The following is a 54278-nucleotide window of genomic DNA, read 5'->3' as shown; positions in this document are numbered from 1 at the left end:
TGCCCGTAAAGACATCGATCTGCTCGAGCTGACCGCTCACATCGTGTCCGCTTACGTCGAGAAGAACCGCTTGCCCGCCTCCGGCCTGGCCGACCTCATCGCCAGCGTCAGCGCCTCGATAAACGGGCTCGGCAAGCCTGCGGTCCCGGTGGCTGCCCCCTTGGTCCCGGCGGTCAACCCCAAGAAGTCGGTGACGCCCGATTTTATCATCTGCCTCGAAGACGGCAAGAAGTTCAAATCGCTGAAGCGTCACCTGGGCGTGCATTTCGGCCTGACGCCGGACGCCTATCGCGCCAAATGGGGCTTGCCGTCGGACTATCCGATGGTCGCTCCCAACTATGCGGCCTCGCGTTCGCTGCTGGCGAAATCGATCGGCCTCGGCCGCAAGGCGGCCCCCGTGAAGGCACCCGCCAAGGGCAGGAAGGCCAAGGCCTCGGCCTGAGGCATGTCGCCCAAAAGTGCGCAGCGGTTTTGGGACGACGACCTGCCTAAAGCAGAGATCTAGTTCAGTCCTGAGCCAACAGTTAGGACGACTGGAACAGAAGCCTGCCGGCGAATCCGCCTTGGCAGGCTTGATGTTTTTATGGCTTGGATGGACGGACGGGGCCTTGGGGAGCGAGCCATGAACTACACCAGGATGGTGATCGAGAAAGAAGCGCCGGAAGAATACGGCTACGACCGTATCCGCTACAATCTTTCGGAAAGTTCGATCGCCGACCAGAAGCTCTCCGACATCGGCCTGTCGCTGCCTGATCTCACGCTTTTCTATGGCGAGCATCGCGGCGACAAGCAGTTGCGTGCACTAATATCGGCGCAGGATGCCGGCATTTCGCCGGATGATGTCTTGGTCACCGCCGGTGCCGCGGGTGCGCTGTTCATCATCTCGACCTCGCTTTTGTCGGCCAATGACCATCTCGTCGTCATCAGGCCCAACTACGCCACCAACATCGAAACCCCAAGGGCGATCGGCTGCGCCATCAGCTTTGTCGACCTGGCCTTCGAGGAAGGCTTCGCCATTGATGTCGAGCGCGTCAAGGCGGCGATGCGGCCGGACACGAAGCTGATCAGCGTCACCTGCCCGCACAACCCGACCGGCACGATGATGAGCCGAGCTGAACTCGATGCCCTGGTGGCGCTTGCCGAAAGCAGCAACTGCCGTCTGCTGGTCGACGAGACCTATCGCGACCTTTCCTACGGCCGGCGGCTGCCGATTGCTGCCTCGCTGAGCCCGAAGGCGATCAGCGTCTCGTCATTGTCCAAGGCCTTCGGCATTCCCGGTATCCGCATCGGTTGGCTGATCACCAGGGACGCTGAGCTTCAGGAAAAATTCCTCGCCGCCAAGGAGCAGATCGGCATCTGCGGCAGCGTCATCGACGAAGGCATCGCCCGCGGCATGCTCGAACGCCGGGACGTCTTCCTGGCGACATTGCTGCCCGAAATGGCGGGGCGCCGCGACATCGTCCAGGCCTGGATCGATCGCGAACCGCTGGTCGACTGGGTGCGGCCCGAAGGTGGCGTCGTCGGCTTCCCGCGCCTCGATGTCAAACCTGGCTTCGACCTCGACCGGTTCTATGTGAACCTGCTGGAAAACCATGGCACCTATGTCGGGCCCGGCCACTGGTTCGAGATGGAGAAGCGCTTCTTCCGCGTCGGCTTTGGCTGGCCGACGGAAGCCGAATTGCGCGGCGGCCTTGATGCCATCTCCGCCGCGCTGCGGCAGTAACTACCGCGTGCCGGCGATGAAACGGGCTGAAAATTCCTTGATCCAGCACTGATTTTGACGCATATCCGCTGCGAACTGAGCTAAAAAGTTCCGCCAGCCGGACCAGCGCCCATCGTGGAAGTGCCCCGCCAGCTGACGTCACTGCAACGGGGCCTCTTAAATCATGACAGCAGAACAGATATCGCCGGACCAGCGCTATGCCGCGTTTCGCCATCGCTCCTTCCTGAGCTATTGGGCGGCGCGTTTCCTCACCACATTCGCCACCATGATCGTGTCTGTCGCGGTCGGCTGGCAGATGTACGATTTGACCCGCGACCCGCTCGATCTCGGCCTTGTCGGCATCGTCCAGTTCCTGCCGTCGCTGCTTCTGGTGCTGGTCACCGGCGTCGTCGCTGATCGCTTCGGCCGCCGCCTGATCATGGCGCTGGCGGTCGTGGTGGAGGCGATGTGCGCGCTGGCGCTGCTGTTCCTGACGCTGCGCGGCATCAGCGGGCCGCTGCCGATCTTCTGCGTGCTGGCCATGTTCGGCGTCGCCCGCGCCTTTTTCGGTCCGGCCTCCGCCTCGCTGTTCGCCAATCTGGTGCCGCCTCAGGATTTCGCCAACGCCATCGCCTGGAATTCATCGGCCTGGCAGACGGCGACCATCGTCGGCCCGGTAGCCGGCGGCCTGCTCTACGGCGTGTCGCCGGAAGCGGCCTACGGAACCGCGGCCGTCCTGATGCTCGTGTCCGGGCTGCTGATCTTCACCATCCCGAAGCCGTCGCAGCGCACCGAGTCGGACAAGCCGACGATGCAGCACCTGCTCGGCGGGTTCAGCTACATCTGGAGCGAGAAGATCGTGCTCGGCGCCATCTCGCTCGATCTGTTCGCCGTGCTCCTGTCCGGCGCCTCGGCGCTGCTGCCGGTCTATGCGCGCGACATCCTCCAGCTCGGCCCCTGGGGTCTCGGCCTGCTGCGATCGGCGCCCAGCATCGGCGCCATTTGCGTCGCCATCTGGCTGGCCGGGCATCCGCTCCGCAACCACGCGGGCATGATCATGCTGGCCGCCGCCGCCTCGTTCGGCGCCTTCACCGTGCTGTTCGGCCTTTCGACCATCACCTGGCTGTCGATCGTAGCCCTTGCCGGCCTCGGCGCCACCGATATGTTCAGCGTCTACATCAGGGAGACCCTGATCCAGCTGTGGACGCCCGACGAGGTGCGCGGCCGCGTCAACGCCGTCAACCAGGTCTTTGTCGGAGCCTCCAACGAGGTCGGCGAATTCCGCGCCGGCACGATGGCCGCACTGATCGGCACGGTGCCGGCCGTGGTGATCGGCGGCATCGGCGCCATCGCCGTCGCGGGCCTGTGGATGGTGCTGTTCCCGCAACTGCGCAAGGTGCGCCACCTCAACGGACGCAACTGATCTCTTACGGCTGACAGCCGACATGCCTCGCCTATACACAGGAGCTCCCATGATCACTTGCTACCTGAAATATGTCATCGACCCCTACAAGCTTGCCGAGTTCGAAGACTATGGCCGTCGCTGGATAGGCCTGGTCAACCGCCTCGGCGGAAACCATCACGGCTATTTCCTTCCGAGCGAGGGGGCTAACAATGTCGCTTTTGCCATGTTCAGCTTCCCGAGCCTCGCCGCCTACGAGGACTATCGCAAGCGTATGGCTGCCGACCCGGAATGCCAGGAAGTGTTTGAAATGGAAAAACGCAATCGCAGCATTCTCAGCTACGAGCGCAGCTTCCTGCGGCCGGTGCTCGAACCTTGATGCATGTCGCAAAGTGGCCCCGGTTTTGGGAGACCTACATGCATAAAGACAAAGACCTAAAGCGCGGCGCCTGAATCCGTTCAAACGCGACGCGCTTTAGCCATTGCTCGGCTTGCCGAAAATCATCCGCAAAAACTCGTCCAGCCAGCGCTTGAGATGCATGTCCCAGATCAGCCGGCCGCCGAGATGGTCGCGGCCGGGCTGGGCACCGGGCAATTCGAAGCGATGCGCGCCGCGCACCACCCAGCGCTGCATCATCACCCTGGTCAGTTCGCCATGGAACTGGATGCCCCAGGCATTGTCGCCGTAACGGAAGGCCTGGTTGGGATAGGTTTCGGCGGTCGCCAGCAGCGTCGCGTCCCTGGGCAGCGAAAAACCCTCGCGGTGGAACTGGTAGACCATCTCCGGCCAGTGCATCAGTTGCTTGCCGGCTTCGGTCGCCTTCAGGGGATACCAGCCAACCTCGACCAGCCCTTCACCGTGTCCTTCGACCTTGCCGCCGAGATAGTTGACCAGCATCTGTGCGCCGAGACAGATGCCGAGACATGGCCGGTTCTCCCTCAGCGGTATTTCCAGCCAGTTGGTCTCGCGGCGAACGAACTCGTCCTCGTCATTGGCGCTCATCGGGCCGCCGAACACCACCGTGCCGGCGTGGTCGTCCAGTGTTTCGGGCAAGGCGTCGCCAAGCGGCGGCCGGCGGATATCGAGATCGAACCCTTCTTCCAGCAACATGTGTCCGACACGTCCCGGGCTCGAACTCTCCTGATGCAGCACGATCAGGATCTTTGGCTTCGAACTCGTTTGGCGCGGCATGGGAAGCGAAGATCCTATTCGTCGCTCGATGTTCCGGTGGCGCCGGGCGCGTGCGCCGCCGCCTTGCGGCGCGCCTCGACACGATCATGGCGTTCGACGCCGATCAGCTCGGCGACGCGCCAGACGGTGTTGTCCTCGAGCTCGTGCAACTCGCCATCGGCATAGACGATTTCCCACATCAGGCCGATGAAGGCCTTGCGCGCATCGGCATCGAGATGGCGCTTCAGGACACTGGTGAAGGCATAGAGATCGATCGCCTCGTTGTCGGCCCGCTCGCCGGCGGCGGCAAGCGCTTCGAGTTCCGTGCCGCTGATCGAATAGCTCTCCGCCAGCACCGCTTTGAACCGCTCCCACTCGACATCCTGGCGCACGCCATCGGCATTCATCACATGATAGAGCAGCGCCGAGGCGGCGATGCGGGGATCGTCTGTGCTGGCACGCGTGCCGGCACCGGCCGGCAAATCCCTGAGAAACGACAGAACGCGTTCAAACATAGATCCATACCCCAACGGCCTGACGGCCGGCCCAACTCAAAACAACCGAAACCGGCGCGGCGATTTCTGCGCTTCCTCGTCCGGATCGACGCCGGGATCGTCCGGCAACCGCGCAAGCTCCTCAGCCGGCTCGACACCCTCGGCATCGCTCGGCACCGCGGCGAAGGCCGCTGCCGTGATCGGCCTGACATGATCTTCTTCGCGACTTTCAGCTTGCTTGCCCGCCGACGTCTCGCCACCGGCATCATCGATCACCTCGATCGGCCTTTTTTCGCTCGTCGGCTTTGCCAATGCTTCGATGACCGGCGCCGCACCGGCTGGCATCTCATCATGGCTGTCGATCAACTGGCCAAGACGCTCCATCGGCGCACGCCACTCGAAGGCGTCGAGCCGGCCGGTGATCGGCGACACCGGCGCCCAGCGTTCCGACACCACGCCGTCTGCGACCCAGGCCGGATCGCGCGGCGCCCGCACCGCCCTGGACAGCAGCTGCCGCACCTTGCCCTGATCGCCGGTCTCGGCCTCCTCGATGTCTGCGAGCAGCAGATAGGCGCCCTCGCGGCGGTCCATCCGGATCGCCGCCTCGGCCTCGCGGCGGGCGGTCGAATAATCCTGCGCGTCGAGCGCGGCGCGCGCCACCGTCATCGAGGACTCGGCGTGGTTCTTCTTCATTTCCTGCAGCTTCTTCGCCCGGTTGAGGCGGTCGAGCACGGCGTCGCCCGGCCTTGCATGGGTATAGAGCTCGGCGACCTCCGGATGCGGCTCGGCCTTCCACGCCGCCTCGAGTATCTTCGAGCCCTTGCGCACATCGTTCTGCTTGAACAATGCGGCCGCGGCGGCAACGGCGGCAGGCGCGAAGTCGGGCCTAAGCTTGTTGGCCTCGATCGCCGCCGTCCTGGCGGCGGCGGGATCGCTGTCGGCAAGCGCCTGCGCCTTGGCGGTCAACAGCACTGCGCGGCGGCGGTTGGCGGCATCGCGCTCGATCTGCCGTGTCGATTTCTGCGCGTCGACCAGTTTCAGGGCGCCGTCCCAGTCGCCGCGCGCGGTCAGCTCTTCCAGCGTCGATTCCGCCGCCCAGGCCAGCTGCGGCGCCATCACCGCGGCGCGGCCGGCATAATGCCTGGCAGCGTTGCGGTCGCCGAGCCGTTCGGCTTCCAGATAAAGCCCGCGCAAGCCCAGCAGCCGCATCTCGGGATCGTCGAGCATGCTCTCGAACTTCTGTCGCGCGCCTTCATGATCGCCTTCGAGCAGCGACGCCTGTGCTTCCAGCAGGTGGATCAGCGGCTCCTGGTCGGAACGGATCAGCTTGGCGGCTTCCTTGGTCTTCTTGCGGGCCAGCGCGCCATCGCCGGCGCCGGCGGCAATCATGCCGGTCGACAGCGCCTGATAGCCACGGTCGCGGCGGCGGACACGGAAATAGCGCGAGATGGTGTAGGGGCTGTTCCACAGCGACTTAAGCAGCCACCACAGGATCATCACCGCGGCGACCACGGCAACGACGGCCACCGCCGCCACCATCAGGCTGACCTGGTATTGATAGCCGTTGAAAGTGACGACCATGTCGCCCGGCCGGTCGGCCAGCCAGGCAAAGCCCAGCCCGAGCGCGAAAACGACGATGAGGAAGGCGAGCAGGCGGATCATTGTGTTGCCCTCATGCCTTCATCGCGCCCGAGATCAGCGCATCGACCTGGGTTTCGACCTCGATGCGTGCCTTCAGCTTGCCGGCAAAGTCGGCGCCAGCCGCCTTGGCGGCCTCGGGCAGCGTTTCATACTCGCTGAGTGCCTTGGCGTAGTCGCCCTGGTTGACCGCCGCCTCCACGCGCGCGACGGTTTCCGGTGCGCCGGCGCCTTCGACGGCGCCGATCGGCCTGACCTTGACCAGCGATTCGGCGCTCGACAGAAGGCTCTGAACGAAGCCGGCATTCTCATCGACGGGCGTCGCGGCTGTGACCATGGCATTGGCGGCGGCATCAGCCTGCGATGCGATCTCGGCGCGGGTCGGAACGCCCTTTTCGGCATAGGGGCGCAGTGCCGCAAGCTGCGGCGCATCGGGCGAAATCGCTGCAAGGGTTTCGAGTTCGGCCGAAAACGGCCCGCCACGCTCCAGCGCCGCCTTCAAGGCGGACGCCGCAATGGCAAGCGCGATCTTCGGCTGTCCCGCCGCCGCCTCGACCTTGCCGGACAGCTGCGACACGGACTGCTCCAGCGCTGTCAGCCGGCCCTCCTGCGCCGTCGCCGCCTCGCCGGCCGACTTCACCAGCGCGTCGAGGCCTGCCAGTTTCTCGTTGAGCGGACCGAGATCGACCGGCGCCGAGCTGCCGGCCTTGCCGAGGGCGGCGACCGCCGTCTCGATTTGCGCGACCTTGTCGCCCAGTGCGGCGACCCCGGCTGCGTCGCCTGCTCCACCTTTCTCGACAGCCGATTTCAGCGCCGCCACATCGGCCTTGACCTGTTCAAGGCCCGAGGACAGGCCGACCATCTTGGCCGCTCCATCGCCGTTGCCGCCGGCGTCCTTCAAACCGGCGATTTCGGTCTTCAGCGAGGCGATGTCGCCGTTGACGCTATCGAGCGAGACGCCGGCACCGGAACCCGGCGCGCCGAGCAGGCCGGCAAATTGCAGCCCGCCGGCGCCGACCAGCGCGATGACCCCGCCGATGATGCCGGCGGCGACGCCGTTGAGGCCGCCGCGCTTTTCCGGGGCTGGCGCCATTTTCTCGCCCCGTGTCTCGGTTTTAGCCTTGCTGCCGTCGGTCTGCGTGCGCTTCGCCGATGCGTCCTCGAAACTGTAGTCATAGGCTTTGGTCTTTCCGGCCGGCGCATCGGACGATCCGGGCTCGTCGGACGATCCGGGATAAGGGATCTCGGCCTCGCTAGCGGGCTTTGTCGCCGCTGCCGGCGGCTGCCCCGGTTCGGCCCGGGCGTCGGCATGCTCCCAGGGCTCAAGATCGGTCTGGTCGGCATGAACCGGCTCTTCGGGAACCTCGGGCTGCGAAGCGTTCGCTGCTTCCTCGGCCTTCGCCTCGTCTGTCTGAGCCCCCTGCCTGGCGGCGTCCTCGTCGGCGATGCGTGAGACGGCGCCCGGTTCGAGATCGATGGTCACCGGCTCGCGGCGGCTTTTCGAGTGTCGCATCTTCGGCGTCTTGACCATGCCTGGGCTCCGCACAATTCGCTTCGTCTCAACGCCTGGCGGCGCATGATGGTTCAGAAAGGGTCTAGCACATCACCAAGCGGTGAAAAGGGGCGGTGTGATGACGCGGCTCAGCGCGGCGCCTGCAAAAGCGCCAGCAGCACATCCTCGTCGGGTTGCGCGGCAATGCGGATCCTTTCGCTGGCGACATCGTCGAAGGCTGCCGCGATGCGCGTGGAAAGCGCAAAAACCCATGTTTTTTCGAAGAGTCCGCGCAGAGCGGGCCGTCTTGCCAGGATTTGCATCGCCGCCGCCGCCTTGGCTGAATAAAGCAACACCGCGTCGGCAGGTTGCCCGGACAGGCGTTCGAGGATGACTTCGTCCGGATAGCCCATTGTCAGCGTGTCATACGTCTCGACGGCGTGGACCCGAACGCCCGCCGTCACGAGCCTCTGTTCGAACGCCGGAAAACGCACGCGCCCGCAGAGATAGACAATCGTCTTTCCAGAAAAATCGGCGGCGAGACTGTCGGCCAACGCCTCCGCATCGCCCGGGCCTTCACTGACCGACGAAAACCCCGCTCGACGCGCCGCTTGCGCCGTCCTTTTGCCGACCGCATGGCAAGGTAAGGCGGCGAGCGTCGCGATGATTTCTTCCGGCGCATGGCGCACGGCATTGGCGCTGGTGACGGCCACCGCGACGGCATCGTCCAGGGTCAGTCCGGCGGCGGGCAACGCCTTTGTTTCGGTCAGGGGCAAAAGAACCGGCTGAAAGCCCGTCTCCTCAAGCCGACGCGCAGTGCGCGAAGCACCCGGTTCCGGCCTGGTCACCAGGACGCGAAGCATTTCAGAGCCAGCCGTCGAAGAACTTTTCGCCGGCCTTGGCGCGCACCGTCCGGGCCGCTTCATCACCGATGCGGGCGGCGTCTTGCGCCGGTCCCTGCAGCTCGACCGTGTGCGACTGCGTGCCGTCGGGCGAGATGATCAGGCCCGCAAAAGACAGTTTTCCGGCCTCGATCGCCGCATAACCGGCGATCGGCGTGCGGCAGGAGCCGTCGAGTGCCGCCAGGAAGGCGCGCTCGCAGGCCAGTGCCTGCCCGGTCGGAACATCATGGATAGCCACCAGCATCTTTTCGACGTCGCGGTCGCCGATACGAGTCTCGATGCAGATCGCGCCTTGCCCCGGCGCCGGCGGGAAGATGTCGAGCGGCATCGGGTCGGTGGCGACATGCTCGAGCCCGAGCCGCTTCAGTCCGGCATAGGCCAAGATGGTGCCGGCGGCGACACCTTCGTCGAGCTTGCGCAGGCGCGTCTGCACATTGCCGCGGAACATCACCACGTCGAGATCCGGCCGCATGCGGCGGATCAGCGCCTGCCGCCGCAGCGACGACGAGCCGACTTTCGCTCCCTGCGGCAGGTCGGCGATCGTCTTCGCCGCCTTGCCGACAAAGGCGTCGCGCGCGTCCTCGCGCGGCAGGAAGGCCGAGAGTTCGAGCCCGTCGGGCAGTTGCGTCGGCATGTCCTTCGACGAGTGCACGGCGATGTCGATCCGGCCCGCCAGCAGCGCCTCCTCGATCTCCTTGGTGAACAGGCCCTTGCCGCCGGCTTCCGACAGCGGCCGGTCCTGGATGCGGTCGCCGCTGGTCGAAATGACGACGACCTCGAACGCCTCCGCCGGCATGCCATGCGCGGCCATCAGCCGCGCCTGCGTTTCATGCGCCTGTGCCAGCGCCAGCGGGCTGCCGCGTGTTCCGATTCTCAAGATTGTTTGCATGGCGCGCGGTCCGTGATAACCCCCGGCGAGCGAGGCTTTTCCGGGCTTTCTCCTAACGGGGAAAGTCCCATGATACAATCTTTAGGGACAGCGACGAATTGATCCGCGTTCTGGGCATCGAGACAAGTTGTGACGAGACCGCCGCCAGCGTCGTGGTGCTGGACGGCGATGCCGCGCCAAAAATCCTGTCCAACATCGTGCTCAGCCAGATCGAGGAACATGCCGCATTCGGCGGCGTCGTGCCGGAGATCGCCGCGCGTGCCCATGTCGAGGCGCTGGACGGCATCATCGAGGCAGCGCTTGCCGATTCGGGCACGGCGCTCGCCGATATCGACGCGATTGCCGCCACCGCCGGTCCCGGCCTGGTCGGCGGGCTGATCGTCGGGCTGATGACCGCCAAGGCAATCGCCGCGGCGGCGAACAAGCCGCTGATCGCCATCAACCACCTCGAAGGCCATGCGCTGACCGCAAGGCTGACCGACGGGCTCGACTTTCCCTATCTCTTGCTGCTGGTCTCCGGCGGCCATACGCAAATCGTCGCCGTGCGCGGCGTCGGCGACTACCAGCGCTGGGCAACGACCATCGACGACGCGCTCGGCGAAGCCTTCGACAAGACGGCCAAGATGCTCGGCCTGGCCTATCCCGGCGGACCGAATGTCGAGAAGGCGGCACAGGCCGGCAATGCCTCGCGCTTTGCCTTTCCGCGCCCGATGAAGGCCTCGGCCCAGCCCGACTTCTCCTTCTCCGGCCTCAAGACCGCCGTGCGCCAGGCGGCGAGCGCCATTGCGCCGCTGAGCGACCAGGACGTCGCCGACATCTGCGCTTCGTTCCAGGCAGCGGTGGCCGATGCGCTGGCCGACCGTGTCTCCCGCGCGCTGACGCGCTTTCGCGAGACATTTCCCGGCACGAAAAACCCGGCCCTCGTCGTTGCCGGTGGTGTCGCCGCCAACCGCACGATCAAGATCATGCTGGAGCGGCTCTGTGCCGAGACCGGCTTCACCTTCATTGCGCCACCGCTGAAGCTTTGCACCGACAATGCGGCGATGATCGCCTGGGCCGGCATCGAGCGGCTGCGCGCCGGCATGGCGCAGGAGAACGGCTTCGATTTCGTGCCGCGCTCGCGCTGGCCGCTGGACAGCATCTCGGCGCCGATGGTCGGCTCCGGCCGGCGCGGAGCCAAGGCATGAACGAGCTGGCAAGCGGCAACGACACCGCGCCAACCGGCTGGCGCGTTGCCGTGCTCGGCGGCGGGGCCTGGGGCACCGCCTTGGCCTTGGCCATGCTGCGCGCCGGCCATTTCGTCCGCCTTTACGCGCGCGACCCGGAGACCGTCGCCGCGATCGACCGCGGCGAAAATCCACGCTATCTGCCGGGCATTGCGCTCCAGCCCGGCATCGTGGCGACGAGCAACATCCAGGCCGCGCTCGACGGTGCCGACTGCGTGCTGGCGGTGACGCCGGCCCAGTCGCTGCGGACTACGCTGGCGGCAGCGAAGGACCAGATGCCGGCCGGTGTCCCGCTGGTTCTGTGTGCCAAGGGCATCGAAAGCGAGACCGGCGCCTTGCTGTCGGCGATCGTCGAAGAAATCCTGCCGCTAAATCCGGTTGCCGCTCTGTCGGGTCCGAGCTTCGCCACCGACGTCGCCCGCGGACTGCCGACGGCCGTTGTGGTCGCCGCCCGCGACGAGGCATTGGCCGCCGATCTCGCCGCCCGCTTTTCCGCCGAAAACCTGCGCTGCTATTCGAACGACGACCTGATCGGCGTCGAGATCGGCGGCGCCTTGAAGAACGTTTTCGCCATTGCCGCGGGTGCTGTCGCTGGCGCGGGTCTCGGCGCCAGCGCCCAGGCCGCCATGGTGACGCGCGGCTTTGTCGAACTGCGCCGCATCGGCGCTGCCTTCGGCGCCAGGCCCGAGACGCTGATGGGGCTTTCCGGCCTTGGCGACCTGCTGCTGACCTGCTCGTCCACCCAGTCGCGCAATTTCGCCTATGGCCTGGCGCTCGGCCAAGGCAGGCCGCTTGCCGGATTGCCGCTGGCCGAAGGCGTGCCGACGGCGGCGATCGCTGCCCGCATCGCCACCGAGCGCAACATCGACGCGCCGATCATTGCCGCCGTCGCCGCCATACTGGAGGGTGCCATCACCGTCCGGCAGGCTGTGACGGCCTTGATGACCCGGCCGCTGAAGACCGAAACCAACGATTGATCCCCACGACTTTGAACGATCAGGAGAAAAAAAGATGCTGTTTGCTGTGATTTGCAAGGACAAGCCCGGAAGCCTGCAGGTGCGCCTCGACTCGCGGCCCGAGCATATCGCCTTTCTCGAAGGGTTGAACGGCGACAAGAAGCTGGCATTCGCCGGTCCGTTCCTTGATGCCGAGGGCAAGCCCAATGGCAGCCTCGTGGTCGTCGAAGCGTCCGACCTGGCTGGCGCCCAGGCTCTGTCGGCCGCCGACCCCTACGCCAAGGCGGGGCTGTTCGAAAGCGTCGAAATCCGCCCGTGGAACTGGACGTTCAACAAGCCGGCGGCTAGTTAATCCCGGTCGCCCGCGCGACGCCAAGGAGGAGAAAGACATGAACTACTGGCTGTTCAAATCCGAGCCATTCAAGTTCTCCTTCGAGATGCTGAAGGCCAAGGGCAAGGCCGGTACGCAATGGGACGGCGTGCGCAACTACGCCGCGCGCAACAACATGAAGGCCATGCAGATCGGCGATCTCGGCTTCTTCTACCATTCCAACGAAGGGCTGAACGTCGTCGGCATCGCTGAAGTCTGCGCGCTTGCCCATCCCGACACCACCTCGGACGATCCGCGCTGGGAATGCGTCGACATCCGCGCCGTAAGGGATGTGCCGAACCCGCCGACGCTGGAACAGGTCAAGGCCAATCCGAAGCTTGCCGACATGGCGCTGGTGCGGCTCGGCCGGCTTTCCGTGCAGCCGGTGACGCCGGCCGAGTGGAAGGAAGTCTGCCGCATGGGCGGCTTGACGCCGGCTCCGTGACGGCGCTGACGCCCAACAGCGCGAGGCAATTCATTCTCGACAACACGGCGCTGATGGCGCCGCCGCACGTGCCGGAGATCCTGCTTCATCTTGCCGACGAAGCGCATGATTTGTGGCAGCGGACCGAGGATGAGCTGGTCGAGATCGGCCTGCCACCGCCTTTCTGGGCCTTTGCCTGGGCCGGCGGCCAGGGCCTTGCCCGCCATGTCCTGGACAATCCCGGCACGGTGCGGGGCAAGCGCGTGCTCGACTTCGCTTCCGGCTCCGGCCTTGTCGCCATCGCTGCCGCCAAGGCAGGTGCCGCCAAGGTGATCGCAACCGACATCGATCCGTTCTGTGCCACCGCGATCCGGCTCAACAGCGAGATCAACGGTGTCGGGACCGAATTCCTCGGCACGGATTGCATCGGCACCGATGCAGGTTGGGACGTGGTCCTGGCCGGTGATGTTTTCTACGACAAATCTTTCGCGGACCGGCTGATGCCATGGTTCGCAACGCTGAAGGCCCGCGGCGCCGAGATCCTCGTCGGCGATCCCGGACGGTCGTATCTGCCGAAGGCAGGGCTGGAGCCGCTTTCTGTCTATGAGGTGGCCGTCACGCGGGCGCTGGAGGATGCGCTGGTCAAGCGCACGACGGTCTGGCGGTTCGCTTGACGCGATCGCCGAACAGGCGTTCCATCACATACAAATCAGAGGGGGAGCTCATGGATTTTTCAGCAGTGAACTGGCTGGCGGTAGTCGCTGCCGCGATCGCCGCGTGGCTGTTCGGCGCCGCTTGGTACATGGGCCTGAGCAAGCCGTGGCTGAAGGCCGCCAAGCTCGATCCGGCGACGATGAAAAAATCGCCGCTGCCCTTCGTCATCAGCTTCATCGCCGAACTGGTCATGGCCACCACATTGGCCCTGGTCGTCGGCGCGATGACCGGCGGCGAGCCGACATGGATCGCCGGACTAGTCTTTGGCTTTGTGCTCTGGCTGGGTTTCGTCGCCACGACGCTCTCGGTCAACCATCGCTACGAGAATTTCGGCTGGGACCTGACCCTCATCGACGGCGGCCACTGGCTCGGCGTGCTGCTGATCATCGGCGCCGTGATCGGCTGGTTCGGCGCGGCGGCAACCTGATCAAGAAGGGAGTAGGGCAGTAAGGCAGTAGGGGAATAGGGGGCAAACGGCACCGACTGCTCCCTACTGCCCTACTGCCCTACTGCCTTACTGCCCTTTGTCCGTGGTCCGCGTCTTGGCGACTTCCTCGAGCATCCATTCGCGAAAGGCGACGATGCGCGGATCGTCGGCGGTATTTTCGGGATAGACCAGGAAGTAGGCGAACTCGGGCGCCACCCGCAGGCCGAGTTCGAAAGGCTGCACCAGCCTGCCCTGGGAAAGGTCGTTCGCCACCATGGCGAAATCGGCGAGCGCAACGGCATTGCCGTCGAGCGCTGCCTGGACGGCATCCGTGGAGTTTCCGAAGACGACGGTCCGGCTGTCGTCGAAATCATTGATGCCTGCCGCCGCCATCCACATCCGCCAGTTGGGCCATGTCACGCCTTGCCGCGACCATTCGATATGCGCAAGCGTGTGATTGAAGAGGTCGCGCGGCTCACGCAGCGGCGGACCGGAAGTCAACAGGCTCGGGCTGCACACCGGAATGAGGATGTTGTCGAACAGCCGGTGGGTGCGAAGACCCGGATATTTACCGGCGCCGAAACGGATGCCGACATCGATGTCATCGAGTTCGAAATCCCGCACTTCATAGGCAATGTCGAATCGCAATTCGATATCGGGGTGATGCTTGCGAAAATCGTCGACGCGTCGCATCAGCCATTTTGACGCGAACTGCGCGTCGAGCGTTACCTTCAAAAGGGCGGTGCCGCGCGCCAGCTTTTGCGCCCGCGAAACGGCCCGGCCAAGCAGGTCGAGCGCGTCGGCCGAGGCGTCGAACAGCACCGTCCCCGCCTCGGTGAGCCGGATGGTGCGGCTGGTGCGTGTGAACAGCACCAGCCCGAGTTGATCCTCGATTTCTTTGATCTGATGGCTGACGGCGGCCGGTGTCAGGCCGAGCTCGTCGGCGGCGCGGGTGAAATTGAGGTGCCGGGCCGCTGCTTCCAGCGTCCTCAAGGCACGAGTCCCGGGCAGAAGACGAGCCATCCTATCCTCAAATAAAACTTGATGATCCAGAGAAAACTACTCGTTTCTCGCAGGGATTTCAATCTGGCATGATCCCATCATCGACACATCATCAAGCCGGATTTGATATCCGGAGACAACGGATCATAACCATGTCCATCATCGTTTTGAATTCATCGACACCCCGCCCGGCCTGGCTGGCCGAAACCCTCGACTGGCTGCGTCACGCCCGGATCGCGATACGCCTCGCCCGCCGCGACATTGCCTACCAGGACGTCGAGGATCTCTCCGATCGCCAACTGCGCGATATCGGCGGCGAGCGCCGCGACGTCGCTCGCGCAATGGACAGAGAACTTGGCCGGCTGGGCCTGCTAGACATCGGCTGGCAGAAACCTGGTCGTAGGGGAATAGGGGAATAGGGGAATAGGGGAATAGGAAAATTAAGGCTGCGCCGAGACTGTCCCTACTCCCCTACTCCCCTACTCCCCTACTATCTTACCACCCTCACCACCGTCCGATCCGACAGCAGTGGCAGCAGTCGCGCCATCGTACGAGCCGTGACAGCCACACAGCCTTGCGTCGGCGTGAAGCCGGGGCGCGCCAGATGGAAGAAGATGGCGCTGCCGCGCCCGCGCCGGCGCGGCGACAGGTTCCAGTCGAGCACAAGACAGGCGTCGTAGAGCCGGTCGTCGCGCCGCATGCGTTCGTGGCTGGCGCCATAGGGTATCTTGACGGGCCTGTTGTAGTTGCGGTCGTCAGGCACTTCGCACCAGCCCAGATCGGGCCCGATCGGCGTCATCGCCAGACGGGTCCTGCGGGCGCTGGAGAACTGATCTCCCCGGAAATACCCCGACAGTATCCGCATCGCGGCCAGCGGCGTGGCGCCATCGCCTTCGCGCTTGCCGGCCGAGATGCCACCGCGCCCCAACGCACAGGCAAACACCGTTTTCCCGGCCTGCAGCAGGCCCTGGCTTGGATGCCCAGGCTTGGCCCGCACGGTCAGCACACGCAGCCCTTTTCGCAAAATTGCGCCGGCTGCATTGCGATCGTGTTTTTTCTTGTATGATCGTGCCACGGAACAAATCACTGTGAACGGCTGTTGCGCCGGTCAGCTTCCGCATAAACAGGCAGCGGTCAACTGAATTTTCTTTTCAAAACAACGGATTGATCCATGACTTCACGCACCATACTGATCGTCGACGACGATGACGACCTGCGCGGCACACTGGTCGAGCAATTATCCCTTTACGAGGAATTCGACGTGCTGCAGGAATCGACTGCGGCAAAAGGTGTCGCCGCAGCGCGCGGCGGCCTCATCGATCTGCTCATCATGGACGTCGGGCTGCCCGACATGGATGGCCGCGAAGCGGTGAAGATCCTGCGCAAGGGCGGCTACAAGGCGCCCATCATCATGCTGACCGGCCACGACACCGATTCGGATACGATTCTTGGGCTCGAGGCCGGCGCCAACGACTATGTGACGAAGCCGTTCCGCTTTGCCGTGCTGCTGGCGCGCATTCGGGCGCAGCTGCGCCAGCACGAGCAGAGCGAGGACGCCACCTTCTCGGTCGGGCCCTATACTTTCAAGCCCAGCCAGAAACTGCTGCTTGACCCGCGCGGCGGCAAGGTGCGGCTGACGGAGAAGGAAGCCTCGATCATCAAATATCTCTATCGCGCCGACCAGAAGGTGGTGACGCGCGACGTGCTGCTCGAGGAAGTATGGGGCTACAATTCCGGTGTCACCACGCACACGCTGGAAACCCATGTCTACCGGCTGCGCCAGAAGATCGAGCGCGATCCTTCCAATGCGGAAATTCTTGTGACAGAAAGCGGCGGCTACAAGCTGGTTCCTTAAACATTTCATTATCCAATGAGCGGTCGGGCGGGGCCGCTTTCGGGTACGATCCAGTTGGAGGGTGGTTTGGATCGAACTCGCAGAGGAGGAGTCGGACTGTCGGTTCGGGGACATAGCTAGATGGCGCTGGATGACGACATCCGCGTCCTGTCCGCCGTGAGGCTCTTCGAGGGCTTCACGCAGGAACAATTGCGCCTGCTCGCCTTTGGCGCCGAGAACACCAGGCTGATTGCCAACCACAAGCTTTATCGCGAGGACGACGAGGCCGATTCCGCCTATATCGTCGTCAGTGGGCGCATCGTGCTCTACCGGGAGCAGGGTGGTGAACGCATCCCGATTGGCACGGCAGGCCCCGGCACGATCCTGAGCGAACTGGCGTTGATCGCCGACACCAACCGGTTGACCAGCGCCTCGGCCGAGATCGATTCCGAAGTGATGCGGCTCAGCCGCAAGATGTTCCGCCGCATCCTGGAGGAATATCCCGAGATCGCGGTCAAGCTCCACCAGCGCATCTCGGAGGAATTTCAGGCGATGATCCGCCGCATCGAGGAACTGGCGCCGCGCTTCTCTGGCTGAAGGCTGCCCGCCTGCGAAGCTGTTGTGTCGCGGCCAAAGGCGGAAGCGCGGCAGCGCTTTTCAACGACATTGGCCGCGATGACCTGATCGTGGCGCACTGCGGCCGGAGCGGGAATCGCCAAGGTTCGTTCATCCGGACGCCCGGATCCAGGGGCAAGGGTCCGTTGACAGGCATGAGGTGAAATCCTAAAGCACCTCGAAGGCGGCCGGCACAGCAGGCGCCATCACCACCAGGCTCCTGGGGGGAGCGAGCCATGCCATCAGGGCGGTACGAGACGATTATCTTGTATTCCCGCAATGACGCGTTCGGCGACGGATTAATCCGGATTCCGGCTTTGCGCGCCGCCAGAACGGCATTCCCCGATAGTTTCATCGTCTACGGAACCACCCGGTCGTCGTCCCTTGAACATAGCCTCAATCGCCATGCCGGCCATTTGGTCGATGCGATCAATGTGCGGACGCCCCTGGCGCGCCTGATCGCCGGTCACCGCAACGGCAAGGGGCGATTGGCCGTGGTCGATTTCCGCATCTCGGCGCGTTGGCTGCTTCAAGCCTCGGCATCACTGCTCGGCCGCGGCATCGCCTATGAGGCAAACTTTCCGGCTTTCGCCCTTTCCTGGCGCCTGGGCCAAAGGCCTGAAGCACGACCCGGGCACAATGCCTGGCGCTACCACCGCCTCATCGAACGCCTTGCCGGCAAGCGGCTGCCTTTCGATCATCGGCTGGAGCCTGGCCCGGCCGCGCGAGCGGCGGCCAGGGACCTTGCGGACGGCAAGCATGCTCCGTTGATCATTATCGCGGCGCACGGCAGCGCCAGCAAGCGCATGTCGGCGGATCAGGTTGCCGCGATCGCCGACGGCCTGATCGCCGACGGGGCGGACCTTCTCTATGTGAAAACTCCCGGCGATGGTCCCGATATGGCTGAACTGGCTCAGCGCGTACCGAAGCTGCGGCTTGTCGATTCCGCCGCGATCGAGGGTGTCGATATCGGTGACATCTTGCTGGCGCTCGGCGAGTTTGCCGATCTTTACATCGGCGCCGAAGGCGGTACCGCACATCTCATGGCAACCGTGATGACGCCGATGGTTATCCTCAGTGGCGGCGCCAACATGGCCCGTTGGAGGCCGCTTTCGAACTGCGTGGACGTGATCGAATCCCGTCTTGCAAGCCCGACCGGCCTGGTCGCCAATGTGCCTGCGTCGACAATCATCGAAGCGGCGCAACGGATGCTGGCGACGCGCCGCCGCGACCATCCCCATCTGCGGATCTCGCAGGCCTGTCAGTCCAGCAATTTCGCGATAACGACATGCATGAGGACTTGAAGCGCGCCGTTTGAACTTGAATTCATTTGGCGCGCTTCGAAGCGCGTTGAGATTCAGGTCGGCCATTTGCAGGCCAGCCTCACCTGAACATCGACGCCATGGTACAATGGGTTCGGTGGGGCGAAGCGCTGCAACCAGGGTGACCACCGGCACAATGCAGGCGGAGTTCTCGGCGGCAGATCTGGCGGCTGTCGTACTTTGGTTCCAGTGGAGTTCCTCTCAGTCCTCAATGAGAATAGCAATGCCAGAGAACAACGCGCTGAACACAAAGCATGGCGGCGAATGGATAATAGCCTGGCGCTTGGTCGTACTGGCGGCGACGGCGATTAATTTTGCGATGCTCTTAGCCGCGCTGTTCATCGCGCAAATTCGTGGCCTGGACGCTTGGATCTTTTATCGAGATCCATCTGCAGCCGCCGAAGTCGGCTTCTATACGGGGTGGATTTCGTCCCTGGGTGCTTCGCTATGGATCGGCACCGGCGCTGCGGCCCTGTTTGCTGGCCTGCTCACGCATCGATGGGATTGCACGTTTCTCGGCGGCCTTACCCTGTTCTTGGGCCTCGATGACCTGTTGTTGATCCATGAGGACGTGCTGCCCATTGTAGGGATACAGGAGATCGTTCCGATGATTGTCTACGCCGCCGCCGGGTTGTTCTGGTTCTTTCGGCTGCGACGAAAGACATTCGACGGCACGATCGTCTTTGTGGCCGCAGGCTTCCTGCTCGCGATGTCAGCATCGATTGACCAGCTCGGAGAGCTGTTTCCTACCCCTGGTTCTGCGGCCGCCATCGCCGAAGACGTCGTCAAAGAGCTTGGCATCTTCCTTTGGGCGGCAGGTGCCGTTGGGTACGCGGCGATGGTGACACGATTGGGCCGTCCGTGGGTGGATCCAGCCGACTCCACCTCTACCGACTGACTGCCGCAGGCCCCGCATCTTCGAGCAGGCTAGTCCAGATCGAACCGCGCGATCACAGGCACATGGTCCGACGGGCGCTCCCAGCCGCGCGCCGGACGCAGGATTTCGTAGCCGGAAAAGCTGGGCACCAGGTTTGGCGACGACCAGACGTGGTCGAGACGGCGGCCGCGATTGGACAGCTCCCAATCCTGCGCGCGATAGCTCCACCAGGTGTAGAGCTTCTGCTCATGCGGCACGTTGAGCCGCATCAGGTCGACCCAGTCGCCGGCGCGGCGCATCGCCTCGAAATTTTCCGTCTCGATCGGCGTGTGGCTGACCACGTTGAGCAATTGCTTGTGCGACCAGACGTCATGCTCGAGCGGGGCGATGTTGAGGTCGCCGACCAGCACCGAGCCGGACACCTCGTCATGTTCTGCCCGGATGGCATTCATCTCGGCAACGAAATCGAGCTTGTGCTTGAACTTCCTGTTGATGACGGGATCCGGTTCGTCGCCGCCCGCCGGAACGTAGAAATTGTGGAGCAGGATCGCCTTGCCGCCGGCCCGCACCGTGACCGAGAGGTGCCGGCTGTCCTCTATCTCGCAAAAGCGTCGCTTTTCGACCACTTCGATCGGCCGCCGCGCCACGGTTGCTACGCCGTGGTAGCCCTTCTGGCCATGGAAGGCGATGTGTTCGTAGCCGAGCTTGCGGAAAGCCTTTTCGGGAAACAGGTCGTCGGGAACCTTGGTTTCCTGCAGGCACAGCACGTCGGGCGCATGCTCGACGAGCAGGCGCTCGACGATCGGCATGCGCAGGCGAACGGAGTTGATGTTCCAGGTGGCGACGGAAAAGGGCATTGGCAATCCAGGACAGCGTGCAGCCGACCAGAACCGATGGGTTCCGGCGGGGAAGACGCCTTTTGACGGAGTCAGTCCGGGAAATTGCCAGCCGCGGGCCGCAAAGACAAGCCGGGCAACGCCCGACGAGGCGCGGCCCGGTGCTTTCCACAGCTATAACAACTGGGTTAGCGCGCCTTGTTGGTGTTGAGCTCGCGGTTCGCCGTGTAGTCGATGGCGAAAGTATCCGGCGCGAAGCTGACGCCTTCCTTGGTGTTGAAGATCATCACCGTCGTATCCTTGCCCTGCGCGTCGGTGATCGTCCACTGCCGCAAATCGAAGGTTTTCGGATCGAACATCATGGTGATCTTCGAATTGCCGAATACGGATTTGTCGGCGAGCTGGATGGTGGTGAGGTCATCCTCCTGCTTGACGCTTTTGACGCGGTCGCCGGAGAGGTCGATCCTGGTGTCGAGCAGCAGCTTCAGAGGCGTCTTCGACAACGGATAGAGATCGGACGTGTTGAGCCTCTTGTTCAGGATGACCACCGACTGGCCGTCTGAAATCACCCGGAAATTCGAAGAGCCGTCATAGTTGAAGCGGATCTTGCCTGGCCGTTCAAGGAAGAACTTGCCGCCGGTCTGCTCGCCCTTGGGGCCGAACTGCACGAATTCGCCGCTCATTGATTTGACCGATGAAAAGTGGTCGGCGATCTTCTGCGCAGCGGTCGGCACAGCCGCCTGCGCCGAAGCCAGCACCTGGAAGCCGGGCACCGCGTTGAAGGCTGCCGCCCCCGCAAACGCCAGGCCGAGGCCCAGCAACTGACGCCGGGATGGAGCAAATGTGCTGAGCGCTGAAAGATCGTTTTTCATGTCGGTCACTCTCATCTGATTCCTGAGTTGTTCTGTGCTTGGACCCCCAGTTAGGCTGAAATTTGGCGGGTCAGGCGTCCCTTGGTCGCTTCAACGCCTTGAAAGGTTCAAGGTTGCCGGACCGGGATGTCACAAGGGTCAGCCTTTCTGGTCAGAACTTGTCCTCTTCGGTCGGCACCAGGATCTCGCGCTTGCCGGCATGGTTGGCCGGGCCGACGATACCTTCCTTTTCCATCTTCTCGATGATCGAGGCGGCGCGGTTGTAGCCGATGCCCAGCCGGCGCTGGATATAGCTGGTCGAGGCCTTGCCATCGCGCAGCACCACGGAGACCGCCTGATCGTAAGGATCGTCGGAATCCTCGAAATTGCTGTTGCCGCCACCGGACCCACCCTTGCCCGACGGCTCGTCGTCGTCCTCGCCGTCATCCTCGGTGATGGCGTCGAGATATTCCGGCACGCCCTGCAGCTTCAGGTGCGCGACGATCTTCTCGACCTCTTCATCGGCGACGAACGGGCCGTGCACGCGCTGGATACGACCGCCGCCGGCCATGTAGAGCATGTCGCCCATGCCGAGCAGCTGCTCGGCGCCCTGCTCACCCAGAATGGTGCGGCTGTCGATCTTGGACGTCACCTGGAAGGAGATGCGGGTCGGGAAATTGGCCTTGATGGTGCCGGTGATGACGTCGACCGACGGCCGCTGCGTCGCCATGATGACATGGATGCCGGCGGCGCGCGCCATCTGCGCCAGGCGCTGCACGGCACCTTCGATGTCCTTGCCGGCGACCATCATCAGGTCGGCCATCTCATCGATGATGACGACGATATACGGCATCGGCTCGAGATCGAGGTTCTCGGTCTCGTAGATCGCCTCGCCGGTCTGGCGGTCGAAGCCGGTCTGCACGGTGCGTGAGATCTTCTCGCCCTTCTTGTCCGCCTGGCTGACGCGGGCGTTGAAGCCGTCGATGTTGCGCACGCCGACCTTGGACATCTTGCGGTAGCGGTCCTCCATCTCGCGCACGGTCCATTTCAGCGCCACCACGGCCTTTTTCGGATCGGTGACGACGGGCGTGAGCAGATGCGGGATGCCGTCATAGACCGAGAGTTCCAGCATTTTCGGATCGATCATGATCAGCCGGCAGTCCTGCGGCGTCAGCCGGTAGAGCAGCGACAGGATCATGGTGTTGATGGCGACCGACTTGCCCGAGCCGGTGGTGCCGGCGACAAGCACGTGCGGCATCTTGGCAATGTCGACGATGACCGCCTCGCCATTGATGGTCTTGCCCAGCGCCAGCGCCAGCTTGGCCTTCGTCGTCTCGAAGTCACGGCTGGCCAGGATCTCTCTGAGATAGACGGTTTCGCGCTTGGCGTTCGGCAGTTCGATGCCGATGGCGTTGCGGCCTGGCACCACCGCGACGCGGCAGGCGATGGCGCTCATTGAGCGCGCGATGTCGTCGGACAGGCCGATGACGCGTGACGATTTGATGCCGGGCGCCGGTTCGAGCTCATAGAGCGTGACCACCGGGCCAGGACGGACGGCGATGATCTCGCCCTTGACGCCGAAGTCCTCCAGCACGCCTTCGAGCAGGCGGGCGTTCTGTTCCAGCGCGTCCTTGGACAGGCTGGCGTCGCGCACCACGTTCTTCGGTTCGGAGAGGAAGTGTAGCGACGGCATTTCGAATTTTTCCGAGCCGATCAGCGATGTCTGCGCCTCGCGCTGCACACGGGCGCCGGGCACGGGGCGCGCCGCCGGTGCCTCGACGCGGGTGGCTGCGTCGGAGCGGAACGGCTGTACCTTGGCGGTCGACGCGCCGCGGCGTTGCACGACAGGTTCATCGTCGAAATCGGCATCCTCGCCCGCATTGTCGAAGCGGTCGTCGAAGATATCGGCATCGTCGGGGTCGAGCGAGGCGCTGCGGTCATTGACCATGGCGGCGAAGAATTCGGGTTCGACGCGGGCGCGGCCATCCTGGCTCATCCGCTGCTCGGCAAACTCCGCCGATTCGACCCGTTCGGCGGCGCGCCGCCAGGCTGTGGAGCGCTGCTCCATCTCCGGCTCGTACTCGTCCCGCTCCTGCCTGCGGCGCAAGGCACGGCGGTGCATCCACGCGCGCAGCGACAGCCACCAATGGGTGATTGCGCCGAGCGCCAGGATACCCTCGTCGCCTTCGTCCTCGTCATTGTCGAACAAAAGGTCGTCCTCGCGCGGATCGGCGGCGGGCTCGTCCTCCATGACGGCGAAGCCGTTCTTGCGTCCGATCAGCGCCGAGCCATGGGCAAAGAGCCACAGCGCGGGAGCGGACAGCAGGATGGCGATGATGCTGGCGATCAGCCCGGTCGGATAGCCGCCGATGACGACGCCGGGGATCTTCAGCACCATGTCGCCAAACACACCGCCGAGGCCCGTGGGCAGCGGCCAGGTCTTGGGCGGCACAACGCAGCCGACCATCGCCGCGGCCAGCAGCGCGAAGCCGAACCAGGTCAGCCCGCGCTTGGGCAGCCTGTCGACACCGCGCGCGGAAAACAGCAGGAAGCCCCAGATGACCGTCGGAACCAGGGCCGCGACGGCGGCGAGGCCGAAGAACTGCATGGCCAGGTCGGAGAACACGGCACCCGCATAGCCCATGGCATTGGTGACGGTGTTGTTCGTCGCGTGGGAAAAACTCGGATCGGCGACATTCCAGGTGGCAAGGCTGGCAACGCCAAAGGCGGCCAGCGCGAACAGGCCGACGCCGACCAGCCGCCCGACCTGACGCCGTGCGAACGCCTGGATGCCGTGCCCCGTATCGGTCAGCGCGAGCGGTGCTGAAGCCCCTGAACGCATGCTCTTCCCCGTCTGTCGTGGACTCGCCGGGTGCGTGGCGCATTCCGGCAGATTCGGGTCTCAGACTATCGGTGGGAAGGTTAAGGGCGCATTAACTATAAGAGGTTGAGATGATCAAACCTCTTACCGCCGGTTGAGCCGCTCGAGGCAATGATGGACGACGGGCCGATGGAGCTTCCATCGAACGACACAATGGCGGGCTGGCAGCCCGCCATTGGTCGTCTGGAACAAAGATCGGGTCTCGGCCCGATCGCGGCAAATCAGTTGGCGCCGCCGAGCGCCTGCACATTGGCGCAGAATTCCGCATGCGGCTTGCTCATCGCCGCATCCTGGCATTCCTTCTTCATCGCTTCCTGCTTTTCCATCGGCATGGCCATGAAGGCTGTCTTGAAATCCGCCATCGGCTTCATGGTTTTCATGCCGGAGTCCGTGAAGAACGGCGCCATGTTGTCGGGCTCATCCAGAGCACCGGCAAAAGCCACGCCGCCGATCATGGAAAGAGCAAGCGCTCCGAGGCAGATGTTCTTGAGGTTCATGAGATGGTTTCCTTCCCTGTTGTTGGCACGAGCGTCAGAACGACGATCGCCTCCACTGTTCGGAACCAGAGCGGTCGTTGTTTCCTCAAAAAACCTGATCACCCGAACGTGATTGCGTGAAGCCGGGCATTGCCGGAACGGCTTGCCAAAAAAAGAGGCCCGGACATGATCCGGGCCTCAATGCGTGAACTCCTTTCGGGAGCGTCACGACGGGATGGGAGAATGCGGGGCGGCCGAGGCCGCCTCGCACAGGGCTTACGAGTGATAGGCCGCTTCGCCATGCGAGGTGAGGTCGAGGCCTTCGCGCTCTGCGTCGGCTGTCGGACGCAGGCCGATGATCAGGTCGACGATCTTGTAGAGGATGGCGCTGCCGATACCCGACCACAACAGGGTCACCAGGACACCCTTGGCCTGCGCCAGGAGTTGTGTGGCCGTGCCGGCATAGCCGGCAGCAAAGTCGGCCGTCGAATAGTCGACAATGCCGGCGCCACCGAGGGCAGGATTGACCAGGATGCCTGTGCCGAGCGCGCCGATGATGCCGCCGATGCAGTGGACGCCGAAGACATCAAGGCTGTCGTCGTAGTCGAACGCGTTCTTCACCACCGAGACGAAGAAGTAGCAGACGAAGGTCGCGACGATGCCGAGCACGATGGCGCCCATCGGGCCGGCAAAGCCGGCAGCAGGCGTGACGGCGACGAGGCCGGTCACCGCACCCGAAACAGCACCAAGCATGGAGGCTTTGCCGCGCAGCAGCGATTCAAGCACGATCCAGGTGACCGCCGCCGCCGCCGTGGCGACGAAGGTATTGATCATGGCCAGCACCGCATAGGCGTTCGCTTCAAGGTTCGAACCGGCGTTGAAGCCAAACCAGCCGACCCACAGCAGCGAAGCACCGACCATGGTCAGCGTCATCGAGTGCGGCGCCATGAGATCCTTCTTGTAGCCGCTGCGCTTGCCGATCATGAGCGCGCCGACGAGGCCGGCAATGCCCGCATTGATGTGAACGACCGTGCCGCCGGCGAAGTCGATAGCGCCGAAGCTGAAGATGAGGCCCGTCGGATCGCTATAAGCGCTCGGGCCGCCCCAGAACCAGACCATATGAGCGATCGGGAAGTAGATGAAAGTGACCCACAGGATGACGAAAAGGATCAAAGCGGAGAATTTGACGCGTTCGGCGAAGGCGCCGACGATCAGGGCCGGCGTGATGCAGGCGAAGGTCATCTGGAAGACGACGAACACCAGTTCAGGAATGGCGACACCCTTGGTGAAGGTCTCCGACAGGGTCGTCACATCGACGCCGGAGAGAAACATCTTGGAAAGGCCGCCGACGAAGGCGTTGCCCGGGGTGAAGGCGAGGCTGTAGCCGTAGAAAACCCAGATGATCATGACCACGCTGGTGATGGTGAAGACCTGCATCAGCACCGACAGCATGTTCTTGCTGCGAACCAGGCCGCCGTAGAAAAGCGCAAGACCGGGAACCGTCATCAACAGCACCAGAACGGTGGAAACCATCATCCACGTGGTGTCGCCCTTGTCGACGGTGAAAGCTGGCGCTGCTGCGGCCGCGGCGGGAGCCGCTTCCTGCGCGAATGCGGCGACCGTGCCCAATGCTCCGAGCGCGAACGAGCCGAGCAGCGCGGAGCGCGCCGCTGACTTCAAGGTGGAAGGAATATTCATTGAACTCTCCATTGGAATACGTGATCGCCGCTCAGAGCGCGTCGGTGTCTGTTTCGCCGGTGCGGATGCGCACCGCCTGATCGATGCCGAAAACGAAGATCTTGCCGTCGCCGATCTGGCCGGTCTTGGCGGCTGCGGTGATGGCTTCGACGGCCTTGTCGACCATGTCGGCACTGACCGCGACTTCGATCTTGATCTTCGGCAGGAAGCTGACCGCGTATTCCGCCCCGCGATAGATCTCCGTATGCCCTTTCTGACGCCCGTAGCCTTTGACTTCGGTGACGGTCAGGCCCTGGATGCCGACGGCGGTAAGCGCTTCGCGTACCTCGTCGAGCTTGAACGGCTTGATGATTGCCATCACAATTTTCATAAGGTTTCACCCTTCGCTGTTGCGGTCCCCCGCGTTTGCACACCTTCACCGATCCTAAAAAGCCGGAGAGTGCCCACGAGGATTCAAGCTCCGTGCCAAGTGCGGAAGCAGTGTGTTAACCCATTGTAAACAAAGAGATTGAGGAGCGTTCCGACGCAACCTGTTGATAGCTGCGGCGATGCATCTGCTTAAAAATTGGGCAAATTTTGAAAAATGCCTACTCTGCAGGCGGTCGCTTGAGCCGGATCAGCCCTTCCTGCGCAACCGAGGCGATCAGCGTGCCGTCGCGGGCAAATAGCGACCCGCGTGTAAAGCCGCGCGACCCCTGTGTCGACGGGCTGTCCTGCGTATAGAGCATCCAGTCGTCGAGCGCATGGCTGCGATGAAACCACATGGCGTGGTCGAGGCTCGCCGCCTGGATATCGCGATCGAAAATGGCGCGGCCATGCGCGAAGGTCGATGTGTCGAGCAGCGTCATGTCGGAGAGATAGGCGAGCACCGCCGCCTGGATGGCGCGGTCCGCCGGCACCGGACCGGTGGTGCGGATCCAGATATTCTGCTTCGGCTCCAGCTTTTCGCGGCTGGTGTAATGCTTCAGCATCACCGGTTTCATCTCGATCGGCCGGTCGCGCTCCCAGTAGCGTTTGATGCCATCGGGCACCGCCTCGCCGAATTTGCCCAGCAATTCGCGTTGCGACAGCAATGTGTCCGGCCCCGGAACGTCCTGCGGCATCGGCACCTGGTGCTCGAGACCGACCTCGTCCTGCTGGAACGAGGCTTCGAGCGAAAAGATCGCCTGGCCGTGCTGGACCGCCACCACGCGCCGCGTGGTGAAGGAGCCGCCGTCGCGAATACGGTCGACCTCGTAGACGATCGGCACCTTGGTGTCGCCGGGCCGCATGAAATAGCCGTGCAGCGAATGCACGTACCGATCGGGATCCACTGTCCGCTGCGCCGCCACGAGCGCCTGGGCGATGGTCTGGCCGCCGAACACGCGCTGCCAGTCGAGCAACGGGCTGCGACCACGATACAGATTGTGTTCCAGCTTCTCGAGGTCGAGAATGCCGAGAAGCTCGTCCATGGCTGCCGTCATATTTCGCGCCCTCGTCGTAGAAGTGTTATGGCGGTTTCCGACAGGACGGACAGGCAGTCAAGGGTGCAGGGCCCGGCGGCGCGCAGGAGCGAAGATGATGGAACGCAAGGCGGACACGAAAACCGGGGCAAACGCGAAAACAAGATCTGGGCTCGATGTCCTGGTCGCCGGCGCCGGCTATGTCGGCCTGGCCGCCGCCGTATCGCTGAAGCAGGCGCGACCGGGTCTAGCCATCGCTCTCGTCGATGCCGCACCTGCCGGCGCCTGGCAAAGGGATGGCCGCGCCTCGGCCATTGCCGCCGCCGCCTGCCGCATGCTCGACCAGCTCGGCGTGTGGGCCGAGATCGTGCCCCAGGCGCAGGCGATCACCGAGATGATTATCACCGATTCGCGCACCGCCGATCCGGTGCGTCCGGTCTTCCTGACCTTCGACGGCGAAGTGGCGCCGGGCGAGCCTTTTGCGCATATGGTCGCCAACAGGGTGCTGAACGGCGCCTTGCGGGCCAGTGCCGAAAAACTCGGGATCGACATCATCGAAGGCGTCGCCGTGCAGGGGTTCGAGACCAACGGCGCCGGTATCACCGTGCATCTCGCCGACGGCGCTACGCTGAAGGCCCGGCTGCTGGTCGCCGCCGACGGCGTCAACTCGAAGCTGCGCGACATGGCCGGCATCAAGACGGTGAAGTGGGAATATGGCCAGTCCGGCATCGTCTGCACGGTGGCGCATGAACGCCCGCACAATGGTCGCGCCGAAGAGCATTTCCTGCCGGCTGGCCCCTTCGCCACATTGCCGCTCAAGCCCGGCGAGGACGGCACCAACCGCTCGTCGATCGTCTGGGTCGAACCTACGCCCGACGCCGAGAAGCTGGTGGCCGGTGACGATCTCCTCTTCGAACACGAACTCGAACAGCGCTTTGGCCTGAAGCTTGGCGAGATCCGCGCCGCCGACAAGCCGCGCGCCTGGCCGCTCGGCTTGACCATTGCGCGTGCCTTCGTCGCACCCCGCATCGCGCTCGCCGGCGATGCCGCCCACGGCATCCACCCGATCGCCGGCCAGGGCCTCAATCTCGGCTTCAAGGATGTCGCAGCCCTTGCCGAGGTGATCGTCGAGGCCGACCGGCTCGGCCAGGATATCGGAGCGCTCGACGTGCTCGAGCGCTACCAGCAGTGGCGCCGCTTCGACACGGTGCAGATGGGTGTCACCACCGACGCGCTGAACCGGCTGTTTTCCAACGATATCGGCCCGCTGCGCACCGTCCGCGACATCGGCCTCGGCCTCGTCGAACGCATGCCGCGCCTGAAGGAATTCTTCATCCGCCAGGCGTCGGGACTGTCCGCCGGCACGCCAAGACTGTTGAAGGGCGAGGCGATTTGACCCGCCGCCAGCATCCCCAACGTCGTCATCCTTGAGCGTAGCGACGCGAAGCGGAGCGAAGACCCAAGGATCCATGCCGCGACCTTGGCTGAAGAATGCAGCGGAGCAGAATTCTGCACCGTGGTGACGCGTTTGAGTCGCGGCATGGATCCCGGGGTCTGCGCCGCGTCGCTTCGCTCCTTGCTCCGCCCCAGGATGACGAAAGCGATGGGCGTTTCCGCCAATCGCCAAGGTATGCGATCAATTGACCTCAAAACCCAGCTTTTGCCGCAGCCGCAATATCCTCTGGTCGGATATTTCGAGGCGTTTCTCGCCGCCCTGGGCGGCGCGGTTGACCATCTGCAGCAGATCGTTTCGCTCGGCGACATCCAGACGCTCGCGCAGGAACGGCGCCAGCTTGTCGATGACGATTGTGGTGTCGTCGATCTGTGACGCCGCCCATTTGGCGTAGACCACCGCTTCGTCCGTTTTCTTCTTGTCGGCGATCTCGGAAATCACCGCGCGGATGACGGCCTCGCGCTGCGGCAGGATGGGCCCATCCTCGGAGACGATTGACGTGATCAGCGTAGCCGCCGCTACGACCGGATCATCGATCGCCGTCAGCGGCGACAGCGCCGCCTGCTTGCGCAGCTTCTTGCGGCGGATGTTGCCCTGTACGCGCCCGACAACGTCCGCAACCTCACGAGCCGCGTCGTTCATTGCCTTCATCCGATACCACCAGAACGCCGCCGCGCCCATCACGCCAAGGATAGCAATCAGGAAAGGCATGTCGAAATCCCCAAGAACCCCGGCGACGATAGGAGAACTCTCGCCTTGCTTCAACACGCAAAAGTTGCGCACGAAATGAACCAGGACGATAGTTCAGTCGAATGTCTTGGTTTCCGCGTGGCTGTAGCACATGGCGGGGGCTATGACCCCGGCACATCGTAGATCGCCCGCACCTCGATGGTGCCTATTTCGGCCAGCGGGATCTCGCCAGCGATCTCCAGCGCCTGGTCGAGATTGTCCGCCTCGATCATGACGAAGCCGAGCAACTGCTCCTTGGTTTCGGCGAACGGGCCGTCGGTGATCAGCCGCTTGCCCTGGCGTCGCTGCAGCGTCTTCGACGTCTTCACCGATTGGAGCGCCTGTGCGACGATCAGCATCCCACGCCGATCCAATGACCGGTCGTGAGCCATGGAATCGGCATCGAGCTTGGCCAGACGCTCCGGCGTCATGGCATGGAGGTCTTTTTCCTCGCCATAGACCAGACAGACATATCTCATTTCCAGCTCCCTTGCTGTGACCAACCATAGGCGATCACGATATCGGTTGAGTCCTTGCCGGCAGCAACATGATCGAGAAGGCTGATCGCAATGCCGATAATGGCAACTGCCGCAAGCAGCCGGCCGAAGCCGGAGGGCGGCACATGCAGCGGGTCGCGTTCCCCTAGATCAGCCCTTCGGCCGGTGCTTGTCCAATGAGCAGAAAACAGATTGTTCATCCGAACCTCCATCCGCCACGAGAATCCGTGGTCGCCCGCAGGACGGTCGGGGCCGATGCAAGTCGACATTTTTCCACGCACATTCTTTCAAAAAAGATTCGGCGCGGTCCGCCGGCGCTGCATGCGCGCACAAACAGCGCGGTGGCCTTCCCTCGCGCCCGCGCTATAGTTGGGAGGAACGCCGCCTGGCCGGCGCCACCGCTGTAACAAGGAGGAATTCATGGACCGCACCGCAAACGCCATCTGGAAAGGCGATCTGAAAGGGGGCACAGGCACGCTCGACACCCAGAGCGGGACCCTGAAAGGCACGCCCTATTCGTTCAAGGCACGCTTCGAGGACGAAAGCGGCAAATCCGGCACCAATCCGGAAGAACTGATCGCCGCCGCGCACGCCGGCTGCTTTGCCATGCAGTTTTCGCATTTCCTGGCCGAGAACGGCACCCCCGCCGCCGAACTCGACACCAAGGCCGTGGTGACGCTGGTTCCCGGCACGGGGATCACCGGGAGCGCACTCACCGTGGTCGGCAAGGTGCCCGGCATCGATGCGGCGAAATTCACGGAGCTGGCCGAGAAGGCCAAGGCCGGATGCCCGGTCTCGAAGGCGCTCGGCGCCATAAACCTATCGCTTGATGCCAGGCTCGGCTGAAAACGCTGCATCCAGTGTGAAGACCCGGCGCGAACGCCCAGGCGCGCGCCGGGACCTATGCTCCCAGCGCGTCCAGCCGGGCGCGAAGTGCGGCGACTTCCTGCTCCAGTGCGTTTAGCCGGGCCTCCAGGTCGGAAGCAGGCAGGGCCGATGCACTCCGCTGCGCTGAAAGTGCTGCAACGTCCACCGGGCCGCTCAGCAGATGCACGTAGCGGTCCTCGCGCTGGCCCGGTCCTCGCGGGATTTCCTGGATGAGTGGCGGCCGACGACCGATCAGCATATCGAGCTCGGCGCGCAGATCTTCGATCGACGAAAACCGTGCCATGCGCTCAGTGCGCGCCGACAATTCATGGGCCGTCTGCGGCCCGCGCAGCAACAGCAGGCCGATCAAAGCGGTCTGCGGCGTGGTCAGCGAGAAGCGCTGCGCCATCTGGTGCTCGTAGCGCTCGACACGCGAACCGAACATCTGCCGCACCAGACCCTTTTGTTCCAGCAGCTTCAGCCCCCGGTGCACCTCGGCCTGTTCCAGCGCCATCACCGGCTCGCGCGCCGTCTTCTGGTTTGCGGCGGCCAGTGCTGAATTCAGCGTCAGCGGATAGACATCCGGCGTCAGCTCCTTCTTCTCGATCAGGCAGCCGAGCACACGGGCTTCTACCGGGGAAAGGATGGGAAGGTCATCGCTCATTGGATTTGCTTTCGCCGGCAACCGACCAACCGCCTAAACCCTTCTCTCCACCATCATCTTCTTGATCTCGGCGATCGCCTTGGCCGGGTTGAGGCCCTTGGGGCAGGTCTGCGCGCAGTTCATGATGGTGTGGCAGCGATAGAGCCGGAACGGGTCTTCGAGGTTGTCGAGCCGCTCACCGGTGGCCTCGTCGCGGCTATCGATCAGCCAGCGATAGGCCTGCAGAAGCGTTGCCGGGCCGAGATAGCGGTCGCCGTTCCACCAATAGCTCGGGCACGAGGTCGAGCAGCAGGCGCACAAAATGCACTCGTAGAGCCCGTCGAGCTTCTCGCGGTCCTCATGGCTTTGCAGCCACTCCTTGGCCGGCTCCGGCGATACCGTCTTCAGCCAGGGCTGGATCGAGGCGTGCTGGGCGTAGAAGTTGGTGAGATCGGGCACCAGGTCTTTGACCACCTGCATATGCGGCAGCGGGTAGACTTTTACCGCGCCGGAAATGTCGTCGCAGCCCTTGGTGCAGGCGAGCGTGTTGGAACCGTCGATGTTCATGGCGCAGGAGCCGCAAATGCCTTCGCGGCAGGAACGCCGCAAGGTCAGCGTCGGGTCGATCTTGTTCTTGATCCACAGCAGCGCGTCGAGCACCATTGGACCGCAATCGTCCATGTCGACGAAATAGGTGTCGATGCGCGGGTTCTCGTCATCGTCCGGCGACCAGCGGTAGATGCGGTATTCCCGCAGATTGGTGGCGCCCTCCGGCTTCGGCCAGGTCTTCCCCGGCTTGATCTGCGAATTCTTGGGGAGCGTGAGTTCAACCATGTTCGATCCTCAATACACTCTGGCCTTGGGCGCGATCTTGGCGAGGCTGATGCCGCCGTCCTTTTCAGCCAGCTGCGGCTCGGTGTGCACCGGCCGGTAGGAGAGTGCCACCTTGCCGTCTTCGCTCAGCCTGGCCAACGTATGCTTGCGCCAGACCGCGTCGTCGCGCGCCGAAAAGTCCTCGCGTGCGTGCGCGCCACGGCTCTCCTTGCGCGCCTCGGCGCTGTAGACCGTGGTGATGGCATTGGCCATCAGGTTTTCCAGCTCCAGCGTCTCGACCAGATCGGAGTTCCAGATCATCGAGCGGTCGGACACTTTGATGTCCTTCAACTCGCCCCAGATCTGCGAAATGCGCTTGCAGCCGTTTTCGAGGGACTCCTGCGTGCGGAATACGGCCGCGTCTTCCTGCATCGCCTTCTGCATCTTTTCACGCAAGCTGGCCGTCGGCGTCGAGCCATTGGCGTGGCGCAGCCGGTCGAAGCGGTCCATGATCTTTTCGACCGAGGCTTCGTTGGGCGAAGGGATCGCCGACTTGCGGTCGATGACCTGGCCGGCGCGGATCGCGGCCGCGCGGCCGAACACCACAAGATCGATCAGCGAATTCGAACCGAGCCGATTGGCACCATGCACGGAGGCGCAGCCGGCTTCGCCGACAGCCATCAACCCGGGCGACACCTGGTCTGGATTGAGTGCCGTCGGATTGAGCACCTCGCCCCAGTAATTGGTCGGCACGCCGCCCATATTGTAGTGGACCGTGGGAAGCACCGGGATCGGCTCCTTGGTCAGATCGACACCGGCAAAGATCTTGGCCGATTCCGAAATGCCCGGCAGCCGCTCATGCAGGACGGCGGGATCGAGATGGTCGAGATGCAGGAAGATGTGGTCCTTGTTCTTGCCGACGCCGCGACCCTCGCGGATTTCCAGCGTCATGCAGCGCGAGACGACGTCGCGCGAGGCAAGGTCCTTGGCGGACGGCGCATAGCGCTCCATGAAGCGCTCGCCCTCGGAATTGACGAGATAGCCGCCCTCGCCGCGCGCGCCCTCGGTGATCAGGCAGCCGGCGCCATAGATGCCGGTCGGGTGGAATTGCACGAACTCCATGTCCTGCAGCGGAAAGCCGGCACGCGCTGCCATGCCGCCGCCGTCGCCGGTGCAGGTGTGCGCCGAGGTGGCCGAAAAATAGGTGCGGCCATAGCCGCCGGTCGCCAGCACCACCATTTTGGCCGAGAAGCGGTGGATGGTGCCGTCATCCAGATTCCAGGCGAGAACGCCGGTGCAGGTGCCGTCCGGCTCCATGATCAGGTCGAGCGCGAAATACTCGATGAAGAACTGCGCGTTGTTCTTCAGCGACTGGCCGTAAAGCGTGTGCAGGATGGCATGGCCGGTGCGGTCGGCGGCGGCACAGGTGCGCTGCACCGGCGGGCCTTCGCCATAGTTCATCATGTGGCCGCCGAACGGCCGCTGGTAGATCTTGCCCTCTTCGGTGCGCGAAAACGGCACGCCGTAATGTTCGAGTTCGTAGACCGCGGCCGGCGCTTCGCGCACCAGATATTCCATGGCGTCGACATCGCCCAGCCAGTCCGAGCCCTTGACGGTGTCGTACATGTGCCACTGCCAGGAATCGGGACCCATGTTGGACAGCGAGGCGGCAATGCCGCCTTGCGCCGCCACCGTGTGCGAGCGGGTCGGGAACACCTTGCTGATGCAGGCGGTGCGCAGGCCCTGTTCGGCCATGCCGAGCGTGGCGCGCAGGCCGGCGCCGCCGGCGCCAACGACCACCACGTCGAACTTGTGGTCGACATAAGTGTAGCCAGCGCTGTTGGCTTGTTTCGCGTCCTTGGCCAACTCAGCCTCCGAATGCCAGCTTGAGCAGGGCGAAGATTGAGGCGACGCCGACCGCTATGGTGAAAAATGTATTGAGCGCGATCAGCGCCAGCTTCATGCCTTCGCCATGCACGTAATCCTCGATGATCACCTGCATGCCGATCCGCATATGGATGAGCCCGGAGATGAGCACCAGGGCCATCACCAGCGCCACGAACGGGTTGGCAAGAGCTGCCCGCACATGTGCGTAGTCGGCGCCGTTGAGCGCGATCAGGAAGCCGACGAAGAACAGGATCAGCGGGATGTTGGCGATCGCGGTGAGGCGTTGGCGCCAGAAATGCCCGGTGCCTTCGCGGGCGGAGCCGAGGCCGCGGACCCTCGCCAGCGGCGTGCGCATGTCGGTGTTTTTGCCGCTCATGGTCAGGCTCCCCGCGCCATAATGCCGGCGATCCAGATCAGCAGCGTGAGCAGGATCGAGCCGGCCAGCGTCGCCCAGGCGATCTTCGAGGCGGTATGCTTCTCCAGACCCGCGCCGGTGTCCCAGACCAGATGGCGCACGCCACCCAGCATATGGTGCATCAGCGCCCAGGTGTAGCCGAACAGGATGAGCCGGCCGAGCCAGGTGCCGAAGGCCCAATTGGCCCAATCGAACGTCGTCTGCGAGCTTGCCGCCGCCATCAGCCACAGGGCGACCAGCAGCGTGCCGAAATACAGCGCACCACCGGTGATGCGGTGAATGATCGACATCGTCATGGTGATCGGCGGCCGGTACACGGTGAGGTGCGGCGAAATCGGCCGTTCACGTCTGGCAAATTCGCGGGTGGCTGGTGATTTGCTCATGGCTCCCCCAGTTCGGCGTCTCTCTGGAGCCTCAGGTGGAAATGCGGCATTGCCGCTTCCGGTTGCGACTTCGGACAGCCGGTTTCTAATGCTCTTTTTGCACCGCGTCAAAGCCAGAAAACCGTTTCGAAAACGTAATTTAGTCTGACTAAAAGGCCTGCTGGAGCTTCAATCGATTAGGCCGGGAGGCCTGAAGCCGGCTCGATATCGCTGCAGTGCAACATGTCTGGCCCAAGGGCCCAGCGATGTTGAGATTGGCGCTAGCGTTTGCAGGTCTGCGGCGTCGACCCCTTCTTCATCACCAGCGCCTCGCGTCCGTCGATCACGATTGCGTCATGCGTGGCCGTCTGGTAGCGGCTGGTCTGGTTGGCGGGCGACGCCGCAAACTCCTCGGTCGCGCCGTCGGACCCGACCACACGCAACGACGTGCCAAGATTTTGGATGGAAATCATACCGTTGTTGCCGCATCTGTAGGTGGCCGCGCCTATGCCGGATCGCGGCGCGGTAAGGTCGGTGATGATCTTGATTGCAGCTGCCGGAGGCGCCGCGGCTTCGACGGACTGCTGAGCCGGCGCAGGTGAGACGACGACGGTATTGGCCGCCTTCGGCGCGCTGTCCTGTGGCACACAGCCAGCGACGACCCCGAGCAACGGGAAAACGGACACCCAATTCGGCCGGCGTAGCGTCATATGCTGTCCTCCCGCGCGGCAAACCAGCCGCGATGCTTTGCCAAGATCAAGGTCATCCCGACGCCGAGACGGACACCAGCCGCGATGGTGCGGCCGAGCATGGCCGAATGATGGCCAACGGGTTTTCCATCCAGTCGGATATTAACCATGTTTACCGAGACATTGCCGCCAAACGCCCCGGCCTCTTAACAAAGGTTAAGAAAACGTTAATTTCTGATTCGAGGAGGCTTTCCCTCAAGACACGGAGGACGCCATGCGTTCGAATTCGGGCAGATCGCGCCTTGCGGCGCTCATCGTAGCGGCCTCGGTCGTTGGCCTTGCAGCGCCAGCGCTCGCCGGCGCCCGGCATCAGGATCGTGTCTACGCTGATTCCTTCGGCAACCTCGTCGTCGACAGCGCCGCCGGCTACAAGCGCATCATCGTCGGCGAAGGCAGGCTGGCCAAGCAGCTATCCGACTACACCAGCGCCGGCCAGCCCAAGGTGATCTACGAGAACGAAGCCGACGAGATCAGCGGATACAGCGATTGCTACCGGCCGCCGGTGCTGGTGAAGGGCCGCTCCTATATGTACGGTCTCTCCGACGGCGAGATGCCCGAGCTCAGCCCCTGCCGCTAGACCCTTTGTTAGGACGCAATTTCCAAGGGAAAGCGCCATGCGCTTTCCCGGGAAAACCGTTTCACACTTTTCCTGAAATTGCTCTGGCTTCCATTCCGGCTGACGACCAATTGCCGGCAGGCCCGGCGGAGACGCGCACGCAATCGCGCCCGGCATTCTTCGCCTGATAGAGCGCCTGGTCGGCGCGCCGCATCAGATCGGCAAAGTCTTCGCTCGGATCAAGTTCGGCGACGCCGAAGCTCGCGGTGCAGCGGTTGTCAGCCGGCAGCCCGTCGATGGGCAGCCCGCCAAAGGCGCTGCGCGTGCCCTCGGCGAACAGCCGCGCTGCGGCAAGGTTGGTTCCCGGCAGGATGATGGCGAACTCCTCGCCGCCGATGCGGCCGGCAATGTGATGCGCGGCGGCGGCTTCGCGCAGGAAGCCTGCAAAAGTCTCGATCACCCGGTCGCCTGACGCATGGCCGAAACTGTCGTTGACGCTCTTGAAATGATCGAGATCGGCAATGACCAGCGCGACCGGCACGCCTTGCCGCATCGCGCCAAGCACCGCCAGCTCGGCATGGCGGGTGAAGCCGCCGCGGTTGAGCAGGCGCGAAAGCGTGTCCGTCTCCGACTTCGACGTCACTTCGGCAAGCACGTCGCGAACCAGGATGGCCAGCATCAGCAGCGCCAGCGCCAGCGCAAAGACAGTGCCGAGCGATTGCGACACCAGCGCGTAGTTGCTTTGCAGATAGGCCTGCGGATTGGCGCCCCAGCCGCCGAGCGCATGCGCGATGAACGGCTTGGAGGCAAACTGCAGGCCGCTCGCCGCCAGCACGGCCATCAATATGCGATCGAGACGGGCAAGCTTTTGCCTCGATGACCAGACGATGGCCAACCCGATGAACTGCATGACCGCATAGGGAAGCTGGTAAGCCATGATGCGGATCAGCGACTGGCGAGGCAGGTCCTGCACGAAATACACGGCTATGGTGGTGGCCAACAGGAAAAACAGCATCGGCTTCCAGGGCGGCGCCACGCCGTATTTGCGGGCAAGCCCGCCATTGAACGCAATGGTGGCGCCAAGGAAGACCGCGAAGGCGGCAACGACCGGGAGCCGCGCGTCGGAAAAAGCGGGAATGGAGAATTCGATGGCCGAATAGGCCATGCCTAGCAGATAGCCAAATGCCAGCCAGCGCGCCGGCGCCCGGCCGACATCGTGGAAGGCGACCGCCATGAAGGATGCCGCCAGCAGGCCGGCAACCGACAGATTGATCAACAGGATGAAGTTGGCGCCGCTCATGTTCTCCCGCACCCGCGCCGACAGCTAATCATCGACGGGCGAAGAAGACGTTAACGCCGTCCCGCCCGGACAGATTCAGCCGGTCTTGAGCGGCTCCGGCAGGAACGCCGTTTCCGGCCGCTCATAGGACAGGCGTACGCTGTCGCGGCCGTTCTTCTTGGCTTTGTAGAGCGCATCGTCGGCACGGCGCATCAGCGGCTCCAGCGCCTCGCCACCGCTGCGGGCCGCCACGCCGAAGCTTGCCGTCACCTTCGTTCCTGGGGGAAGCCCGTCGACATGGCCGGCCGAATAGACGGTGCGCACCGCTTCGGCGAACAGCCGCGCCGCCGCAAGATCGCTGAGGGGCAGCAGCACCGCGAATTCCTCGCCGCCGATACGCCCGGCAACACCGCGCGCGCCGGCCGCCGACCGAAGCTTGGCGGCGAAGTCGGCGATCACCCGATCGCCCGCCCCATGCCCATGCACATCGTTGAGCGCCTTGAAATGATCGAGGTCGGCCAGCACTAGCGCGACCGGGAACCGGGCCGAGGCGCAGTGCTGCAAGAGCAGCATGCCTCGCTCCTCGAAGCCACGCCGGTTGAGCAGGCCCGACAGGGGGTCGGTATAGGTCTCGGTCTTCAATGCCTTCAACACGTCGAGTGCCGCGGCGGAAAACAGGCACAGCGCGATGAGCAGCGAGAGCAGCGCGTGCGACAGCAGCGCCGTCGTCCAGTAGGACGAGCCATAGAACCCGTCATAGCTGGCGAAGGGCCCATGCGCGATGACGACGGCAAGGGTGCGCACGAAGAAATTGACGCCCGACAGCAGCGACAGCACGAACAGGATTTTTTCGGTCGGGCCGTTGTTGCGTACCGGGCGCAGTTCGGCGGCAACCAGAAGGCTGATGCCGCCGAATGCGAAATTCATCGCCAGGATGCGCCAGGTGAGATCCGGCGCGACGAACAGGAACCAGCATAACGACGCCAGGCCGCCGCCCGCCAACACGGCGATCCCCACAGAGGGCACCTTGCGGCCATAACGGTGGATGACGGCGCTGGACAGGCAGCAGGCAGCGATGGTGAAGCAGATGTTCGACGTAAGCTTGGTCAGCGGCATCCCGATGGGCAAGGTGAAATACTGGAGCAGGAAGCCAGCCGCCGAGAGACTGTAGCTGATCGCCAGAACGGCCAGATAGGGGCGGTGGCGCTGATAGGACCATAGCACAAGGAACGCCGCGCCGAGCGCCAGCGCGATCGTCGGGTTGAGCAGCGCAATGAGCAGACCCGTGTCCAACCGACTGTGACTTCCCCTAGCTTACGTCAGGGAAGAGCTTAGAGGGCAAGCCCAAACAAGCGGTTAAGCCATGCGGCAAGCAGGACCGCCGCCTCAAAATAATGTCAGGGAACCGCAGTCTCCGGTCAGCGTTCCTCCGTTCACAATCTGGAGCGACCCATGGCCGACACAATCACACTGACCAACCACGATGCGATCCGCTCATGGGCTGCCGGGCGCGCCGGCTTTCCCGCAATCGTCGACATATCGCCGGAGGCGGGGACGCAGCCCATGTTGAGGCTGGTCTTCGGCCAGCATGCCTATCAGGACCAGGACCAGCCTGAACGGCCGCTCAATGCGGGAGGTTATGAGCTCGTCGAATGGGACGAATGGTTCAAGCTCTTCGAGGAACAACAGCTTGCGCTTGTGGTCGCGGCCGAACAGCCGGGACGCCGCGAGGAGTTCCACGAACTCGTCCGCCGCGACGGAAAGAGCTGACCCGAGCCGGGCGCGGCTCGGGTTCTGTTCAAATCCGGGTTACTTCCACTCCCGGATGTCGACGAAGTGGCCGGCAATCGCCGCCGCGGCCGCCATCGCCGGCGACACCAGATGGGTGCGGCCCTTGAACCCTTGCCGGCCCTCGAAATTGCGGTTCGAGGTCGAGGCGCAGCGTTCATGCGGCTTCAGCCGGTCGTCGTTCATCGCCAGGCACATCGAACAGCCCGGCTCGCGCCAGTCGAAACCGGCGGCGAGGAAGATCTTGTCGAGACCTTCGGCTTCCGCCTGTTCCTTGACCAGGCCGGAACCCGGCACGATCATCGCATCGACATGCGGGCTGACCGTCTTGCCTTCGACCACCTTGGCGACGGCGCGCAGATCCTCGATGCGGCCATTGGTGCAGGAACCGATGAAGACGCGATCGAGCGTGATGTCGGTGATCTTGGTGCCCGGCGTCAGCCCCATATAGTCGAGCGCGCGCTGCTTGGAGGTGCGCTTGTTTTCATCGGCGATGTCGTCCGGGTTCGGCACGATGCCTTGCACCGACACCACATCCTCGGGCGACGAGCCCCAGGAGACGATCGGCGGCAGCTTGGCCGCGTCGAGCACGATCACCTTGTCGAAATGCGCGCCCTCGTCAGACTGCAGCGTCTTCCAGTATTCGAGTGCCGCATCCCAGGACGCGCCCTTCGGCGCGCGCGGCTTGTCCTTGACATAGGCGAAGGTCGTCTCGTCGGCGGCGATAAGGCCGGCGCGCGCACCGCCTTCGATCGACATGTTGCAGATCGTCATGCGGCCTTCCATCGACAGGGCACGGATCGCCTCGCCGGCATATTCGATGACATAGCCGGTGCCGCCGGCGGTGCCGATCTCGCCGATGATAGCTAGGATGATGTCCTTGGCGGTGACGCCCTGCGGCAGCTGGCCGTCGACACGCACCAGCATGTTCTTGGCCTTGCGCTGGATCAGCGTCTGTGTCGCCAGAACATGCTCGACCTCGGACGTGCCGATGCCATGCGCCAGCGCGCCGAAAGCGCCATGCGTCGAGGTGTGGCTGTCGCCGCAGACGATGGTCATGCCGGGCAGAGTAAAGCCCTGCTCCGGACCGATGATGTGGACGATGCCCTGGCGAATATCGTTCTCGGAATAATATTCGACGCCGAAATCCCTGGCGTTCTTGGCCAGCGCCTCGACCTGGATACGGCTTTCCTCGTTCTTGATGCCGAACTTGCGCTCGGGTGAGGTCGACACATTGTGATCGACCACGGCCAGCGTCTTTTCCGGATGTCGGACTTTACGGCCGGTCATGCGCAGGCCTTCGAAGGCCTGCGGGCTGGTCACTTCATGGACCAGGTGGCGGTCGATGTAGAGCAGGCAGGTGCCGTCGTCCTGGCGGTCGACGACATGGTCGTCGAAAATCTTGTCGTAGAGGGTGCGCGGTGCGCTCATGTGCGTAAATCCGTCGATATGAGAATGGGAAAGAGCAGACGCCTGACTTGCGGCCCGGCGAAAACGACCTGAACAGGTCGGCCTAGGGTAGTCGGCTGGTCAGCGCCCCGGACACGCGCGCGGAAAAGCGCGACGGCAGGCGTTTCCTGTCCTGCAGCACGAACCCCTTGTAGGCCGGATCGCCAAAAAGCTCTTCCATGGCGTGGCTCATACCAATGTTTTGGGTTTTCGGCAATTGCGGCGTGTCTTCGCAGAACCCAAACCTCTCCGCTCAGATCACTTCAAACACAAACGTCTTCACCAGCGCTTCGGGCTCGGCGATCGCATAGCAGCGGAACCACGGGCTTTCCTCGACCGGTCGCCATTTCCCAGCTTGCTCCAGCTCATCGAACACGGCTTGAAAGCCGCCACTTTCGAACACCTGGTCACGCACGGTGAAGATGGCATGGCCACCCTTGCGGGTGATGCGCACCAACTCGTGCAGGCTAGAGGCCGGCGCATGGCTGATGGTGAACACGCCGGTCGAGAAGAAGGCGCGGAAGTGGCCGTCAGGCCATGGCAACGTGTCGCCCAGCATTGCCTGCTTCAGTTCGCTGTAGGCATTGCGGCTGCCGGCGATCTTCAGCATATCGTGCGAGAGGTCCAGCCCCGCAATGTCGCGGTAACCGAGCGCCTTCAGCGACGGTCCCGACAGGCCAGTGCCGCAGCCGGCATCGAGCAAGGGGCCATCGCCCGCCGGCACATGGCGCGCCACCCAGGCGGTGATCAGGAAAGGCAGGAGGTAGCCGAGCGAGGCGGTCTCGCTGTCATAGGTCGCGGCCCACGCGGCATAGGCCTCCTCAAGCGCTTCCGGCGTGTCGGCCGTGTAGACGGAATCCAGCGCCGCATTGGCTTTGTCGACGATCATGGGACCTCCTCAACGGGAATGCTCGGGGATCGTAATGCTGTCTTCGCCGAAAAACTATTCCTCGTGCTGGCGGCGCAGCCGCCGCTCCAGCGCCCTGAGCGCCAGCGACAGTCCGACGGTCAGGATGAGATAGATGTAGGCCGTTATCGAATAGGTCTCGAAGAAGCGAAAGGAGCCGGCGGCGTAGACCTTGCCCATCTGCGTGATGTCGGCGACGCCGAGCACCGAGACCAGCGAGGAATCCTTGACCAGCGCGACGAAATCATTGCCGAGCGGCGGCAGGATGGTGCGGATTGCCTGTGGGAACACGATCAGCCGGAAGCGCTGAGCACGGGTCAGCCCAAGCGCCTTCGCCGCCTCGATCTGGCCCTTCTCCACCGACTGGATGCCGGCCCGGAAAACCTCCGAGATGAAAGCCGAATAGCCGATGGTCAGCGCCATGATGGCGCGCCAGAGCAGCGACACGTCGCGCACCAAAAGCTCGCCGAACAGGCCGGCACTTTGCAGCGGCGCGGTCAGCGCGTTCCAAGCCGCGACGAAGGCCGGTGCACCGGCAAAGGCGATCCAGAACAACAGCACCAGGATCGGCACGCCGCGGATGATCTCGACATAGAAGCGCGCGATCTGGCGCAGCCAGCGCGAGCCGGACATTCCCATCAGCGCGATGCCGAGACCCATGGCCGAAGCCAGCACGAAGGCAATCGCGGTGACGAAGATGGTGACGCCGATGCCCTTGGCGACCGTGGCGAACACCTGGGTATAGAGGTTGCTGGTGGCGACGAAGACGGCCACCGCGATCGCGAGGGTTACGGCAACGACGAGCCACCAGGGGAAGTCGGCTTTGGAGGAAGAGCAAGGGACCTGCATCAGAAGGATTGCGCCAAGGCACCCCCCTCTGGCCTGCCGGCCATCTCCCCCGCAAGGAGGGAGATTGGCAGCTTCAATGCCCGCGCCTTTTCTTCAATGCTGGAGGTACGCGAAGGCAGGGCGGACAGCTGATCTCCCCCCTTGCGGGGGAGATGCCCGGCAGGGCAGAGGGGGGTGTTCAAGCGCCGTGTCTGCGTGAGGTTCAGCGAACTACTGCCCCATCTTGTAATCAAGAAACCATTTCTTGTTGAGCGCATCGAGGGTGCCGTCGGCCTTCAGCGCCGCGATGGCCGCGTTGACCGGCTTCACCAGGTCCGAACCCTTCGGAAAGATAAACCCAAAATCCTCGGTACCGAGCGGCCCCCCGATCAGCTTCAATTTGCCCTCGGAGGCGTCGACATAGCCTTTGCCGGCGGTGCCATCGGTCAAAACAACATCGACGTCGCCTGATTTCAGTGCCTGCACGGTCGCGCCGAACGTCTCGAACAGTTTGATGCGCGGGTTCTGCTCATTGCCGTCGAGCACGCTGTAGACGGCGGTGTAGAAGGGCGTGGTGCCGGCCTGCGCGCCGACCAGCCCGTCCTTGAAGGCGCCGAAGGTCTTGGCGTCGGTGAAGCGGCTCTCATCGCCGCGCACCAGCATGAACTGTTCCGAGCGCATATAGGGGTCGGAGAAATCGACCTTCTCCTTGCGGTCGTCCTTGATGGTGATGCCGGTCATGCCAATGTTGTACTGGTTGTCGGAAACCGCCTGGATCATCGCGTCCCAGGAAGTGTTCTGGTACTCGACCGTGAAATTGAGCCGCTTGGCGATCTCGTTCATCGCGTCATATTCCCAGCCGATCTGTTTGCCGGTCTTGGCATCGATGAACTGCAGCGGCGGATAGGCGTTTTCGGTCACAACCACCACCTTCTTGCCGCCGAGGTCGGGCAGCGCCTGCGCGAAGGCGGCAACGGGTGCCAGGACGAGGGCAAGCAGGCCCGCCAGCAGCAGTTTCGATTTGGTCATGACACACTCCCCGGGAATTGATGACCCGGGCATGGCCGGGCTTGCAGGAAAATCCGGCGCCGACTTTAGCTTTCCGCAAGCGTCATGCAAGACGCTCTGCCGTGTCGCCTGGGGCGAAATCGGATTCCAATGCTCTCGATCGGAAGATTCCGGGAGATCCGTGCCTTGGCCGGCGGTCAGTCAGCCGCCGGTGCCTTGGCGTCCGTCTCGCGCAGCCCAGCAATGAGCTTGGCCAGGATGCGGTGCAGGCCATCCAGTTCGACCGCGCTGAGGCGGGGAAATTGGCAGAGTATCTGGACAGCAACGTCTTTGGCGGGCCCGCGTAGCGACTGTCCCTTGGCTGTCAGCTCCAGAAGCACCCGGCGCTCGTCGGCAGCGTCGCGCCGGCGGGTGATGAAGCCGCCCGCCTCCAGCCGTTTGAGCAGGGGTGTCAGCGTCGCCGAATCGAGACCCAGCACCTCGCCGAGCCCACCCACCGTGCGTGGCGCTCGCTCCCACAGCGCCATCATCGCCAGATATTGCGGATAGGTGAGGCCGAGCGGTTCGAGCAACGGCCGGTAGAGCCGTGTCATCAGCCCGCTAGCCGAATAGAGGGCGAAGCAGATTTGGTCGTCGAGTTTCGGCACCCCGGCGAAATCCGCCGAGGCCTGCGTGGTATCGTCCGTCTGTTTTGTGTTCATGCTGCCTTTGCCGGAAGCGCCTTAGCCGAAAGCGCCACCTCGATGTTGCCCTTGATGGCGTTGGAATAGGGGCAAACCTGGTGCGCCGCCGATACAAGCGCTTCCGCCGCCGCCTGATCAAGACCTTTTGTTTCCGCTGCCAGCGAAACGCCGAGCACAAATCCGCCCTGCGCATTGCTGTGCAGGCTGACATTTGCCGTCACCGAGGCATCCTGCAGCGGCAGTTTCTGCTTGCCGGCGATGAAGCGCATGGCGCTTTCGAAGCAGGCGGCATAGCCGGCGGCGAAAAGCTGTTCGGGATTGGTGGCGCCACCTTTGCCGCCAAGCTCCTTGGGCATGGCAAGATCGAGGCTGAGCAAGCCATCATCGCTCTGGACATGGCCGGCGCGGCCGCCGACGGCGCGGGCTTGGGTAGAATACAATGCAGGCATTTCATTTCTCCATTTAAATCGTGCACGATTGTTTAGTACACGATGTAAATCGAGTCAACCGCCGACTTTTCCGCCAGCCAGCCCCCGGAAACGAAAAAAGGCGGCCGAAGCCGCCTTTTCAAACTTGCTCGCCGAAAAACTTATTCGGCGGTGGCTGCTTCGGCTGCCTTTGCGGCTTCAGCTGCCTCGGCGGCGGCCTTCTTCTCGGCGGCGTCCTGAGCGGCCTTCTCGACGGCCAGGGCCTCGGCGGCTGCCACCTTCTCGGCCTCGATGCGGGCCTTCTCGGCGTTCAGAGCATCGCGCTCCTCGTCGTTCAGCTTGCGGGCGCGCACGCCGGTGTTTTCCGAAATACGGGCCGATTTGCCGCGACGATCGCGCAGGTAGTAGAGCTTGGCGCGACGCACCTTGCCGCGGCGAACGATTTCAACGCCTTCAACCATCGGCGAGTAGACCGGGAACACGCGCTCGACGCCTTCGCCGTAGGAAATCTTGCGAACCGTGAAGTTCTCCTGGAAGCCGGCGCCTGCGCGGGCGATGACGACGCCCTCATAGGCCTGGACGCGGGTGCGGGTGCCTTCGGTCACGCGGACCTGGACGCGCACGGTGTCGCCGGGCTGGAATTCGGGAAGCTTGCGCTTGGCTTCGATCTTGGCGGCCTGTTCGGCCTCGAGCTGACGGAGAATATCCATCTCAAAAGTCCACTTCTTGTTCTTCCGACAGTCAGAGCGTCCGACACTCGCCTTGCAGTTCCATTGACCGCTTGGCTATGCCCTTTGTCTCCAAGAGATTTGTCTTTGAAACATCAGGCAGGGGCGACTACACCGTCATTGTTGACGGGTCCGGCAGATTCTTTCTGGCCGGTACGGGCGGGCACATACAGCTATTTCGCCGCTTTGTCACGCCTTGGCAGCGCATTTTCTGCTCGCATGGCACCATCGTAATCCTGCCGTGCCGGGTTGCGCCGGTCGTTCAGGCTTTCTAAGCCTGAAATAACACAGTTTTGAGCGGCCGCAATTCATGTCTGTCTTCGATGCCATCCTGCTCTTTCTGGCGGGCTTTCTGTCAGGCGCCGCCAATGCGGTCGCCGGTGGCGGCACCTTCATCACATTCGGCGCCATGACGTTGGTCGGCCTGCCGCCGATCGTCGCCAACGCCACCTCCTCGGTGACGCAATTTCCAGGCTACATCACCTCGACCCTCGCCTACTCGGCCGATATCAGGCATTTCTGGCGCGGCGCGCTGATGCTGTGTCTGATCTCGGCCGTGGGCGCACTGGCCGGCGCTCTGATCCTTTTGGCGCTCGACAATCCCTCGTTTCGCGCTCTGGTGCCGTGGCTGCTCTTGGCCGCGACAGCCCTGTTCGCCGCCGGCCCCTGGCTGAAACCGGTGCCGAAGCCCGGCTATGAAGCGGCGGTGGGCTCGCTCGCCGGCTCCCTGGCGCAGTTTCTCACCGCCATCTATGGCGGCTTCTTCGGCGCAGGCATGGGCGTGATGATGCTGGCGACGCTCGGCCTCACCCAAGCCGGCGACTATCACCGGCTGAACGCGTTGAAGAACATGCTGGCCATGGTCATCGCCGCTGTCGCGATCGTCGTCTTCGTCTCGGGCGGTGTCGTCGCCTGGCCGCAGGCGATCATCATGATCCCGGGCGGCGCGCTCGGCGGCTATGCCGGCGTCTGGATCGCCAAGCGCGTGCCGCAAAACGCGGTGCGCGGCTTCGTCGTCGCCGTCGGCCTGTTTCTGGCTTTCTATTACTTTTGGAAAGGCTGAGCGGCGGCGCCCAACAAATCAGGACGCCGCTCTTTCGTCAGCGCTTCCGACTGCGCCCGCCGCCATGCGGCGATCTTCTTGTGATTGCCCGAGATCAGCACCTCGGGAATCTCGCGGCCCTCGAACTCCTGCGGCCGCGTATAGTGCGGATGTTCGAGCAGGTCGTTCTCAAAGCTTTCTTCCTCGCCCGACACCGCGTTACCCATCACGCCCGGCAATAACCGCACCACCGCATCGAGCAGAACGAGCGCTGCCGGCTCGCCGCCCGAGAGGATGTAGTCGCCGATCGAGACTTCCTCCAATCCCCGCGCGTCGATCACCCGCTGGTCGACGCCCTCGAAACGGCCGCAGACGATGACCGCGCCCGGTCCTGCGGCCAGTTCGCGCACGCGGGCCTGAGTCAGCGGTTTGCCGCGCGGGCTCATCAACAGCCGTGGCCGCGCGTCGCCCGGCGGCGACGTGTGGTCGATGGCTTTCGCCAGCACGTCGGCGCGCATCACCATGCCGGCGCCGCCGCCGGCTGGCGTGTCGTCGACGGTGCGATGACGGTCGGTGGCGAAGTCACGGATCTGGATCGCCTCCAGCGACCACGTGCCGGCCTCGAGCGCCCGGCCGGCCAACGACAGGCCGAGCGCGCCGGGAAACATCTCGGGGTAAAGCGTCAGCACCGAAGCGGAAAAACTCACCGGTTGCCCCCGGCATCGCTCGGTCCGCGCGGCCTGCCCTTCGGATCGAAGTCTTCCTCTCGCGGGCCGTCGCCATCCTCGTCCTCGACAAGTCCGGCCGCCGCCGGGTCGACGCGGACGAAACCCTCCGCGATCGACACTTGTGGCACGGCAGCCTGTGTGAACGGGATCAGCACGCCCTTGCGCCCGCCCAGCGTCACGTCGAGAATGTCGCCGCCGCCGAAATTGTGCACCGCGACCACCTTGCCAAGCACGGCACCCGTGTCGTCGCGGACTTCGAGGCCGACGAGGTCGGCATGGTAGAACTCGTCTTCCTCGCCGTCGTCCGGCAGCATCGAACGGTCGACGAACAGCTCCGTGCCGGCCAGCGCCTCGGCCGCGTTGCGGTCGGCAACGCCCTTGAAGCGGACCACGACGACGGTGTTGGCGGGCCTGATGTCGATGATCTGGAAGGCGCGGCCGTCACGGGCGTAGAGCGGGCCGTAGTCGGCCAGCGCCAGCGGTTCACCGGTGAAGGTCTTCACCCGCAATTCGCCCTTGATGCCATGGGCGGCGCCGATCACGGCCATCTGGACAGGGTTCTGGGGCTTGCTCATGGCGCTTTTACCTTCGTCATCCACGGGCGGAGCAGGCGCGAAGCGACTGCGCAGATTTCAGCCAATCACCAAGGTTTGTGACTTGCCGCCAATCGACGATCTCCTAGCCCCAGCCGGCCATCTTTTCAATGACGGACTCTTCACCGCTTTCTAACCTGCCTGCGAGAAAATGGCGGCGAACTGGATCAGACGCCATGCAGGAATTCCTCATCCCGGCTAAACCCGATCTCCAGGCGGCGCGTGAAAGCTGGCTGAAGATGCTGGCGCGAGAACGTCGGCTGTCGCCTAAGACGGTGGAAGCCTATGAGCGCGACACGCGCCAGTTCCTGCATTTCCTCACCGGCCATTGCGGCGGCTCGCCCGGCATTTCGGACATCGCCGATCTGCGCCCGGCCGACCTGCGCGGCTTCCTCGCTGCGCGGCGCAATGCCGGCGCCGGTGCCCGCACCCTGGGCCGGGGTCTCGCCGGCATCCGCTCGCTGCTGCGTTTCCTCGAGCGGCGCGGCCTTGCCAATGCGGCGGGTGCGGCAGCCCTGCGCGCACCGCGCCAGCCCAAATCGCTGCCCAAGCCGCTGACGGCGAGCGACGCCAAGCATATCGTTTCCATCGAAGGCCAATTGGCGGAAGAACCCTGGATCGCGGCCCGCAACGCCGCTGTGCTGACACTGCTCTACGGCTCCGGCCTGCGCATTTCCGAGGCGCTCGGTCTGGCGGGCGCCGATCTGGCGTCGGCGGACGACACGGTGCTGCGCGTCACCGGCAAGGGCGGCAAGACGCGCCTGGTGCCGGTGCTGCCGGTGGCGCTCAGGGCGATCGCCGAATATCGCCGGCTCTGCCCCTACCATCTCGACCCCAAGGGCCTGCTGTTTCGCGGCGCCCGTGGCGGCCCGCTCAACCCGGCCATCGTCCAGCGCGACATGGCCAAACTGCGCTCGGCGCTCAACCTGCCCGATACCGCGACGCCGCATGCGCTGCGCCATTCCTTCGCCACGCATCTGCTCGGCCGCGGCGGTGACTTGCGCACCATCCAGGAACTGCTCGGCCACGCCAGCCTGTCGACGACGCAAATCTACACCGGCGTCGACACCGCGAGGCTGCTCGAAATCTACGAATCAGCCCATCCACGGGCATGAACCCTTCAATTTCGCAGTACCAATTAACCGTTTTGCCGCTTTTCGGTTCTAGAACTGACCATGATCCCGAAAAGTGGGACCCGGTTTTCGGAAAAGATCATGGTCAAACATGAAGACAGAACCATGAAACGCGTCATCGCCATCGCCGACCGTGCAGCTTCCGTGTCGCTGAAGCTGCTCGTCGCACTCAATGTTCTGTTCTTCCTGTCGTTCCTCGCCGTGCTGCTGTTCGCGGCCGGCAAGGCGCATGCCGGAATCCCGACCTGCACCGGCGCCGACATGCTGTCGGCCTTGCAGAAGAACGATCCGGCGACCTACCGCAAGATCGAAGCGGAAGCCGCAGCGACACCGAACGGCAAGGGCCTGTTGTGGAAGCTGGAAAAGCCCGGCGAGAAGCCGTCCTTCCTGTTCGGCACCATGCATATGACCGACCCGCGTGTCACCACGCTGCCTCCCGACGCGCAGAAAGCCTATGACGCCGCCGGCACCATCGTCATCGAAACCACCGACGTGCTCGACAAGCAGAAGATGATGGTCGCGATGCTCCAGGAGCCGGACCTGATGATGTTCACTGATTCGACGACGCTGGCGTCGCTGCTGTCGCCCGACGATGCGGCGGCCATGAACGCCGCGCTCGACGCACGCGGCATTCCTCCGGCAACGGTTGCCAAGATGAAGCCGTGGATGCTCTCGGCCATGATGGCACTGCCGGCCTGCGAGCTGGCCCGCCAGTCAGGCGGCGCCCCGGTGCTCGATGTCAGGCTGGCCCAAGGTGCGAAGGCTTCCGGCAAGCCGGTGGAAGGATTGGAGACGGCTGAAAGCCAGCTGCGGGCCATGGCCTCGCTGCCGCTGGCGTTTCACATGAAGGGTCTCGTCGACACGCTGAAGCTCGGCGATAAGATCAACGACATCAACGAAACCATGATCGTGCTCTACCAGCGCGGCGACACCGGCATGTTCTGGCCGCTGTTTCGCGTGGCCATGCCCGATGGCACGGACGACCCCGCGGGCTATGCGGCGTTCGAGGAAACCATGATCACCAGCCGCAACAAGGTGATGGTCGAGCATGCCGAACCGATCCTTGCCAGGGGCAACGTCTTCATGGCGGTCGGCGCCCTCCACCTTCCCGGTCCCGAAGGCCTCGTCGAGGATTTCCGCAAGGCCGGTTACACCGTCACGCCTGTAGGCCTGTAACCTTATCTGATCTGGGCCAGCATCGCCGGAACGACGATCCGGTGAAACGGCATGATGATCGCGAGATAGGCGCGACCGAGCCAATTGTGCGTCTTGACGATCGTCGTCGCGGCCACTTCCTGCCGGCCCATGCCGAGATCCCTGACTTCGACCAGGACCCGGAAATCGAGATGTCGGTCGTCGAGGCCAAGCACAACCTTGCCGGGAAACTGGCTGATGAGCGGAAATATCCCGATCCGGCCCGACGGCAACACCGCAGCTTCCAGGCCCGTCTTCAGCCGGAACGGCCTGACGGCCAGGTTGCGCAGCGCCATGAGCCTGCCGATCCAGGGCGGTGTTCGCCCCAAGGCGCGTTCCGCCGCGCCGAGTGCGGTTAAAGAAAGACCTTCAGTGACCAGCACATAGCGGTCGGCGAACTGGGCTCCGGCGAGAGCATCGCAGTGATTCGGGACAACCTGCCCTAACGGATTTGTCACGGCAAAATCCTCTGATTCGAGCTTAACAGACGCAAACTTGGCGCGCTGCGGGGCGAAACGACGCCGTTCAGGCTGCGGAAAGGCAGGATTGTCCTTGTTTTTGGCGTTTTCCAACCCTAGCGTGAAACCAGTTCAATGATTGCGCGTTGAATGGTGTTGATTGATATTTTTCATCCACGGAGGACACTTTTATGGCGAACGCACCGAATCCAAACGATCCGTTCAATCCCAACACCACCAACACCACCATCAAACAGAGCGGTGGCGGCGGTAGTGGCTGGCTGATTGCGCTGGTCGTCGTTATTCTGGCGGTTGTCGCGTATTATGTTTTCGGAAGAAGTGGTGAGCACCCGGCACCAGCCGAGCCGCCGGCGGCCAGCACACCGGCCCCCGCGCCCGCACCGGCAGAACCGATGAAGCCAGCCGAACCTGCACCTGCACCTGCACCTGCACCGGCCCCTGCAGAACCGGCCCCGGCCCCAGCGCCCGCACCGGCTCCAGCGCCGGCTCCTGCCGCACCGGCCAACTGATCGGTTCGATATCAAATACGAACGGCCCGCTGAAAGCGGGCCGTTTTGGTTAGTGGTGTCACCGTGCCTTCGTCATCCTCGGGCTTAACCCGAGGATGACGAAGCATTGGCCTTTTAGATGTGGATGGGCTTGAAGAACGTGGCCAGCGCCGCCTCCTTGATCGCCTCCGACATCGTCGGATGCGCATGGCAGGTGCGGGCGAGATCCTCCGACGAGCCGCCGAACTCCATCAGCACCGCCGCCTCGTGGATCATCTCGCCGGCGCCGAAGCCGACGATATGCACGCCGAGCACGCGGTCGCTTTGCTTGTCGGCGAGGATCTTCACAAAACCGTCGGTGTGCAGCATGGCGCGCGCCCGGCCATTGGCGCTGAACGGGAACTTTCCGACCTTGTAGTCGATGCCGGCCTTCTTCAACTCTTCCTCGGTCTTGCCGACCGAGGCGATTTCCGGGCTGGTGTAGACGACGCTCGGAATGACGTCATAGTTCACGTGGCCGACCTGGCCGGCAATGGTTTCCGCTACCGCCACGCCCTCGTCCTCGGCCTTGTGCGCCAGCATCGGCCCGGCGATGACATCGCCGATGGCATAGATGCCCGGGACATTGGTCTTGAGATGGCCATCGGTCTTGACGCGGCCGCGCTCGTCGACCTCGACGCCGGCTTCCCCGAGCCCGAGACTGTCGGCATAGGCCCGGCGCCCGGTGGCGATCAGCACGGCATCAGCCTCGATCGTCTCGGCGGCGCCGCCCTTGACCGGCTCGAAGGTGACCGCGGCACCCTTCTTGGCCTTGGCGACGCCTGTGACCTTGGCGCCGAGCTTGAACTCGAAACCCTGTTTGGATAGCAGCCGCTGGAACTGCTTGGAGACCTCGCCGTCCATGCCGCCCAGGATGGTGTCGAGGAATTCGACCACGGTGACCTTGGCGCCGAGCCGCGCCCACACCGAGCCGAGCTCGAGCCCGATGACACCGCCGCCGACCACCACCAGATGGCCGGGCACCTTCTCCAGCGACAGCGCGCCGGTCGACGACACGATCACCTTCTCGTCGATGTCGACCTTGACGCCGGGAATGCCGGCGACATCCGATCCGGTGGCGATGACGATGTTCTTGGTCTCGATCTCCTCGACCTTGCCGTCCTCGCCGGTCACCGAGACCTTGCCGGCCGCGACCACCTTGCCGGTGCCGCGAAAGCTGTCGATCTTGTTCTTCTTGAACAGGAAGGCGACGCCGTTGACGTTCGACGTCACCGTCGCATCCTTGTGCGCCATCATCTTCTTCAGGTTCAATTTCGGCGCTGATATCTCGACGCCGAGCGTGTCGAAGGAGTGGCCGGCCTCGGCGAACATCTCGGAGGCATGGAGCAGGGCCTTGGACGGGATGCAGCCGATGTTCAGGCAGGTGCCGCCGAAGGTGGCATTCTTCTCGACCACCGCAACCTTGAGCCCGAGCTGCGCCGCCTTGATGGCGCAGACATAGCCGCCCGGTCCCGATCCGATGATAACGACGTCATAAGCCATGTTTGTTTCCCTTTGCTTGGCGCTCAGCGGCCGCCGCTTACATTCAGGATCGCGCCCGTCGTATAGGACGCGGCGTCGGATAGAAGATAGAGAACCGCGCCCGCGACTTCATCAGCCGTGCCGGCTCTTTTCATCGGCAGCAGGTCGCGGAACCGCTCTATCCTGTCCGGCTGCCCGGCGGAGGCATGGATCTCGGTATCGATGAGGCCGGGCCGCACCGCATTGACGCGAATGCCTTCCAGTGCGACCTCACGGGCGAGCCCGACGGTGAACGTGTCGATGGCACCCTTGGAGGCGGCATAGTCGACAAATTCGCCCGGCGAGCCCAACGTCGCTGCCGCCGACGAGATGTTGACGATCGATCCGCCCGCCCCGCCATGACGGGTCGACATGCGCTTCACCGCTTCGCGGGCACACAGGAACGAGCCGACGACATTGATGCGCATCATGCGCTCCAGCCGCGCGACGTCCATCTCGTCGACACGCGCCTTGACGTCGACGATGCCGGCATTGTTGACGAAGGCGTCGAGCCGGCCATAAGCGCGGTCGACGGCCTCGAACATGGCCACGATATCGGCCTCGCTGCCGACATCGCCCTTGACGGCTAAGGCCTCGCCGCCGCCGGCCTTGATCTCGGCGACCACTGCGTCAGCGGCAGCCTGGTTCGAGGCATAGTTGACCGCCACGCGGTAGCCGGCCTTCGATCCTAGCCGGCAGACCGCGGCGCCAATGCCGCGGCTACCGCCGGTGACCAGCAGCACCTTTTTCGCCTCGCTCATTCCTGGCATCCCTTCAAGACAAACACATCCCACGGCACTTTCGAAAACCCGCTGCCGCCATAGGCCGAGGATTGGCGCAACGCCGGCCCGAGGTCCGGCAGGATCAGCGTCTTCGGCGCTTCGACCCCTTCGGCCGGCAGCAGTCCGATGTTGCCCTTGTCATCCGACGTGTAGATGACGCCATGCCAGGGCGTGCAGGCAGCAAGCTCCTCGCCGGTGACGTCGCCTTCGGGGCATTTGTACATCAGCGCGCCGTTCGGCCGCGACACGCCTTCGTTCCACATAACGATACCGTTGAGCACCACATTGTTGTCGAGGATCATGCGGAAGCTGTTGGTGACGGTCGCCGAGGTGCCGGTCGGCGTGAAATCGATTTCGCTGCCGCTCTGGGCGTCGCCATAGACGGCGAGCTCGATCGGACAGGCTGCATGGGCGCCGGCGGTGGCCAGCACCATGCCGGCCGCGATCGATGCGATCGAAAGCACCTTGGAAAGGCTAAGGGAACGGGTCGTCATTCTGCCGCGCAGATCCCTTCCTCCGGCACGCATTCCAACAGCCGGATCAGCACCAGACCTCAGAGATCAAGCACC

The 54278-nt window shown here is 63.8% G+C and carries 62 protein-coding genes (2 of these 62 running past the window's edge); 22 read left to right on the top strand and 40 right to left on the bottom strand.

Going from position 1 to position 54278, the window contains the following annotated elements; all coding sequences use genetic code 11:
- The 4 genes from NKI21_RS04480 to NKI21_RS04465 form a co-directional block, all read left to right on the top strand.
- Positions 1-442: the 3' portion of a Ros/MucR family transcriptional regulator gene (locus NKI21_RS04480; protein WP_023811220.1), read on the top strand. 20 nt of this gene lie to the left of the window's left edge; only the last 442 of its 462 coding nucleotides appear in the window; the start codon falls outside the window, past its left edge; it ends in the stop codon at positions 440-442.
- 180 nt (positions 443-622) lie between these two features.
- A complete protein-coding gene (locus tag NKI21_RS04475) occupies positions 623-1723 on the top strand; it encodes an aminotransferase class I/II-fold pyridoxal phosphate-dependent enzyme (protein WP_352442096.1) in 1101 nt (366 codons plus the stop codon).
- 163 nt (positions 1724-1886) lie between these two features.
- Complete coding sequence (locus tag NKI21_RS04470) at positions 1887-3125, top strand: MFS transporter (protein WP_352442095.1); 1239 nt, start codon at positions 1887-1889, stop codon at positions 3123-3125.
- 49 nt (positions 3126-3174) lie between these two features.
- Positions 3175-3483: an NIPSNAP family protein gene (locus NKI21_RS04465; RefSeq protein ID WP_023811223.1), complete on the top strand. Its 309-nt coding sequence runs from the start codon at positions 3175-3177 to the stop codon at positions 3481-3483.
- A 96-nt stretch (positions 3484-3579) separates the two neighbouring features.
- Here NKI21_RS04465 and NKI21_RS04460 read toward each other — a convergent pair whose 3' ends face one another.
- From NKI21_RS04460 to hemC, 6 genes are all read right to left on the bottom strand, one after another.
- Positions 3580-4296, bottom strand: coding sequence for a glutamine amidotransferase (locus tag NKI21_RS04460; protein WP_128304138.1), 717 nt, complete (start codon positions 4294-4296; stop codon positions 3580-3582).
- Positions 4297-4310: 14 nt separating this feature from the next.
- A complete protein-coding gene (locus tag NKI21_RS04455) occupies positions 4311-4790 on the bottom strand; it encodes a tellurite resistance TerB family protein (protein ID WP_127268697.1) in 480 nt (159 codons plus the stop codon).
- A gap of 36 nt (positions 4791-4826) precedes the next feature.
- The gene (locus tag NKI21_RS04450; protein ID WP_352442094.1) at positions 4827-6431 is read right to left on the bottom strand and encodes a heme biosynthesis protein HemY; all 1605 of its coding nucleotides are present in this window, start codon (positions 6429-6431) and stop codon (positions 4827-4829) included.
- Between the two features lie 10 nt (positions 6432-6441).
- The gene (locus NKI21_RS04445; RefSeq protein ID WP_352442093.1) at positions 6442-7938 is read right to left on the bottom strand and encodes a COG4223 family protein; all 1497 of its coding nucleotides are present in this window, start codon (positions 7936-7938) and stop codon (positions 6442-6444) included.
- 110 nt (positions 7939-8048) lie between these two features.
- Complete coding sequence (locus tag NKI21_RS04440) at positions 8049-8762, bottom strand: uroporphyrinogen-III synthase (protein WP_352442092.1); 714 nt, start codon at positions 8760-8762, stop codon at positions 8049-8051.
- A 1-nt stretch (position 8763) separates the two neighbouring features.
- A complete protein-coding gene (gene hemC / locus NKI21_RS04435) occupies positions 8764-9690 on the bottom strand; it encodes a hydroxymethylbilane synthase (protein ID WP_352442091.1) in 927 nt (308 codons plus the stop codon).
- A gap of 101 nt (positions 9691-9791) precedes the next feature.
- Between hemC and tsaD the strand changes: the two genes are divergently transcribed.
- From tsaD to NKI21_RS04405, 6 genes are read left to right on the top strand one after another with little or no spacing between them, the layout of a single operon-like run.
- Entirely contained in the window at positions 9792-10877 is a 1086-nt protein-coding gene (gene tsaD, locus NKI21_RS04430) for a tRNA (adenosine(37)-N6)-threonylcarbamoyltransferase complex transferase subunit TsaD (RefSeq protein WP_352442152.1), read from the top strand.
- Positions 10874-11893, top strand: coding sequence for an NAD(P)H-dependent glycerol-3-phosphate dehydrogenase (locus NKI21_RS04425; protein WP_352442090.1), 1020 nt, complete (start codon positions 10874-10876; stop codon positions 11891-11893). Before tsaD ends, NKI21_RS04425 begins: the two co-directional genes overlap by 4 nt.
- Positions 11894-11927: 34 nt before the next feature.
- On the top strand, positions 11928-12224 hold the full coding sequence (locus tag NKI21_RS04420) for a YciI-like protein (RefSeq protein WP_128306096.1): 297 nt from the start codon (positions 11928-11930) through the stop codon (positions 12222-12224).
- A gap of 37 nt (positions 12225-12261) precedes the next feature.
- A complete protein-coding gene (locus NKI21_RS04415) occupies positions 12262-12687 on the top strand; it encodes an EVE domain-containing protein (RefSeq protein ID WP_023811233.1) in 426 nt (141 codons plus the stop codon).
- Complete coding sequence (locus tag NKI21_RS04410; protein ID WP_023811234.1) at positions 12684-13340, top strand: class I SAM-dependent methyltransferase; 657 nt, start codon at positions 12684-12686, stop codon at positions 13338-13340. Before NKI21_RS04415 ends, NKI21_RS04410 begins: the two co-directional genes overlap by 4 nt.
- A gap of 50 nt (positions 13341-13390) precedes the next feature.
- Positions 13391-13807 carry a DUF1761 domain-containing protein gene (locus NKI21_RS04405; RefSeq protein ID WP_023811235.1) on the top strand — a complete coding sequence of 139 codons (417 nt, stop codon included), beginning with the start codon at positions 13391-13393 and terminating at the stop codon, positions 13805-13807.
- An 87-nt stretch (positions 13808-13894) separates the two neighbouring features.
- Here the strand turns inward: NKI21_RS04405 and gcvA are convergent, their stop codons facing one another.
- Complete coding sequence (gene gcvA / locus NKI21_RS04400) at positions 13895-14830, bottom strand: transcriptional regulator GcvA (RefSeq protein ID WP_352442089.1); 936 nt, start codon at positions 14828-14830, stop codon at positions 13895-13897.
- Positions 14831-14961: 131 nt separating this feature from the next.
- Between gcvA and NKI21_RS04395 the strand changes: the two genes are divergently transcribed.
- Positions 14962-15228: a hypothetical protein gene (locus tag NKI21_RS04395; protein ID WP_352442088.1), complete on the top strand. Its 267-nt coding sequence runs from the start codon at positions 14962-14964 to the stop codon at positions 15226-15228.
- Positions 15229-15299: 71 nt separating this feature from the next.
- Here the strand turns inward: NKI21_RS04395 and NKI21_RS04390 are convergent, their stop codons facing one another.
- Positions 15300-15836 carry a L,D-transpeptidase family protein gene (locus tag NKI21_RS04390; RefSeq protein WP_352442151.1) on the bottom strand — a complete coding sequence of 179 codons (537 nt, stop codon included), beginning with the start codon at positions 15834-15836 and terminating at the stop codon, positions 15300-15302.
- Positions 15837-15980: 144 nt separating this feature from the next.
- Here NKI21_RS04390 and NKI21_RS04385 point away from each other — a divergent pair, with 144 nt between their 5' ends.
- The 4 genes from NKI21_RS04385 (at position 15981) to NKI21_RS04370 (ending at position 19478) form a co-directional block, all read left to right on the top strand.
- Positions 15981-16664, top strand: coding sequence for a response regulator transcription factor (locus NKI21_RS04385; protein WP_013528898.1), 684 nt, complete (start codon positions 15981-15983; stop codon positions 16662-16664).
- Positions 16665-16784: 120 nt separating this feature from the next.
- On the top strand, positions 16785-17240 hold the full coding sequence (locus tag NKI21_RS04380; protein ID WP_023811239.1) for a cyclic nucleotide-binding domain-containing protein: 456 nt from the start codon (positions 16785-16787) through the stop codon (positions 17238-17240).
- Positions 17241-17494: 254 nt separating this feature from the next.
- Positions 17495-18562: a glycosyltransferase family 9 protein gene (locus NKI21_RS04375; protein ID WP_352461343.1), complete on the top strand. Its 1068-nt coding sequence runs from the start codon at positions 17495-17497 to the stop codon at positions 18560-18562.
- A gap of 241 nt (positions 18563-18803) precedes the next feature.
- The gene (locus tag NKI21_RS04370) at positions 18804-19478 is read left to right on the top strand and encodes a DUF8692 domain-containing protein (protein ID WP_352442086.1); all 675 of its coding nucleotides are present in this window, start codon (positions 18804-18806) and stop codon (positions 19476-19478) included.
- Between the two features lie 29 nt (positions 19479-19507).
- Here NKI21_RS04370 and NKI21_RS04365 read toward each other — a convergent pair whose 3' ends face one another.
- The 7 genes from NKI21_RS04365 to tesB form a co-directional block, all read right to left on the bottom strand.
- Positions 19508-20314: an exodeoxyribonuclease III gene (locus tag NKI21_RS04365; protein WP_352442085.1), complete on the bottom strand. Its 807-nt coding sequence runs from the start codon at positions 20312-20314 to the stop codon at positions 19508-19510.
- Positions 20315-20481: 167 nt separating this feature from the next.
- Positions 20482-21165, bottom strand: coding sequence for an outer-membrane lipoprotein carrier protein LolA (locus tag NKI21_RS04360; protein WP_127330241.1), 684 nt, complete (start codon positions 21163-21165; stop codon positions 20482-20484).
- Positions 21166-21316: 151 nt separating this feature from the next.
- Positions 21317-23986 (bottom strand): DNA translocase FtsK, encoded by a 2670-nt coding sequence (locus tag NKI21_RS04355; RefSeq protein ID WP_352864644.1) that lies wholly within the window; start codon positions 23984-23986, stop codon positions 21317-21319.
- Between the two features lie 260 nt (positions 23987-24246).
- Positions 24247-24522: a hypothetical protein gene (locus NKI21_RS04350; protein ID WP_013528891.1), complete on the bottom strand. Its 276-nt coding sequence runs from the start codon at positions 24520-24522 to the stop codon at positions 24247-24249.
- A gap of 255 nt (positions 24523-24777) precedes the next feature.
- Complete coding sequence (locus tag NKI21_RS04345; protein WP_023811246.1) at positions 24778-26199, bottom strand: ammonium transporter; 1422 nt, start codon at positions 26197-26199, stop codon at positions 24778-24780.
- 31 nt (positions 26200-26230) lie between these two features.
- The gene (locus NKI21_RS04340; RefSeq protein ID WP_013528889.1) at positions 26231-26569 is read right to left on the bottom strand and encodes a P-II family nitrogen regulator; all 339 of its coding nucleotides are present in this window, start codon (positions 26567-26569) and stop codon (positions 26231-26233) included.
- A 217-nt stretch (positions 26570-26786) separates the two neighbouring features.
- Positions 26787-27662, bottom strand: coding sequence for an acyl-CoA thioesterase II (gene tesB / locus NKI21_RS04335; RefSeq protein ID WP_352442082.1), 876 nt, complete (start codon positions 27660-27662; stop codon positions 26787-26789).
- A 97-nt stretch (positions 27663-27759) separates the two neighbouring features.
- Between tesB and NKI21_RS04330 the strand changes: the two genes are divergently transcribed.
- Positions 27760-29037 (top strand): ubiquinone biosynthesis hydroxylase, encoded by a 1278-nt coding sequence (locus NKI21_RS04330; protein ID WP_352864899.1) that lies wholly within the window; start codon positions 27760-27762, stop codon positions 29035-29037.
- A 240-nt stretch (positions 29038-29277) separates the two neighbouring features.
- On the opposite strand, the gene NKI21_RS04325 is transcribed toward NKI21_RS04330, so the two are convergent.
- From NKI21_RS04325 to NKI21_RS04315, 3 genes are all read right to left on the bottom strand, one after another.
- Positions 29278-29805, bottom strand: a complete 528-nt coding sequence (locus NKI21_RS04325) for a hypothetical protein (protein WP_023811248.1) — start codon at positions 29803-29805, stop codon at positions 29278-29280.
- Positions 29806-29945: 140 nt separating this feature from the next.
- The gene (locus tag NKI21_RS04320) at positions 29946-30302 is read right to left on the bottom strand and encodes a YciI family protein (protein WP_352864639.1); all 357 of its coding nucleotides are present in this window, start codon (positions 30300-30302) and stop codon (positions 29946-29948) included.
- On the bottom strand, positions 30299-30520 hold the full coding sequence (locus NKI21_RS04315) for a hypothetical protein (RefSeq protein WP_352864636.1): 222 nt from the start codon (positions 30518-30520) through the stop codon (positions 30299-30301). The genes NKI21_RS04320 and NKI21_RS04315 overlap by 4 nt, the downstream gene beginning before the upstream one ends.
- A gap of 220 nt (positions 30521-30740) precedes the next feature.
- On the opposite strand from NKI21_RS04315, the gene NKI21_RS04310 reads away from it, so the two are divergent.
- Complete coding sequence (locus tag NKI21_RS04310) at positions 30741-31166, top strand: OsmC family protein (protein WP_352864633.1); 426 nt, start codon at positions 30741-30743, stop codon at positions 31164-31166.
- 55 nt (positions 31167-31221) lie between these two features.
- Here NKI21_RS04310 and NKI21_RS04305 read toward each other — a convergent pair whose 3' ends face one another.
- The 6 genes from NKI21_RS04305 to NKI21_RS04280 form a co-directional block, all read right to left on the bottom strand.
- Positions 31222-31851 (bottom strand): YceH family protein, encoded by a 630-nt coding sequence (locus NKI21_RS04305; RefSeq protein ID WP_352442078.1) that lies wholly within the window; start codon positions 31849-31851, stop codon positions 31222-31224.
- A 33-nt stretch (positions 31852-31884) separates the two neighbouring features.
- Positions 31885-32664, bottom strand: coding sequence for a succinate dehydrogenase iron-sulfur subunit (locus tag NKI21_RS04300; RefSeq protein ID WP_013528877.1), 780 nt, complete (start codon positions 32662-32664; stop codon positions 31885-31887).
- 9 nt (positions 32665-32673) lie between these two features.
- On the bottom strand, positions 32674-34509 hold the full coding sequence (gene sdhA / locus NKI21_RS04295) for a succinate dehydrogenase flavoprotein subunit (protein ID WP_352797766.1): 1836 nt from the start codon (positions 34507-34509) through the stop codon (positions 32674-32676).
- 1 nt (position 34510) lies between these two features.
- Positions 34511-34906 (bottom strand): succinate dehydrogenase, hydrophobic membrane anchor protein, encoded by a 396-nt coding sequence (gene sdhD / locus NKI21_RS04290; protein ID WP_352797769.1) that lies wholly within the window; start codon positions 34904-34906, stop codon positions 34511-34513.
- 2 nt (positions 34907-34908) lie between these two features.
- Positions 34909-35328: a succinate dehydrogenase, cytochrome b556 subunit gene (gene sdhC / locus NKI21_RS04285; protein ID WP_352772616.1), complete on the bottom strand. Its 420-nt coding sequence runs from the start codon at positions 35326-35328 to the stop codon at positions 34909-34911.
- A 260-nt stretch (positions 35329-35588) separates the two neighbouring features.
- Positions 35589-36017 carry a hypothetical protein gene (locus NKI21_RS04280; protein WP_352797772.1) on the bottom strand — a complete coding sequence of 143 codons (429 nt, stop codon included), beginning with the start codon at positions 36015-36017 and terminating at the stop codon, positions 35589-35591.
- Positions 36018-36270: 253 nt separating this feature from the next.
- On the opposite strand from NKI21_RS04280, the gene NKI21_RS04275 reads away from it, so the two are divergent.
- A complete protein-coding gene (locus NKI21_RS04275; RefSeq protein WP_352793127.1) occupies positions 36271-36633 on the top strand; it encodes a hypothetical protein in 363 nt (120 codons plus the stop codon).
- A gap of 61 nt (positions 36634-36694) precedes the next feature.
- Here NKI21_RS04275 and NKI21_RS04270 read toward each other — a convergent pair whose 3' ends face one another.
- The gene (locus NKI21_RS04270; protein WP_352864629.1) at positions 36695-37912 is read right to left on the bottom strand and encodes a GGDEF domain-containing protein; all 1218 of its coding nucleotides are present in this window, start codon (positions 37910-37912) and stop codon (positions 36695-36697) included.
- A 75-nt stretch (positions 37913-37987) separates the two neighbouring features.
- Positions 37988-39184 (bottom strand): GGDEF domain-containing protein, encoded by a 1197-nt coding sequence (locus NKI21_RS04265; RefSeq protein ID WP_352555124.1) that lies wholly within the window; start codon positions 39182-39184, stop codon positions 37988-37990.
- 159 nt (positions 39185-39343) lie between these two features.
- Here NKI21_RS04265 and NKI21_RS04260 point away from each other — a divergent pair, with 159 nt between their 5' ends.
- Positions 39344-39661: a hypothetical protein gene (locus NKI21_RS04260; protein ID WP_352442073.1), complete on the top strand. Its 318-nt coding sequence runs from the start codon at positions 39344-39346 to the stop codon at positions 39659-39661.
- A 39-nt stretch (positions 39662-39700) separates the two neighbouring features.
- Here NKI21_RS04260 and leuC read toward each other — a convergent pair whose 3' ends face one another.
- The 7 genes from leuC to rplS all read right to left on the bottom strand — a co-directional run bounded on the left by leuC (position 39701) and on the right by rplS (position 45692).
- Positions 39701-41110 (bottom strand): 3-isopropylmalate dehydratase large subunit, encoded by a 1410-nt coding sequence (gene leuC, locus NKI21_RS04255; protein ID WP_023811262.1) that lies wholly within the window; start codon positions 41108-41110, stop codon positions 39701-39703.
- 271 nt (positions 41111-41381) lie between these two features.
- Complete coding sequence (locus NKI21_RS04250) at positions 41382-42017, bottom strand: class I SAM-dependent DNA methyltransferase (RefSeq protein WP_128304252.1); 636 nt, start codon at positions 42015-42017, stop codon at positions 41382-41384.
- Between the two features lie 54 nt (positions 42018-42071).
- Positions 42072-42884, bottom strand: coding sequence for an amino acid ABC transporter permease (locus NKI21_RS04245; protein ID WP_352864624.1), 813 nt, complete (start codon positions 42882-42884; stop codon positions 42072-42074).
- Positions 42885-43094: 210 nt separating this feature from the next.
- Entirely contained in the window at positions 43095-43892 is a 798-nt protein-coding gene (locus tag NKI21_RS04240) for a transporter substrate-binding domain-containing protein (RefSeq protein ID WP_128304255.1), read from the bottom strand.
- A 176-nt stretch (positions 43893-44068) separates the two neighbouring features.
- A complete protein-coding gene (locus NKI21_RS04235; RefSeq protein ID WP_023811267.1) occupies positions 44069-44572 on the bottom strand; it encodes a MarR family winged helix-turn-helix transcriptional regulator in 504 nt (167 codons plus the stop codon).
- A complete protein-coding gene (locus NKI21_RS04230) occupies positions 44569-45003 on the bottom strand; it encodes an organic hydroperoxide resistance protein (RefSeq protein ID WP_023811268.1) in 435 nt (144 codons plus the stop codon). The genes NKI21_RS04235 and NKI21_RS04230 overlap by 4 nt, the downstream gene beginning before the upstream one ends.
- A 140-nt stretch (positions 45004-45143) precedes the next feature.
- On the bottom strand, positions 45144-45692 hold the full coding sequence (gene rplS / locus NKI21_RS04225) for a 50S ribosomal protein L19 (RefSeq protein ID WP_023811269.1): 549 nt from the start codon (positions 45690-45692) through the stop codon (positions 45144-45146).
- Positions 45693-46020: 328 nt separating this feature from the next.
- Here rplS and NKI21_RS04220 point away from each other — a divergent pair, with 328 nt between their 5' ends.
- Entirely contained in the window at positions 46021-46773 is a 753-nt protein-coding gene (locus NKI21_RS04220) for a sulfite exporter TauE/SafE family protein (RefSeq protein WP_023811271.1), read from the top strand.
- Here NKI21_RS04220 and trmD read toward each other — a convergent pair.
- Both trmD and rimM read right to left on the bottom strand, forming a co-directional pair.
- On the bottom strand, positions 46755-47459 hold the full coding sequence (gene trmD, locus NKI21_RS04215) for a tRNA (guanosine(37)-N1)-methyltransferase TrmD (RefSeq protein ID WP_352864620.1): 705 nt from the start codon (positions 47457-47459) through the stop codon (positions 46755-46757). The genes NKI21_RS04220 and trmD overlap by 19 nt on opposite strands.
- The gene (gene rimM, locus NKI21_RS04210; RefSeq protein ID WP_023811273.1) at positions 47456-48055 is read right to left on the bottom strand and encodes a ribosome maturation factor RimM; all 600 of its coding nucleotides are present in this window, start codon (positions 48053-48055) and stop codon (positions 47456-47458) included. The genes trmD and rimM overlap by 4 nt, the downstream gene beginning before the upstream one ends.
- A gap of 194 nt (positions 48056-48249) precedes the next feature.
- Between rimM and NKI21_RS04205 the strand changes: the two genes are divergently transcribed.
- Positions 48250-49188: a tyrosine recombinase XerC gene (locus NKI21_RS04205; protein ID WP_352677512.1), complete on the top strand. Its 939-nt coding sequence runs from the start codon at positions 48250-48252 to the stop codon at positions 49186-49188.
- Positions 49189-49311: 123 nt separating this feature from the next.
- On the top strand, positions 49312-50382 hold the full coding sequence (locus NKI21_RS04200) for a TraB/GumN family protein (RefSeq protein ID WP_023811275.1): 1071 nt from the start codon (positions 49312-49314) through the stop codon (positions 50380-50382).
- Positions 50383-50384: 2 nt separating this feature from the next.
- Here NKI21_RS04200 and NKI21_RS04195 read toward each other — a convergent pair whose 3' ends face one another.
- From NKI21_RS04195 to odhB, 5 genes are all read right to left on the bottom strand, one after another.
- Positions 50385-50858, bottom strand: a complete 474-nt coding sequence (locus tag NKI21_RS04195; protein WP_050592690.1) for a DUF2867 domain-containing protein — start codon at positions 50856-50858, stop codon at positions 50385-50387.
- 644 nt (positions 50859-51502) lie between these two features.
- The gene (gene lpdA / locus NKI21_RS04190) at positions 51503-52909 is read right to left on the bottom strand and encodes a dihydrolipoyl dehydrogenase (RefSeq protein ID WP_023811277.1); all 1407 of its coding nucleotides are present in this window, start codon (positions 52907-52909) and stop codon (positions 51503-51505) included.
- Positions 52910-52932: 23 nt separating this feature from the next.
- On the bottom strand, positions 52933-53688 hold the full coding sequence (locus NKI21_RS04185; RefSeq protein WP_023811278.1) for an SDR family oxidoreductase: 756 nt from the start codon (positions 53686-53688) through the stop codon (positions 52933-52935).
- Positions 53685-54203: a hypothetical protein gene (locus NKI21_RS04180; RefSeq protein WP_023811279.1), complete on the bottom strand. Its 519-nt coding sequence runs from the start codon at positions 54201-54203 to the stop codon at positions 53685-53687. Before NKI21_RS04180 ends, NKI21_RS04185 begins: the two co-directional genes overlap by 4 nt.
- A gap of 59 nt (positions 54204-54262) precedes the next feature.
- On the bottom strand, positions 54263-54278 hold the 3' portion of the coding sequence (odhB, locus tag NKI21_RS04175; protein ID WP_023811280.1) for a 2-oxoglutarate dehydrogenase complex dihydrolipoyllysine-residue succinyltransferase. The gene runs 1265 nt beyond the window's last position; the window shows 16 of its 1281 coding nt (coding positions 1266-1281); its start codon lies off the right edge, out of view; the stop codon is at positions 54263-54265.

This window comes from Mesorhizobium sp. M0715 (assembly GCF_040320355.1).
In the GTDB taxonomy this organism is placed as follows: Bacteria; Pseudomonadota; Alphaproteobacteria; order Rhizobiales; family Rhizobiaceae; genus Mesorhizobium.
The sequence above is the reverse complement of the archived record's forward strand: the minus strand, read 5'-3'. Positions and strand labels throughout refer to the sequence as shown.

Excerpts from the sequence above, each read along its gene's own strand:
- NKI21_RS04355 (WP_352864644.1), bottom strand. The coding sequence starts at position 23,986 with ATGCGTTCAGGGGCTTCAGCACCGCTCGCGCTGACCGATACGGGGCAC.
- NKI21_RS04440 (WP_352442092.1), bottom strand. The coding sequence starts at position 8,762 with ATGCTTCGCGTCCTGGTGACCAGGCCGGAACCGGGTGCTTCGCGCACT.
- NKI21_RS04455 (WP_127268697.1), bottom strand. The coding sequence starts at position 4,790 with ATGTTTGAACGCGTTCTGTCGTTTCTCAGGGATTTGCCGGCCGGTGCC.
- NKI21_RS04220 (WP_023811271.1), top strand. The coding sequence starts at position 46,021 with ATGTCTGTCTTCGATGCCATCCTGCTCTTTCTGGCGGGCTTTCTGTCA.
- NKI21_RS04325 (WP_023811248.1), bottom strand. The coding sequence starts at position 29,805 with ATGCCTTTCCTGATTGCTATCCTTGGCGTGATGGGCGCGGCGGCGTTC.
- NKI21_RS04240 (WP_128304255.1), bottom strand. The coding sequence starts at position 43,892 with ATGACCAAATCGAAACTGCTGCTGGCGGGCCTGCTTGCCCTCGTCCTG.
- lpdA (WP_023811277.1), bottom strand. The coding sequence starts at position 52,909 with ATGGCTTATGACGTCGTTATCATCGGATCGGGACCGGGCGGCTATGTC.
- leuC (WP_023811262.1), bottom strand. The coding sequence starts at position 41,110 with ATGAGCGCACCGCGCACCCTCTACGACAAGATTTTCGACGACCATGTC.
- NKI21_RS04280 (WP_352797772.1), bottom strand. The coding sequence starts at position 36,017 with ATGACGCTACGCCGGCCGAATTGGGTGTCCGTTTTCCCGTTGCTCGGG.
- NKI21_RS04185 (WP_023811278.1), bottom strand. The coding sequence starts at position 53,688 with ATGAGCGAGGCGAAAAAGGTGCTGCTGGTCACCGGCGGTAGCCGCGGC.
- NKI21_RS04385 (WP_013528898.1), top strand. The coding sequence starts at position 15,981 with ATGACTTCACGCACCATACTGATCGTCGACGACGATGACGACCTGCGC.
- NKI21_RS04350 (WP_013528891.1), bottom strand. The coding sequence starts at position 24,522 with ATGAACCTCAAGAACATCTGCCTCGGAGCGCTTGCTCTTTCCATGATC.
- NKI21_RS04230 (WP_023811268.1), bottom strand. The coding sequence starts at position 45,003 with ATGCCTGCATTGTATTCTACCCAAGCCCGCGCCGTCGGCGGCCGCGCC.
- sdhD (WP_352797769.1), bottom strand. The coding sequence starts at position 34,906 with ATGAGCGGCAAAAACACCGACATGCGCACGCCGCTGGCGAGGGTCCGC.
- NKI21_RS04305 (WP_352442078.1), bottom strand. The coding sequence starts at position 31,851 with ATGAGCGATGACCTTCCCATCCTTTCCCCGGTAGAAGCCCGTGTGCTC.
- NKI21_RS04405 (WP_023811235.1), top strand. The coding sequence starts at position 13,391 with ATGGATTTTTCAGCAGTGAACTGGCTGGCGGTAGTCGCTGCCGCGATC.
- NKI21_RS04370 (WP_352442086.1), top strand. The coding sequence starts at position 18,804 with ATGCCAGAGAACAACGCGCTGAACACAAAGCATGGCGGCGAATGGATA.
- NKI21_RS04415 (WP_023811233.1), top strand. The coding sequence starts at position 12,262 with ATGAACTACTGGCTGTTCAAATCCGAGCCATTCAAGTTCTCCTTCGAG.
- NKI21_RS04270 (WP_352864629.1), bottom strand. The coding sequence starts at position 37,912 with ATGAGCGGCGCCAACTTCATCCTGTTGATCAATCTGTCGGTTGCCGGC.
- NKI21_RS04275 (WP_352793127.1), top strand. The coding sequence starts at position 36,271 with ATGCGTTCGAATTCGGGCAGATCGCGCCTTGCGGCGCTCATCGTAGCG.
- NKI21_RS04460 (WP_128304138.1), bottom strand. The coding sequence starts at position 4,296 with ATGCCGCGCCAAACGAGTTCGAAGCCAAAGATCCTGATCGTGCTGCAT.
- NKI21_RS04315 (WP_352864636.1), bottom strand. The coding sequence starts at position 30,520 with ATGAACAATCTGTTTTCTGCTCATTGGACAAGCACCGGCCGAAGGGCT.
- NKI21_RS04235 (WP_023811267.1), bottom strand. The coding sequence starts at position 44,572 with ATGAACACAAAACAGACGGACGATACCACGCAGGCCTCGGCGGATTTC.
- NKI21_RS04445 (WP_352442093.1), bottom strand. The coding sequence starts at position 7,938 with ATGGTCAAGACGCCGAAGATGCGACACTCGAAAAGCCGCCGCGAGCCG.
- gcvA (WP_352442089.1), bottom strand. The coding sequence starts at position 14,830 with ATGGCTCGTCTTCTGCCCGGGACTCGTGCCTTGAGGACGCTGGAAGCA.
- NKI21_RS04205 (WP_352677512.1), top strand. The coding sequence starts at position 48,250 with ATGCAGGAATTCCTCATCCCGGCTAAACCCGATCTCCAGGCGGCGCGT.
- NKI21_RS04420 (WP_128306096.1), top strand. The coding sequence starts at position 11,928 with ATGCTGTTTGCTGTGATTTGCAAGGACAAGCCCGGAAGCCTGCAGGTG.
- NKI21_RS04300 (WP_013528877.1), bottom strand. The coding sequence starts at position 32,664 with ATGGTTGAACTCACGCTCCCCAAGAATTCGCAGATCAAGCCGGGGAAG.
- NKI21_RS04250 (WP_128304252.1), bottom strand. The coding sequence starts at position 42,017 with ATGATCGTCGACAAAGCCAATGCGGCGCTGGATTCCGTCTACACGGCC.
- NKI21_RS04380 (WP_023811239.1), top strand. The coding sequence starts at position 16,785 with ATGGCGCTGGATGACGACATCCGCGTCCTGTCCGCCGTGAGGCTCTTC.
- NKI21_RS04310 (WP_352864633.1), top strand. The coding sequence starts at position 30,741 with ATGGACCGCACCGCAAACGCCATCTGGAAAGGCGATCTGAAAGGGGGC.
- NKI21_RS04340 (WP_013528889.1), bottom strand. The coding sequence starts at position 26,569 with ATGAAAATTGTGATGGCAATCATCAAGCCGTTCAAGCTCGACGAGGTA.
- rimM (WP_023811273.1), bottom strand. The coding sequence starts at position 48,055 with ATGAGCAAGCCCCAGAACCCTGTCCAGATGGCCGTGATCGGCGCCGCC.
- sdhC (WP_352772616.1), bottom strand. The coding sequence starts at position 35,328 with ATGAGCAAATCACCAGCCACCCGCGAATTTGCCAGACGTGAACGGCCG.
- NKI21_RS04330 (WP_352864899.1), top strand. The coding sequence starts at position 27,760 with ATGGAACGCAAGGCGGACACGAAAACCGGGGCAAACGCGAAAACAAGA.
- NKI21_RS04345 (WP_023811246.1), bottom strand. The coding sequence starts at position 26,199 with ATGAATATTCCTTCCACCTTGAAGTCAGCGGCGCGCTCCGCGCTGCTC.
- NKI21_RS04320 (WP_352864639.1), bottom strand. The coding sequence starts at position 30,302 with ATGAGATATGTCTGTCTGGTCTATGGCGAGGAAAAAGACCTCCATGCC.
- NKI21_RS04425 (WP_352442090.1), top strand. The coding sequence starts at position 10,874 with ATGAACGAGCTGGCAAGCGGCAACGACACCGCGCCAACCGGCTGGCGC.
- NKI21_RS04180 (WP_023811279.1), bottom strand. The coding sequence starts at position 54,203 with ATGACGACCCGTTCCCTTAGCCTTTCCAAGGTGCTTTCGATCGCATCG.
- NKI21_RS04465 (WP_023811223.1), top strand. The coding sequence starts at position 3,175 with ATGATCACTTGCTACCTGAAATATGTCATCGACCCCTACAAGCTTGCC.
- NKI21_RS04365 (WP_352442085.1), bottom strand. The coding sequence starts at position 20,314 with ATGCCCTTTTCCGTCGCCACCTGGAACATCAACTCCGTTCGCCTGCGC.
- NKI21_RS04450 (WP_352442094.1), bottom strand. The coding sequence starts at position 6,431 with ATGATCCGCCTGCTCGCCTTCCTCATCGTCGTTTTCGCGCTCGGGCTG.
- NKI21_RS04475 (WP_352442096.1), top strand. The coding sequence starts at position 623 with ATGAACTACACCAGGATGGTGATCGAGAAAGAAGCGCCGGAAGAATAC.
- tesB (WP_352442082.1), bottom strand. The coding sequence starts at position 27,662 with ATGACGGCAGCCATGGACGAGCTTCTCGGCATTCTCGACCTCGAGAAG.
- NKI21_RS04395 (WP_352442088.1), top strand. The coding sequence starts at position 14,962 with ATGTCCATCATCGTTTTGAATTCATCGACACCCCGCCCGGCCTGGCTG.
- NKI21_RS04245 (WP_352864624.1), bottom strand. The coding sequence starts at position 42,884 with ATGCAGGTCCCTTGCTCTTCCTCCAAAGCCGACTTCCCCTGGTGGCTC.
- hemC (WP_352442091.1), bottom strand. The coding sequence starts at position 9,690 with ATGCAAACAATCTTGAGAATCGGAACACGCGGCAGCCCGCTGGCGCTG.
- NKI21_RS04470 (WP_352442095.1), top strand. The coding sequence starts at position 1,887 with ATGACAGCAGAACAGATATCGCCGGACCAGCGCTATGCCGCGTTTCGC.
- rplS (WP_023811269.1), bottom strand. The coding sequence starts at position 45,692 with ATGGATATTCTCCGTCAGCTCGAGGCCGAACAGGCCGCCAAGATCGAA.
- NKI21_RS04375 (WP_352461343.1), top strand. The coding sequence starts at position 17,495 with ATGCCATCAGGGCGGTACGAGACGATTATCTTGTATTCCCGCAATGAC.
- NKI21_RS04200 (WP_023811275.1), top strand. The coding sequence starts at position 49,312 with ATGAAACGCGTCATCGCCATCGCCGACCGTGCAGCTTCCGTGTCGCTG.
- NKI21_RS04360 (WP_127330241.1), bottom strand. The coding sequence starts at position 21,165 with ATGAAAAACGATCTTTCAGCGCTCAGCACATTTGCTCCATCCCGGCGT.
- NKI21_RS04260 (WP_352442073.1), top strand. The coding sequence starts at position 39,344 with ATGGCCGACACAATCACACTGACCAACCACGATGCGATCCGCTCATGG.